At 71.9% G+C, this 56,102-nt stretch carries 54 protein-coding genes, 2 pseudogenes and 1 riboswitch (1 of these 57 cut by a window edge); of the genes and pseudogenes, 35 read left to right on the top strand and 21 right to left on the bottom strand.

The window, feature by feature from the left end; genetic code table 11:
* Both ACFT4A_RS12005 and tyrS read left to right on the top strand, forming a co-directional pair.
* Positions 1-641, top strand: partial view of a metallopeptidase TldD-related protein gene (locus tag ACFT4A_RS12005; protein WP_382828416.1) — the end only. 754 nt of this gene lie to the left of the window's left edge; the window shows 641 of its 1,395 coding nt (coding positions 755-1,395); the start codon falls outside the window, past its left edge; its stop codon occupies positions 639-641.
* A 72-nt stretch (positions 642-713) separates the two neighbouring features.
* On the top strand, positions 714-1,982 hold the full coding sequence (tyrS, locus tag ACFT4A_RS12000) for a tyrosine--tRNA ligase (protein ID WP_382828414.1): 1,269 nt from the start codon (positions 714-716) through the stop codon (positions 1,980-1,982).
* A 63-nt stretch (positions 1,983-2,045) separates the two neighbouring features.
* Here tyrS and ACFT4A_RS11995 read toward each other — a convergent pair whose 3' ends face one another.
* Positions 2,046-2,321 (bottom strand): GlsB/YeaQ/YmgE family stress response membrane protein, encoded by a 276-nt coding sequence (locus ACFT4A_RS11995; protein WP_215122330.1) that lies wholly within the window; start codon positions 2,319-2,321, stop codon positions 2,046-2,048.
* A 244-nt stretch (positions 2,322-2,565) separates the two neighbouring features.
* Here ACFT4A_RS11995 and ACFT4A_RS11990 point away from each other — a divergent pair, with 244 nt between their 5' ends.
* Positions 2,566-2,961 carry a DUF3099 domain-containing protein gene (locus ACFT4A_RS11990; RefSeq protein WP_382828411.1) on the top strand — a complete coding sequence of 132 codons (396 nt, stop codon included), beginning with the start codon at positions 2,566-2,568 and terminating at the stop codon, positions 2,959-2,961.
* A 216-nt stretch (positions 2,962-3,177) separates the two neighbouring features.
* On the top strand, positions 3,178-3,384 hold the full coding sequence (locus ACFT4A_RS11985; protein WP_189730241.1) for a hypothetical protein: 207 nt from the start codon (positions 3,178-3,180) through the stop codon (positions 3,382-3,384).
* A 69-nt stretch (positions 3,385-3,453) separates the two neighbouring features.
* Here ACFT4A_RS11985 and moaA read toward each other — a convergent pair whose 3' ends face one another.
* From moaA to ACFT4A_RS11970, 3 genes are all read right to left on the bottom strand, one after another.
* Entirely contained in the window at positions 3,454-4,443 is a 990-nt protein-coding gene (gene moaA / locus ACFT4A_RS11980) for a GTP 3',8-cyclase MoaA (protein WP_382828408.1), read from the bottom strand.
* 171 nt (positions 4,444-4,614) lie between these two features.
* The gene (locus ACFT4A_RS11975) at positions 4,615-6,240 is read right to left on the bottom strand and encodes a cation acetate symporter (RefSeq protein WP_382828405.1); all 1,626 of its coding nucleotides are present in this window, start codon (positions 6,238-6,240) and stop codon (positions 4,615-4,617) included.
* A complete protein-coding gene (locus tag ACFT4A_RS11970) occupies positions 6,237-6,593 on the bottom strand; it encodes a DUF485 domain-containing protein (RefSeq protein ID WP_382828402.1) in 357 nt (118 codons plus the stop codon). Before ACFT4A_RS11970 ends, ACFT4A_RS11975 begins: the two co-directional genes overlap by 4 nt.
* Before the next feature lie 256 nt (positions 6,594-6,849).
* On the opposite strand from ACFT4A_RS11970, the gene ACFT4A_RS11965 reads away from it, so the two are divergent.
* From ACFT4A_RS11965 to ACFT4A_RS11950, 4 genes are all read left to right on the top strand, one after another.
* Entirely contained in the window at positions 6,850-8,379 is a 1,530-nt protein-coding gene (locus ACFT4A_RS11965) for a S8 family serine peptidase (protein ID WP_382828400.1), read from the top strand.
* Between the two features lie 60 nt (positions 8,380-8,439).
* Complete coding sequence (locus tag ACFT4A_RS11960) at positions 8,440-9,960, top strand: S8 family serine peptidase (protein ID WP_382828399.1); 1,521 nt, start codon at positions 8,440-8,442, stop codon at positions 9,958-9,960.
* Positions 9,961-10,037: 77 nt separating this feature from the next.
* Positions 10,038-10,568 carry a hypothetical protein gene (locus ACFT4A_RS11955; RefSeq protein WP_382828396.1) on the top strand — a complete coding sequence of 177 codons (531 nt, stop codon included), beginning with the start codon at positions 10,038-10,040 and terminating at the stop codon, positions 10,566-10,568.
* 52 nt (positions 10,569-10,620) lie between these two features.
* Positions 10,621-11,655, top strand: a complete 1,035-nt coding sequence (locus ACFT4A_RS11950) for a CopD family protein (protein ID WP_382828395.1) — start codon at positions 10,621-10,623, stop codon at positions 11,653-11,655.
* 3 nt (positions 11,656-11,658) lie between these two features.
* Here the strand turns inward: ACFT4A_RS11950 and ACFT4A_RS11945 are convergent, their stop codons facing one another.
* Positions 11,659-12,339: a lysoplasmalogenase gene (locus ACFT4A_RS11945; protein ID WP_382828393.1), complete on the bottom strand. Its 681-nt coding sequence runs from the start codon at positions 12,337-12,339 to the stop codon at positions 11,659-11,661.
* On the bottom strand, positions 12,336-13,286 hold the full coding sequence (locus ACFT4A_RS11940; protein WP_382828390.1) for a sterol desaturase family protein: 951 nt from the start codon (positions 13,284-13,286) through the stop codon (positions 12,336-12,338). Before ACFT4A_RS11940 ends, ACFT4A_RS11945 begins: the two co-directional genes overlap by 4 nt.
* Before the next feature lie 292 nt (positions 13,287-13,578).
* Here ACFT4A_RS11940 and ACFT4A_RS11935 point away from each other — a divergent pair, with 292 nt between their 5' ends.
* The 3 genes from ACFT4A_RS11935 (at position 13,579) to ACFT4A_RS11925 (ending at position 15,728) form a co-directional block, all read left to right on the top strand.
* Entirely contained in the window at positions 13,579-14,559 is a 981-nt protein-coding gene (locus ACFT4A_RS11935; RefSeq protein WP_382828387.1) for a DEDDh family exonuclease, read from the top strand.
* Between the two features lie 88 nt (positions 14,560-14,647).
* Positions 14,648-14,881, top strand: a complete 234-nt coding sequence (locus tag ACFT4A_RS11930; protein ID WP_215122319.1) for a hypothetical protein — start codon at positions 14,648-14,650, stop codon at positions 14,879-14,881.
* A gap of 49 nt (positions 14,882-14,930) precedes the next feature.
* Positions 14,931-15,728, top strand: coding sequence for an SURF1 family protein (locus ACFT4A_RS11925; protein WP_382828384.1), 798 nt, complete (start codon positions 14,931-14,933; stop codon positions 15,726-15,728).
* A gap of 742 nt (positions 15,729-16,470) precedes the next feature.
* Here ACFT4A_RS11925 and ACFT4A_RS11920 read toward each other — a convergent pair.
* On the bottom strand, positions 16,471-18,633 hold the full coding sequence (locus tag ACFT4A_RS11920; protein WP_382828381.1) for a carbon starvation CstA family protein: 2,163 nt from the start codon (positions 18,631-18,633) through the stop codon (positions 16,471-16,473).
* 237 nt (positions 18,634-18,870) lie between these two features.
* Here ACFT4A_RS11920 and ACFT4A_RS11915 point away from each other — a divergent pair, with 237 nt between their 5' ends.
* Genes ACFT4A_RS11915 through ACFT4A_RS11895 form a run of 5 tightly spaced genes read left to right on the top strand, consistent with a single transcriptional unit; the run spans position 18,871 to position 23,886 of the window.
* Positions 18,871-20,418 carry a sodium:solute symporter gene (locus tag ACFT4A_RS11915; protein WP_382828379.1) on the top strand — a complete coding sequence of 516 codons (1,548 nt, stop codon included), beginning with the start codon at positions 18,871-18,873 and terminating at the stop codon, positions 20,416-20,418.
* Complete coding sequence (locus tag ACFT4A_RS11910; RefSeq protein WP_382828376.1) at positions 20,415-20,990, top strand: sigma-70 family RNA polymerase sigma factor; 576 nt, start codon at positions 20,415-20,417, stop codon at positions 20,988-20,990. Before ACFT4A_RS11915 ends, ACFT4A_RS11910 begins: the two co-directional genes overlap by 4 nt.
* Positions 20,987-21,307: a hypothetical protein gene (locus ACFT4A_RS11905; protein ID WP_382828373.1), complete on the top strand. Its 321-nt coding sequence runs from the start codon at positions 20,987-20,989 to the stop codon at positions 21,305-21,307. The genes ACFT4A_RS11910 and ACFT4A_RS11905 overlap by 4 nt, the downstream gene beginning before the upstream one ends.
* 33 nt (positions 21,308-21,340) lie before the next feature.
* Entirely contained in the window at positions 21,341-23,125 is a 1,785-nt protein-coding gene (locus ACFT4A_RS11900) for a glycoside hydrolase family 15 protein (protein WP_382828371.1), read from the top strand.
* A 5-nt stretch (positions 23,126-23,130) separates the two neighbouring features.
* On the top strand, positions 23,131-23,886 hold the full coding sequence (locus ACFT4A_RS11895) for an SDR family oxidoreductase (RefSeq protein ID WP_382828370.1): 756 nt from the start codon (positions 23,131-23,133) through the stop codon (positions 23,884-23,886).
* Positions 23,887-23,904: 18 nt separating this feature from the next.
* Here ACFT4A_RS11895 and amaP read toward each other — a convergent pair whose 3' ends face one another.
* The 5 genes from amaP to ACFT4A_RS11870 are packed head-to-tail and all read right to left on the bottom strand — an operon-like array spanning position 23,905 to position 26,275.
* Positions 23,905-24,492, bottom strand: a complete 588-nt coding sequence (amaP, locus tag ACFT4A_RS11890) for an alkaline shock response membrane anchor protein AmaP (RefSeq protein WP_382828368.1) — start codon at positions 24,490-24,492, stop codon at positions 23,905-23,907.
* A complete protein-coding gene (locus ACFT4A_RS11885; RefSeq protein WP_382828365.1) occupies positions 24,489-25,193 on the bottom strand; it encodes a DUF6286 domain-containing protein in 705 nt (234 codons plus the stop codon). Before ACFT4A_RS11885 ends, amaP begins: the two co-directional genes overlap by 4 nt.
* Positions 25,190-25,573 (bottom strand): Asp23/Gls24 family envelope stress response protein, encoded by a 384-nt coding sequence (locus ACFT4A_RS11880; protein WP_382828363.1) that lies wholly within the window; start codon positions 25,571-25,573, stop codon positions 25,190-25,192. Before ACFT4A_RS11880 ends, ACFT4A_RS11885 begins: the two co-directional genes overlap by 4 nt.
* Positions 25,570-25,755: a hypothetical protein gene (locus ACFT4A_RS11875; protein WP_382828361.1), complete on the bottom strand. Its 186-nt coding sequence runs from the start codon at positions 25,753-25,755 to the stop codon at positions 25,570-25,572. The genes ACFT4A_RS11880 and ACFT4A_RS11875 overlap by 4 nt, the downstream gene beginning before the upstream one ends.
* Before the next feature lie 46 nt (positions 25,756-25,801).
* Positions 25,802-26,275, bottom strand: coding sequence for an Asp23/Gls24 family envelope stress response protein (locus ACFT4A_RS11870; protein WP_382828358.1), 474 nt, complete (start codon positions 26,273-26,275; stop codon positions 25,802-25,804).
* A gap of 87 nt (positions 26,276-26,362) precedes the next feature.
* On the opposite strand from ACFT4A_RS11870, the gene ACFT4A_RS11865 reads away from it, so the two are divergent.
* Positions 26,363-27,076: a nucleopolyhedrovirus P10 family protein gene (locus ACFT4A_RS11865; protein ID WP_382828356.1), complete on the top strand. Its 714-nt coding sequence runs from the start codon at positions 26,363-26,365 to the stop codon at positions 27,074-27,076.
* 48 nt (positions 27,077-27,124) lie between these two features.
* Here the strand turns inward: ACFT4A_RS11865 and ACFT4A_RS11860 are convergent, their stop codons facing one another.
* From ACFT4A_RS11860 to ACFT4A_RS11850, 3 genes are all read right to left on the bottom strand, one after another.
* On the bottom strand, positions 27,125-27,928 hold the full coding sequence (locus ACFT4A_RS11860) for an enoyl-CoA hydratase/isomerase family protein (RefSeq protein ID WP_382828353.1): 804 nt from the start codon (positions 27,926-27,928) through the stop codon (positions 27,125-27,127).
* Positions 27,929-28,034: 106 nt separating this feature from the next.
* Positions 28,035-28,253: a helix-turn-helix domain-containing protein gene (locus ACFT4A_RS11855; protein ID WP_010037790.1), complete on the bottom strand. Its 219-nt coding sequence runs from the start codon at positions 28,251-28,253 to the stop codon at positions 28,035-28,037.
* Between the two features lie 335 nt (positions 28,254-28,588).
* Positions 28,589-30,187 carry an ABC-F family ATP-binding cassette domain-containing protein gene (locus tag ACFT4A_RS11850; RefSeq protein ID WP_382828350.1) on the bottom strand — a complete coding sequence of 533 codons (1,599 nt, stop codon included), beginning with the start codon at positions 30,185-30,187 and terminating at the stop codon, positions 28,589-28,591.
* A 302-nt stretch (positions 30,188-30,489) separates the two neighbouring features.
* Between ACFT4A_RS11850 and ACFT4A_RS11845 the strand changes: the two genes are divergently transcribed.
* Entirely contained in the window at positions 30,490-30,903 is a 414-nt protein-coding gene (locus tag ACFT4A_RS11845; RefSeq protein ID WP_382828348.1) for a VOC family protein, read from the top strand.
* Between the two features lie 22 nt (positions 30,904-30,925).
* Here ACFT4A_RS11845 and ACFT4A_RS11840 read toward each other — a convergent pair whose 3' ends face one another.
* The 3 genes from ACFT4A_RS11840 to ACFT4A_RS11830 form a co-directional block, all read right to left on the bottom strand.
* Positions 30,926-32,326 carry a hypothetical protein gene (locus tag ACFT4A_RS11840; RefSeq protein WP_382828347.1) on the bottom strand — a complete coding sequence of 467 codons (1,401 nt, stop codon included), beginning with the start codon at positions 32,324-32,326 and terminating at the stop codon, positions 30,926-30,928.
* A gap of 189 nt (positions 32,327-32,515) precedes the next feature.
* The gene (locus ACFT4A_RS11835) at positions 32,516-33,643 is read right to left on the bottom strand and encodes an alpha/beta hydrolase (RefSeq protein WP_382828344.1); all 1,128 of its coding nucleotides are present in this window, start codon (positions 33,641-33,643) and stop codon (positions 32,516-32,518) included.
* A 574-nt stretch (positions 33,644-34,217) separates the two neighbouring features.
* Positions 34,218-34,949 (bottom strand): class II aldolase/adducin family protein, encoded by a 732-nt coding sequence (locus tag ACFT4A_RS11830; protein ID WP_382828342.1) that lies wholly within the window; start codon positions 34,947-34,949, stop codon positions 34,218-34,220.
* A gap of 198 nt (positions 34,950-35,147) precedes the next feature.
* On the opposite strand from ACFT4A_RS11830, the gene ACFT4A_RS11825 reads away from it, so the two are divergent.
* The 11 genes and pseudogenes from ACFT4A_RS11825 to cobC all read left to right on the top strand — a co-directional run bounded on the left by ACFT4A_RS11825 (position 35,148) and on the right by cobC (position 46,844).
* Positions 35,148-35,900 (top strand): lysozyme, encoded by a 753-nt coding sequence (locus ACFT4A_RS11825; protein WP_382828340.1) that lies wholly within the window; start codon positions 35,148-35,150, stop codon positions 35,898-35,900.
* Positions 35,901-36,044: 144 nt separating this feature from the next.
* Positions 36,045-37,286: an anion permease gene (locus ACFT4A_RS11820; protein WP_382828339.1), complete on the top strand. Its 1,242-nt coding sequence runs from the start codon at positions 36,045-36,047 to the stop codon at positions 37,284-37,286.
* A gap of 34 nt (positions 37,287-37,320) precedes the next feature.
* On the top strand, positions 37,321-37,542 hold the full coding sequence (locus ACFT4A_RS11815) for a hypothetical protein (RefSeq protein WP_184599685.1): 222 nt from the start codon (positions 37,321-37,323) through the stop codon (positions 37,540-37,542).
* Between the two features lie 155 nt (positions 37,543-37,697).
* Positions 37,698-37,837: riboswitch (cobalamin riboswitch) on the top strand.
* Between the two features lie 100 nt (positions 37,838-37,937).
* Positions 37,938-38,879, top strand: a complete 942-nt coding sequence (locus ACFT4A_RS11810) for a cobalamin biosynthesis protein (RefSeq protein WP_382828337.1) — start codon at positions 37,938-37,940, stop codon at positions 38,877-38,879.
* Complete coding sequence (locus ACFT4A_RS11805) at positions 38,876-40,387, top strand: cobyric acid synthase (protein ID WP_382828335.1); 1,512 nt, start codon at positions 38,876-38,878, stop codon at positions 40,385-40,387. Before ACFT4A_RS11810 ends, ACFT4A_RS11805 begins: the two co-directional genes overlap by 4 nt.
* A 112-nt stretch (positions 40,388-40,499) precedes the next feature.
* Positions 40,500-42,521, top strand: a complete 2,022-nt coding sequence (locus ACFT4A_RS11800) for a putative cobaltochelatase (RefSeq protein ID WP_382828333.1) — start codon at positions 40,500-40,502, stop codon at positions 42,519-42,521.
* Positions 42,521-43,120 (top strand): cob(I)yrinic acid a,c-diamide adenosyltransferase, encoded by a 600-nt coding sequence (cobO, locus tag ACFT4A_RS11795; RefSeq protein WP_059079414.1) that lies wholly within the window; start codon positions 42,521-42,523, stop codon positions 43,118-43,120. Before ACFT4A_RS11800 ends, cobO begins: the two co-directional genes overlap by 1 nt.
* The gene (locus tag ACFT4A_RS11790; RefSeq protein WP_382828331.1) at positions 43,120-44,502 is read left to right on the top strand and encodes a cobyrinate a,c-diamide synthase; all 1,383 of its coding nucleotides are present in this window, start codon (positions 43,120-43,122) and stop codon (positions 44,500-44,502) included. The genes cobO and ACFT4A_RS11790 overlap by 1 nt, the downstream gene beginning before the upstream one ends.
* A 17-nt stretch (positions 44,503-44,519) precedes the next feature.
* Positions 44,520-44,882, top strand: a pseudogene (locus tag ACFT4A_RS11785) (cobalamin biosynthesis protein); the annotation flags it as partial.
* 98 nt (positions 44,883-44,980) lie between these two features.
* A pseudogene (locus ACFT4A_RS11780) lies at positions 44,981-45,787 on the top strand (sirohydrochlorin chelatase); the annotation flags it as partial.
* Between the two features lies 1 nt (position 45,788).
* Entirely contained in the window at positions 45,789-46,844 is a 1,056-nt protein-coding gene (gene cobC, locus ACFT4A_RS11775) for an Rv2231c family pyridoxal phosphate-dependent protein CobC (RefSeq protein WP_382828329.1), read from the top strand.
* A 363-nt stretch (positions 46,845-47,207) separates the two neighbouring features.
* On the opposite strand, the gene ACFT4A_RS11770 is transcribed toward cobC, so the two are convergent.
* Both ACFT4A_RS11770 and ACFT4A_RS11765 read right to left on the bottom strand, forming a co-directional pair.
* Complete coding sequence (locus ACFT4A_RS11770) at positions 47,208-48,131, bottom strand: SCO1860 family LAETG-anchored protein (RefSeq protein ID WP_382828327.1); 924 nt, start codon at positions 48,129-48,131, stop codon at positions 47,208-47,210.
* A 155-nt stretch (positions 48,132-48,286) separates the two neighbouring features.
* Positions 48,287-49,378 (bottom strand): amidohydrolase family protein, encoded by a 1,092-nt coding sequence (locus ACFT4A_RS11765; RefSeq protein WP_382828324.1) that lies wholly within the window; start codon positions 49,376-49,378, stop codon positions 48,287-48,289.
* Positions 49,379-49,498: 120 nt separating this feature from the next.
* Between ACFT4A_RS11765 and ACFT4A_RS11760 the strand changes: the two genes are divergently transcribed.
* The 6 genes from ACFT4A_RS11760 (at position 49,499) to thpD (ending at position 54,902) form a co-directional block, all read left to right on the top strand.
* Positions 49,499-50,599, top strand: a complete 1,101-nt coding sequence (locus ACFT4A_RS11760; RefSeq protein WP_382828490.1) for a pyridoxal-phosphate-dependent aminotransferase family protein — start codon at positions 49,499-49,501, stop codon at positions 50,597-50,599.
* Positions 50,600-50,824: 225 nt separating this feature from the next.
* The gene (locus tag ACFT4A_RS11755; protein WP_382828321.1) at positions 50,825-51,364 is read left to right on the top strand and encodes a DinB family protein; all 540 of its coding nucleotides are present in this window, start codon (positions 50,825-50,827) and stop codon (positions 51,362-51,364) included.
* A gap of 338 nt (positions 51,365-51,702) precedes the next feature.
* Complete coding sequence (gene ectA / locus ACFT4A_RS11750) at positions 51,703-52,209, top strand: diaminobutyrate acetyltransferase (protein WP_382828320.1); 507 nt, start codon at positions 51,703-51,705, stop codon at positions 52,207-52,209.
* 64 nt (positions 52,210-52,273) lie between these two features.
* Positions 52,274-53,545 (top strand): diaminobutyrate--2-oxoglutarate transaminase, encoded by a 1,272-nt coding sequence (gene ectB / locus ACFT4A_RS11745; RefSeq protein WP_382828317.1) that lies wholly within the window; start codon positions 52,274-52,276, stop codon positions 53,543-53,545.
* Between the two features lie 43 nt (positions 53,546-53,588).
* Positions 53,589-53,987, top strand: coding sequence for an ectoine synthase (locus tag ACFT4A_RS11740; RefSeq protein WP_184599670.1), 399 nt, complete (start codon positions 53,589-53,591; stop codon positions 53,985-53,987).
* A gap of 6 nt (positions 53,988-53,993) precedes the next feature.
* Positions 53,994-54,902, top strand: coding sequence for an ectoine hydroxylase (thpD, locus tag ACFT4A_RS11735; RefSeq protein WP_382828314.1), 909 nt, complete (start codon positions 53,994-53,996; stop codon positions 54,900-54,902).
* A 64-nt stretch (positions 54,903-54,966) separates the two neighbouring features.
* On the opposite strand, the gene ACFT4A_RS11730 is transcribed toward thpD, so the two are convergent.
* The gene (locus tag ACFT4A_RS11730; protein WP_382828312.1) at positions 54,967-56,019 is read right to left on the bottom strand and encodes an aminotransferase class V-fold PLP-dependent enzyme; all 1,053 of its coding nucleotides are present in this window, start codon (positions 56,017-56,019) and stop codon (positions 54,967-54,969) included.
* Positions 56,020-56,102: the final 83 nt, after the last annotated feature.

The raw sequence follows: 56,102 nt of genomic DNA, 5'->3' as shown, positions 1-56,102 counted from the left end.
GGGACGCGGTGGAGGGCCGCACGGTGTTCTCCGAGCCGGGCGGGGGCACGCGGGTCGGCGAGAAGCTGACCGACCTGCCGCTGACCCTGCGCAGCGACCCGAACGAGCCCGGCCTGGAGTCGGCGCCCTTCGTGATCGCGCACTCCTCCGGCGGCGACGAGTCGGTGTTCGACAACGGGCTGCCGCTGGCGGCCACCGAGTGGATGCGCGAGGGAGAGCTGCGGCATCTGACCACCAGCCGCCACAGCGCGGGCCTGACCGGTCTGCCGGTGGCGCCGGGCATCGACAACGTGATCCTGGACGGGGGCGAGGACCGCTCCCTGGACGAGATGGTCGCGGACACCGGGCGCGGGCTGCTGCTGACCTGCCTGTGGTACATCCGCGAGGTCGACCCGGCGTCACTGCTGCTGACGGGCCTGACCCGGGACGGCGTCTACCTGGTCGAGAACGGCGAGGTGACCGGCGAGGTGAACAACTTCCGGTTCAACGAGACGCCGGTCGGTCTGCTGGGCCGGGTGACGGAGGCCGGGCGGACGGAGAAGACGCTGCCGAGGGAATGGAGCGACTGGTTCACCAGGGCCGCGATGCCGGCCCTGCGAGTGCCGGACTTCAATATGAGCTCTGTCAGCCAGGGCGTATAACCTCGTACCTGATTACGAGCCCAATCAATGGGGCCCGCTCCACGCGGGCCCGCTCAAGGAGATACGAGAACCGTGACGGACATCGTCGACGAGCTGAAGTGGCGCGGGCTGTTCGCCCTGTCCACTGACGAGGACGCTTTGCGCAAGGCGCTCGCGGACGGTCCCGTCACGTTCTATTGCGGCTTCGACCCGACGGCGCCGTCGCTGCACGTGGGGCACCTGGTGCAGGTGCTCACCGTGCGGCGGCTCCAGCAGGCCGGTCACCGGCCGCTGGCGCTGGTCGGCGGCGCCACGGGCCTGATCGGCGACCCGCGTCCGACGGCGGAGCGCACGCTGAACGACCCGGAGACGGTGACCGGCTGGGTCGCCAAGCTGCGTTCCCAGATCGAGCCGTTCCTGACCTTCGAGGGCGAGAACGCGGCCCTCATGGTCAACAACCTCGACTGGACGGAGAACCTCTCCGCGATCGAGTTCCTGCGGGACATCGGCAAGCACTTCCGCGTCAACAAGATGCTGACGAAGGACTCCGTGGCCCGGCGCCTGGAGTCCTCCGAGGGCATCAGCTACACGGAGTTCAGCTACCAGCTCCTGCAGGGCATGGACTTCCTCCAGCTCTACCGCAGGTACGGCTGCACGCTCCAGCAGGGCGGCAGCGACCAGTGGGGCAACCTCACGGCGGGCCTGGACCTGATCCACCGCCTGGAGCCGGACGCCACGGCGCACGCCCTGGCGACGCCGCTGATGACCAAGGCGGACGGCACCAAGTTCGGCAAGACCGAGGGCGGCGCCGTCTGGCTCGACCCGGAGATGACGACGCCGTACGCGTTCTACCAGTTCTGGCTGAACGTGGACGACCGGGACATCTCGAAGTACATGCGCATCCTGTCCTTCCGCTCCCGCGCGGAGCTGGAGGAGCTGGAGCGGCAGACCGAGGAGCGCCCGCAGGCCCGTGCCGCGCAGCGCGCCCTGGCCGAGGAGCTGACGACGCTGGTGCACGGCGCCGACCAGACGGCCGCCGTGATCGCCGCGTCCAAGGCCCTCTTCGGGCAGGGCGAGCTGGCGGACCTGGACGGCAGGACGCTGGCCGCGGCCCTGTCGGAGGTGCCGCACATCCAGGTCTCCGAGCTCGGCCCGGTCGTCGACCTGTTCGCCGAGGTCGGCCTGGTGGCCAGCAAGTCGGCCGCGCGCCGCACGGTCAAGGAGGGCGGCGCCTACGTGAACAACGTCAAGGTCGCCGCCGAGGACGAGGTCCCCGCCAAGGAGGACCTGCTGCAGGGCCGCTGGCTGGTGCTGCGCCGGGGCAAGAAGAACCTGGCGGCGGTCGAGGTCACGGGCGGCTGAGCACGCCTGCGAAGGGGGTCGTCTCCGGTGCGGAGGCGGCCCCCTTCGCCGTGCGCCCCGCCGTCATGCCCGCTGTCTGTCTCCCCGTGCGGCCGTCCAGGCCTTGTCGCCGAGGCCGACGAGGATGATCGCCATCGCCAGCTGGAAGACGTGCCGCCACCAGTCGATGCCCGATGTGGCGTCGACGCCGGCCGCCCGGGCGATGGCGTTGCCGGCGATGCCTCCGATGATGCCCAGGATGACGGTCAGCCACAGGGGCAGGTGCTGCTTGCCCGGAATGATCGCCTTGGCGAGCAGGCCGAGTACCAGTCCCACGATGATCGCCCACAACCAGCCCATCGCTGCCTCCTCGTACGGCTCGACGTGAGCTCTACGGCCAGTGTCGGCCCAGGTGCCGTACGCCGCATGCCGGGGATGGCCGTACGCGCCACGGCGCACGCCCTTCGCCTCGGCCGGACGGGCCCCGGTCTCGTAGCGGGCGCAGCCGCGGCGTAACGTGGGAGCTGTCCTGGTCAGGTTCCCCGGCCGGCCGGGGACGGCCACGGGGCGGGGAGAGTCCGATACGGGCGGATGGTGGAATGCGATGCGGAAGCAGCATGGCGACGGCAACGTCCAGGTTTTCCGGATCACCGGCGCCCGGACGGGACTTCAGGAAGACGTACGCGGGCGGCAGCGCCGGTACGTGATCTCGATGACGGTCCGCACGATCTCCGTGATCCTCGCGGCCACGTTGTGGAACGTCGAACGGCACGTCGCCATCGTGGCGTTGGTGCTCGGGCTGGTACTTCCGTACATCGCGGTGGTGATCGCGAACGCCGGGCGCGAGAACGCGCCGTCTCTGCCGTCGACGTTCGTGGCGGCGCCGACGCGTCCGATGATCGCGCCGTCGGACGCTCGGGACGGCTCCGCGGAATCCGCCGCGGAAGATGCCGGGTCCGGGGCCGCGCCGGGTGCGAAGCCCGATTCGCACGAGCGATAGGGACGCCCGAGGGCGGTCACAAACGGACGTCACCTTCCCGCCAAGCTCAAGAAAAGCTCAGATCAATCATGTTGTTCAGGTGCCGGGCTCGGGGTTACCCGTGACATACTTCGTACGCGCTCCGCATCCCCCGTCGGAGCGACGGACCGACGCCGGGCAGCTCCCCCCGTGGCTGCTCGGCGTCGCCTTTTCTGTGTGCAGTGGTGAGACGAAGCAGTGAGTGACGAGACGCCGATCTGTTCCGCGAAGGGCTGCCGCGTCGATGCGGTGTGGGTGCTTGCGTGGAACAACCCGAAGATCCATACGCCGGAGCGGCGCAAGACGTGGCTGGCGTGTGAGGAGCATCGCGAGCATTTGTCGCAGTTTCTCGGGGTGCGGGGGTTTTTGAAAGACGTGGTGCTTTTCGAGGAGTGGGACGGCTGAGTTCCGGCTTCGTCTGCGGGCCGGTGGGGGTTGTTCGCGCAGTTCCCCGCGCCCCTTTGGGGCGCTCCTCTATCCCCCGATAGCCGACATGGGTCGGTCCGGCTGTACGAATGTCGGGTCGTCCAAGCCTGCTCCCGCCTTCTTGCCCCACATCGTCAGGCGCCAGATGCGGGCGATCTCCTCGTCGGGGGCGTCGGAGCGGAGGGCGGCGCGGAGGTCGGTTTCCTCCTGGGCGAAGAGGCAGGTGCGTATCTGCCCGTCTGCGGTGAGGCGGGTGCGGTCGCAGGCCGCGCAGAAGGGGCGGGTGACGGAGGCGATGACGCCGACCACATGCGGCCCGCCGTTCACCAGCCAGCGCTCCGCCGGGGCCGAGCCGCGCTTCTCCTCGCCCTCGGCGGTCAGCTCGAAGCGGGTGCGCAGGGAGGCCAGGATGTCGCCTGCCGTGATCATGCCGTCGCGCTTCCAGCCGTGCTGGGCGTCCAGGGGCATCTGCTCGATGAAGCGCAGCTCGTAGTCGTGTTCCACGGCCCAGGCGAGGAGGTCCGGGGCCTCGTCGTCGTTGAGGCCCGGCATCAGGACCGAGTTGACCTTGACCGGGGTCAGGCCGGCGTCGCGGGCGGCGTACAGGCCCTCGAGGACGTCCTGGTGGCGGTTGCGGCGGGTGAGGGTCTTGAAGACGTCCGGGCGCAGTGTGTCCAGGGAGACGTTGACCCGGTCCAGGCCGGCCGCCTTGAGGGCGGCCGCCGTGCGCTTGAGGCCGATGCCGTTGGTCGTGAGGGACATCTGGGGGCGCGCGTCGAGGGCCGCGACCCGCTCGACGATGCCGACCAGGCCGGGGCGCAGCAGGGGCTCGCCGCCGGTGAAGCGGACCTCCTCTATGCCGAGGGAGGTGACCGCGATGTCGATCAGGCGGACGATCTCGTCGTCCGTGAGCAGATCCGGCTTGGCCAGCCACTGCAGGCCTTCCTCGGGCATGCAGTAGGTGCAGCGCAGATTGCACCGGTCGGTCAGCGAGACCCTCAGGTCGGTGGCCACTCGGCCGTAGGTGTCGATGAGCACGTGGGCCCCCTCCCTCGACGCGGATCGTGCCCGGAGCACTTCCTCTCCGACATCTGCGAGCCTACGTGACCCCACCGACAACTCCACAGGCCCGATCCCACGACGCGGAACGCGGCCGCGCCACAGGGACCTGGAGGTTCCTACGACGCGGCCGCGTGAGGGGGTTGGTGCTCAGTGGGCGCCGGTGCCGGTCAGGGACCGGACCTCCAGCTCGGCGTACTTCTTGGCGTCCGGCTCCTCCTTGGACAGGACGGTGCCGAGCCAGCCCATGAGGAAGCCGAAGGGGATGGAGATGATGCCCGGGTTCTTCAGCGGGAACCAGGCGAAGTCCACCTCGGGGAACATCGCCTTGGGGTCGCCGGAGACGACGGGCGAGAACAGCACCAGGCCGACGGCGACGATCAGACCGCCGTAGATCGACCACAGGGCGCCCTGGGTGGTGAAGCGCTTCCAGAACAGGCTGTAGAGGATCGTCGGCAGGTTGGCGGAGGCCGCGACCGCGAAGGCGAGCGCGACCAGGCCGGCCACGTTCAGGTCGCGGGCGAGGGCGCCGAGGCCGATGGAGACGACGCCGATGAGGACGGTCGCCCAGCGGGCCGCGCGGACCTCCTCGGCGCCGGACGCCTTGCCCTTGCGGATGACGTTGGCGTAGATGTCGTGCGCGAAGGACGACGACGAGGCGAGCGTGAGGCCGGCGACGACGGCGAGGATCGTCGCGAAGGCGACCGCCGAGATCGTGGCGAGCAGGATCGCGCCCCAGGTCGAGTCGACACCGCCGAGGTGCAGGGCGAGCAGGGGTGCCGCCGTGTTGCCGGACGGGTTGGACGCGACGATCTCCTCCTGGGAGATCAGCGCGGCGGCACCGAAGCCGAGGGCGATGGTCATCAGGTAGAAGCCGCCGATGATGCCGATGGCCCAGTTCACCGACTTACGGGCGGCCTTGGCGTCGGGCACCGTGTAGAAGCGGATCAGGATGTGCGGCAGACCCGCCGTGCCGAGCACCAGGGCGATGCCGAGGGAGACGAAGTCCAGCTTGGAGGTGCCGGTCATGCCGTACTGGAGGCCGGGCTCCAGGAAGGCGGCGCCCTTGCCGCTGTTCTCGGCGGCCGTGCCGAGCAGGTCGGAGATGTTGAAGTTGAACTTCAGCAGCACCAGGAAGGTGATCAGGAGGGTGCCGCCGATGAGCAGCACGGCCTTGACCATCTGGACCCAGGTGGTGCCCTTCATGCCGCCGATGGAGACGTACACGACCATCAGCAGGCCGACGAGGGCGACGATGAGGATCTTGCCCGCGTCGGAGGTGATGCCGAGCAGCAGCGAGACGAGGACGCCCGCGCCGGCCATCTGGGCCAGCAGGTAGAAGATCGACACGACGATCGTGGACGTACCGGCGGCGGTGCGGACGGGGCGCTGGCGCATGCGGTACGCGAGCACGTCGCCCATGGTGTAGCGGCCGGAGTTGCGCAGCGGCTCGGCCACCAGGAGGAGGGCGACCAGCCAGGCGACCAGGAAGCCGATGGAGTACAGGAAGCCGTCGTAGCCGAAGAGGGCGATCGCGCCCGCGATGCCGAGGAAGGACGCGGCCGACATGTAGTCGCCGGAGACCGCGAGTCCGTTCTGGAAGGCGCTGAACTGGCGGCCGCCCGCGTAGAAGTCGGCGGCGTCCTTGGTCTGGCGGCCGGCCCAGACGGTGATGCCGAGCGTGGCCAGGACGAACAGCGCGAACAGGGTGATGATCAGCGGCCGGTGCTCGCTGGCCTCGTTCGCGGCGAGCAGGGTGTGCTGTACGGAGCTCATGCGCCGCCCTCCATCCGGGACTTGATGGCCTCGGCCTTGGGGTCGAGCTTCGCGGCGGCGTGCCGCGAGTACCACCAGGCGATGAGGAACGTGGTGATGAACTGGGCGATGCCGAGGACGAAGGCGACGTTGATGTTGCCGAACAGCTTGGTGCCCATGAGGCCGCCCGCGTAGTTCGACAGCAGCACGTACAGCAGGTACCAGGCGATGAAGGCGACGGTCAGCGGGAAGGCAAAGGAGCGGTAGGAGCGGCGCAGTTCACCGAACTCCGCGCTCTCCTGCACCTCGGCGAACTCCTCGGGTGAGGGGAGTTTGTGTTGCTCTTTCGAGGGGGGCGGTGCATCGGTGGACACGGAGAGTCTCCTCGTGACGACGGAAGCGGTGTGAACGGGGGGCGGAGGCGAGTGTCCTCGCGCTCCCTGCTCAACGTCACGGCGGCACGCTGGAACCGGTTCAACTGCCCGGCGTTCTTTCCGAAGTCGTTTCGGCAAACCGTTGCTGGCCAGCGAGAGCGCGGGATAGCTTCGCCCTGAACCACCCCGTCATGTACCTGCCCGAGCACCACCTGTGCCTCGGGCCGGTTTCGTTTCCGGATGATGTGGAGACCCCATGTCTCAGCTGCGTTCCAGACGCCGGCTCGCCCTCGCCGTGCCCGTCGTGCTGTCGCTGACGGCCTCGTTGGGCTTTCTGCCCGCTGCCGCGTCGGCCGCCCCTCGCGCGGAGTCGTCCGCGCCCTCGGCGGACGCGCCCCAGCTGGCGTACGTCGTCAACACCAAGGTGGACCGTCGCACCATCTCGTCGGTGAAGAAGGCGATCGGGAAGGCCGGCGGCTCGGTCGTGACCACGTACGAGCGGATCGGCGTGATCGTCGTCCACTCCTCGAACGCCGACTTCGCCACGTCCATACGCAAGGTGCGCGGCGTCCAGTCGGCGGGTGCGACCAGGACGACGCCGCTGACCGCCGCGGGGACGAAGGAGGAGGGCGCGGCGCAGTATCTGACCGACGCCCAGGCCGCGCGGGTCGAGGCCGCCTCGGCGAAGGCGCCCGACAGCGAGCCCCTCGAGGCCGACCAGTGGGATCTGCGGGCGATCGGCGCCGACAAGGCCGCGAAGATCAACCCGGGCAGCCGCAAGGTGACCGTCGCCGTGATCGACACCGGCGTCGACGACACCCACCCCGACATCGCCCCGAACTTCTCCGCGTCGCAGTCCGCCAACTGCGCCGGCGGCAAGCCCGACACCAGCGAGGGCGCCTGGCGGCCGTACACGCCCGAGGACTACCACGGCACGCATGTCGCGGGTGAGATAGCCGCCGCCCGCAACGGCACAGGCGTGGCGGGCGTCGCCCCCGGTGTGAAGGTCTCCAGCATCAACGTCACCGACCGGGCCAACGGGCTCTTCTACCCGGAGAGCGTCGTGTGTGCCTTCGTGTTCGCCGCCGACCACGGCGTCGAGATCACGAACAACAGCTACTACGTCGACCCGTGGCTGTACAACTGCATGGACGACCCGGACCAGCGGGCCATCGTCGACGCGGTCAACCGGGCGCAGCTGTACGCCCAGAAGAAGGGCACGCTCCACGTCGCCTCGGCGGGCAACTCCAACCACGACCTGGACTCGGACGCGATCGTCGACGACTCCAGCCCGGACGACTCCACCCCGGTGGAGCGCACGATCGACCCGCACGAGTGCTTCGACGTCCCGACCCAGCTGCCGGGTGTCGTCACGGTGAGCGCGACGGGCGTCAACCATCTCAAGTCGTACTACTCGACGTACGGCAAGGGCGTCGTCGACGTCGCGGCGCCGGGCGGTGACGGGCGTTACCAGATACCCGACACGCCCTCGAAGAACGGCCGCATCCTGTCCACCATGCCGGGTGGCACCTGGGGCTTCCTCCAGGGCACCTCGATGGCCGCTCCGCACGCCTCCGGTGTCGCCGCGCTGCTGAAGTCCGAGCACCCCAAGGCGTCTCCGGCCCGGCTCCAGGCCCTGCTGAAGGCGCAGGCCGACCGGACCGCCTGCCCCGAGTCCTACGACCAGGACGGCGACGGCACCCAGGACGCCACGTGCGAGGGCGGCAAGCGCGTCAACGGTTTCTACGGACACGGCATCGTGAATGCGCTGCGCGCGGTCAAGTGACTTGTACATCCTGAGACTTCACGCACCGTCAGCTCGTACCGCGAACCTACTGGAGACACCATGACAGCGCCGCTCGCGCGCTACCGCCGCGCCGTCGCGATCCCGGCCGGGATGGCCATGGCCACGGCCCTCGCGTTCCTGCCGAACACCACGGCCACGGCCGCCGTGGACGCCACTCCGGCGGTCTCGGCCGACGCGACCCCGCTCAGCTACGTGGTCAACGTCAAGCCGGGGCACGGCACTTCGGCCTATGTGAAGAAGGCCGTCGGCAAGGCCGGGGGCACGATCGTGACGTCGTACGACCAGATAGGCGTCATCGTCGTCCACTCCTCGAACCCCGACTTCGCCAAGACCGTCCGCAAGGTGCGCGGCGTGCAGTCGGCCGGGGCCACCCGCACCAAGCCGCTGCCCTCGGCGACGACGGGCGACCTGGGCACACCGAAGGCACTGAGCGCGGCCGAGGTCGCGAAGGCCGAGGCCCCCGCCGGGCAGGACCCGCTCCAGCCCCAGCAGTGGGACCTGCCGGCCATCAAGGCGGACAAGGCGCACGAGAAGTCGCTGGGCAGCAAGAAGGTCACGGTCGCCGTGATCGACACCGGCGTCGACGACACGCACCCCGACATCGCACCCAACTTCGACCGCAAGGCGTCGGTCAACTGCGTGTCGGGCAAGCCGGACACCGCGGACGGGGCCTGGCGGCCCGGCGCGGCGGAGAGCCCGCACGGCACGCACGTGGCGGGTGAGATAGCCGCGGCCAAGAACGGCGTCGGCATGACCGGTGTCGCGCCCGGGGTGAAGGTCTCCGGCATCAAGGTGTCCAACCCGGACGGCTTCTTCTACACGGAGGCCGTGGTGTGCGGCTTCGTGTGGGCGGCCGAGCACGGGGTCGACGTCACCAACAACAGCTATTACACCGACCCCTGGTACTTCAACTGCGGCGACGACCCGGACCAGAAGGCGCTGCTGGACGCGGTCGGCCGGGCCTCCCGGTACGCGGAGAAGAAGGGCGCGGTCAACGTCGCGGCGGCGGGCAACGAGAACTACGACCTCTCGGCCGACGAGATCACCGACCCGTCGTCCCCGAACGACACCACGCCGGGCGACCGGACCGTCGATCCCTCGGAGTGCCTCGACATCCCGACCCAGCTGCCGGGTGTCGTCACGGTCGCCTCGACGGGGGCGAAGGGCATCAAGTCGTCGTTCTCCAACTACGGGCTGGGCGTCGCCGACATCGCCGCACCGGGCGGTGACTCGACCGCGTACCAGAAGCCGGAGGCGCCGGCCACGAGCGGGCTGATCCTGGGCACGCTGCCGGGCGGCAAGTGGGGCTACATGGCCGGTACGTCGATGGCGTCCCCGCATGTCGCGGGCGTCGCCGCCCTCATCAAGTCGACGCACCCGTACGCTCCCCCGGCCCTGGTGAAGGCCCTGCTGTACGCGGAGGCCGACGCCACGCCGTGCACGGACCCGTACGACATCGACGCCGACGGCAAGATCGACGCGGTGTGCGAGGGCTCCAAGAACCGCAACGGCTTCTACGGCTGGGGCATCGCGGACGCGCTGGACGCGGTGACCAAGTAGAGCTCATGTGAAGGTGATCCGGGCCGGGCGGGGACACCCGCCCGGCCCGCTGCGTGCCTGCGGCAGGATCTCCTGTCATGGACGTGTACGAGGATCCCGCGACCTGGACCGCCGAACCGGTCCGGCCGCGGTGGCAGTTGGCCCTGCGGTTCGCGGGGAGCGTGGTGTGGTTCCCGGTGGTGTGTGTGCTGTGGGTGGCGGTGGCGGCGGTGCTCCTCGTCGTCGGGATGTTCGCCGAGGTGATCACGGCTTTCAGCAGCACCCTCGAACGCCGCTTCGTCGAAACCGTGGGCGGGACGGTTCTGCGCGTCGGGCGCCTGGCCTCCTGGTGCGTGTCCTGGCCGGAGCTGCGCCATGAGGGTGACACCGGCTTCTACAAGGCGCGCGTGGACAAGGCGGTCGCGAAGTGGACCGCCCGGGCCTCGGCCCCGGTCGAGCGACAGAAGCCACGACCGCCCGTGGAGTGCGCGATACCCATGCGGAAATACCGCGGTGTCGGCGGGTGGTACGTCGCCGAGGTCGCGCTCGCACAGGGATGGGAGCTGCGCCCCACGGACGTGGGCAAGGAAGTGCGGCTGTGGTGGTCGGCCGCGTCGAAGGGCGACTGAGTTCGGCCCCCTGGACTTGCCCGACCATGTGAAGGTTGGTGAAGATCTTGGGGTGACCTTGACAAGACCCACGACAGGAGTGTCCGACAGCGGTGGGCCCGTACGGCGCTCCGGTGCGGGCCGGGCCGTCGCCGTCCTGGTCCTGGTGGCCCTGGCCGCGCTGATCCCGCTGCTCGGCCCGTCCACCGCGCTGCACGGCACCGGGGAGGCCGGCGCGCCCGGTGCCGGCGGCATCGCCCTGCTGCGTACGGTGCTGTTCGCGGCGCTGTGCGTGCCGGTGGGTGAGCTGTTCGTGAACCGGCTGGCGCGTTCCGTGCCCGGCGCGGAGGAGGCCCCCGGCCGCCCCCTGGCCGTGCCGCGCAGCTGGTCGCCCTGCGCCGCCGTCGTCGGTTTCGTCGCCGCCCTGGGGCTCGCCTCGGTCGTCGCCACGGGGAATCTCGTCCCGGGCGGTCTGTCGGACATGGACGTCGGCGGGCTCTACGCGACCCGGGACGGCAAGCTCGCCCTGCTCGAGGTCAACGCGTTCCTGGTGGCGGGGCTGTGCACCCTGTCGCGCCGGCCGGCCACACAGATATGGCCGCTGGCCGCCGTGATCGTCGCGGAGGCGCTGCGCGCGCACCCCCCGACCGAGCAGAGCCCGCTGACCGGCTCGGGGCTGACGCTCGTCCACCTGACCTGCGCGGCGCTGTGGGTGGGCGGTCTGCTGCACGCGCTGCGGACCCTGCGTCTGTGGCACGGCCGGTACGACACGGGGGCGGGCGCGGCCCTGCTGGGCCTCTACGCGCGCGTGGCGGCCGTGCTGCTCGCCGCCATCACCGCGACGGGTGTGTGGAGTTCGCTGCGCCGGATGCCCCCGGGGACGATCATGGAGCAGCTGACGGCCACGGCGTACGGGCGCGCGCTGCTCGCCAAGGTGCTGCTCGTGGCCGCCGTCGCCGCCCTGGCCCTGTGGGCCCGGAGCCGGCTGCGCCGGGCGGCCGATCCGCTGAGCGCCTGTGCGCCGGCCCGGGCGGAGGTCGTCGCGCTGGGCCTGGTGGTCGCGGCGTCCGGGCTGCTGACGGCCCTTCCGGTCCCCATCCGCTGGTGAGCCTCAGACGGCCCGCATCTCCCCGTACGTCGCGGCCGGTGCCCTGCGCGCGTTGAGCGCCCCCAGTGCGCCGCCGGCCAGCAGGGCCTGCGCGGCGATGTACGTGAGCATGATCCAGAAGTCCGGCCTGGGGAGCTGCGGCCATTCGGCGACGCCGGTCGCGATGAGCGTGTCGGAGAGCAGGAACAGCGCACCGCCGAGTCCGGCGTAGAGGCCGAGCCGGGTGGCGGACCCGTACGCCATGGCCGTGAGCAGGAGGCTGTACCCGGCGACGGGCACGCGCAGGTCCGCGGGCAGGTCCGGCCACAGCAGCGCGACGGTCGTGACGAGGGCGATGCCATACCCGAGGGCGAGGAGGCCCGCACGCGCGCGTGGGACCGCGTTCCGGCTGCCGTACGTCCTGAAGAGGACGAGATAGCAGACATGGCCCGCGGCGAAGGAGCCCATGCCGGCGAGGAAGGCCGGCTCGGCGTCGGAGAGCAGCAGGACGTCCCCGCCCCACCCGAACAGCAGGGCGGCCAGGAGCAGCCGAGGCGCCTGGCCCAGGGCGGCCCACAGGACCAGGAGCGGCATCAGCAGGGGCTTGGCCACGGTGTGCCCGGCGTCGAAACCGACCGCGAGGGAGACGAGGTCGACGGCGGCGGTGAGACCGAAGGCGGCGAGGAGGAGGCGGGAGCGGGTCACGCCGAGGTGCTCTCGCCGGCGTGGGTGGGGGCCGCGGCGGGGTCCGGGGGCGGATCCGTGGGCCTGGGCCCGGCGAGGGTCGCCGTCGGCGCGGGGGCCGTCGACGGCGCGGAGGCGGGCGTGGGACCCCAGCCCGGCCCCATGAACACGCGTCCCGCTCGCTCGCGCCAGCTGTGCGCGGCCTTCAAGTCCCTCGCGATGGACACGTATTCGTGCGTCGCCACCTTCACCAGGTTGTACGTGTCGATGTTCTTGGTCAGTCCGTACACGGGCCGTTCGGTCTCGGGGGCGAACGATCCGAACAGCCGGTCCCAGACGATGAGGATGCCGCCGAAGTTGCGGTCGAGGTAGCCGCCCTGGGAGGCGTGGTGGACGCGGTGGTGCGAGGGGGTGTTGAAGACGAACTCGAACCAGCGGGGCATCTTGTCGATCCGCTCGGTGTGGATCCAGAACTGGTAGACGAGGTTCGCGGAGGAGCAGAACGCGAGGGCGGCGGGGTGCACGCCGACGGCGATGAGGGGGACGTAGAACGGCCATACGGTCAGGGACGTCCAGGGCTGGCGCAGCGCGGTGGTGAAGTTGAACTTCCGGCTGGAGTGGTGGACGACGTGGCAGGCCCACAGGACGCGGATGACGTGGTGGCCGCGGTGGGACCAGTAGTAGAAGAAGTCCTGCCCGAGCAGCATCAGCGGGACGGTCCACCACAGGACGGGCACGCGCAGGGGCGTGAGTTCGTACAGGGCCGTGTAGAGGGCGACGATCGGGATCTTCCAGAGGAAGTCGAAGACGAGACTGCCGAGGCCCATGCCGACGCTCGTGGCGGCGTCCTTCGCCTCGTAGCCCTCCGCGTCCTCGTCGGGGTGGAGACGGTAGCTCACCATCTCGACCACGGTGAGCAGCACAAAGGCGGGGATCGACCACAGCACGACATCGGGCAGGTTCGGCATGCAAGCACCGTAGGACCGCCCGTCCGGCCCCGACTAGACGTTGTTACCCACAAGTATTACCGACGGTATGCGCTTGCTTCTTGGTGATCTCCACCAATCCGGAACGGTCGACAAACGGACGACAGGGGCGACGGTGACCACCCGGACGCTCGGCAGAGTGACTGAGCATCGGTCAGACGTACGCCTCGCGAACGGACAGACCGGACAAGACGCCTGAGGGAGTATCGGAAGGGGGCGAGGGAGTGCACCTGGCGGGCCGCGGTGTCAGTCGTGGCCCGTATCCTCAGGGACCATGCTCGATGACCTGACGACCGCAGTGCCCTCTCCCACGTCATGGCCGGCCGCGTATCCCCAGGGGTACGCGGTTGTTGACGTGGAGACCACAGGTCTGGCCCGGGACGATCGCATCATCTCCGCGGCCGTCTACCGGCTGGACGCGCGCGGCGAGGTCGAGGACCACTGGTACTCGACGGTCAACCCTCAGCGCGACCCCGGCCCCGTGTGGATCCACGGACTGACGAGCGAGGCACTCGAGGGCGCGCCCCTCTTCCAGGACATCGCCGAGGAGTTCACGACCCGGCTCGAGGGGCGGGTGCTCGTCGCGCACAACGCCGTCTTCGACTGGCAGATGATCGCCCGGGAGTACGCGCGCGCGAAGCGGGAGGCTCCGGTACGGCAGCGGCTGTGCACCATCGCGCTCTCCAAGGAACTCGGGCTCCCGCTGCCCAACCACAAGCTGGAGTCCCTCGCCGCGCACTTCGGCGTCGTCCAGCAGCGGGCGCACCACGCGCTGGACGACGCGCGCGTGCTGGCCGAGGCGTTCCGGCCCAGCCTCAGGGCCGCGGCGGCGAACGGCGTACGGCTGCCGCTGCTGGAGTGCCGGCCGCTGACCGAGTGGTCGGACGGTCCCGCGCCCCGCATCGGGCAGCAGGCGGGCTACGGCGGCTACCGGCCGACCAGTTGGCGCCCGGCCCGGAAGCGGCCCGCCTGCCCCTACCCCAACCCGGGGCGCTACGAGGTGGGCGGGCGGCTCAGGCAGGGCATGCGGGTCGCCTTCTCGGGTGACACCTCGGTGGAGCGCGATCTGCTGGAGGACCGCGCGACCGAGGCCGGGCTGCATGTGGCCACCAGCCTGTCCCGGCTGACCAGCCTGCTCGTCACGAACGACCCGGACTCGGGCACGTCCAAGGTGGTCAAGGCGCGGCAGTTCGGCACGCCGGTCGTGGACGAGGCGGCGTTCGGGCAACTCCTCGCGGATGTGGAGCCGGCGTAGCGGGGGTGACCGTACGGACGGGTGATTGGGGAGCGACTCGCCCGGCGCCCGCTCGCCCGGGCCGGGGTGACGGCTCACCCTGTGGCGCATGGCGACCTGTGAGGTATGTGGCAATCAGTACGGAATGACCTTCGAGGTGCACGCGCAGGGCGCGGTGCACGTCTTCGACTGCTTCTCCTGCGCGATCCACCGCATGGCACCGATCTGCGAGCACTGCCGGGTGCAGATCATCGGGCAGGGTGTGGAGGTCGAGGGCCAGTGGTACTGCGGCGCGCACTGCGCACGCGCGGAGGGAAAGGCGGGAATTGTCGACAAGGTGTGAAACCGTACCCGGCTGATCGCACCCCACGACCGAGTTGTACGGTCGTGGGGTGTACCGCTTCCTGATGTCCCGGCAGTGGGTGATCCTCACACTGATCGCCCTGCTACTCATCCCCACGATGATCAGGCTGGGCATCTGGCAGATGCATCGCTACGAGGAGCGCACCGCCCGGAACCAGCTGGTCTCGGACGCGCTGGCGGCCGACCCGGTGCCCGTGGAGAAGCTGACCGGGCCCGGGCACACCGTCACCAGCGCCGAGCGGTACCGCACCGTGACCGCGAAGGGTCGCTTCGACACGGAGGACGAGGTCGTCGTCCGCCGTCGCACCAACTCCGACGACGCGGTCGGCTACCACATCCTGACCCCGTTCGTCCTCGACGACGGCAAGGTCCTGCTGGTCAACCGGGGCTGGATTCCCTCCGACGGCCCGAGCCAGACCGCGTTCCCGAAGGTTCCCGCACCGCCGGCCGGCGAGGTCACCGTCACGGGGCGGCTGATGCCCGACGAGACGACCGCGGCGAGCGGCATCAAGAACCTCGAAGGGCTGCCGGACCGGCAGATCATGCTGATCAACAGCGAGCAGGAGGCCCGGCGCCTGGACGTCCGGGTGCTCGGCGGCTACATCGCCCAGACGGCACCCGAGCCCAAGGGCGACACCCCCGAGCTCCTCGGCAACCCGGGCAAGGAGGACGCCGCGCTGAACTTCGCCTACGCCTACCAGTGGTGGCTGTTCGCCGCGGCCGTCCCGGTCGGCTGGGTGATCCTGGCCCGCCGCGAGGCCCGCGACCGGGCCCAGAAGGCGGCCGAGGCCGCCGACACGACAGAAGCGGAGCCGGCGGCCGTGTGACCGCCGGCGGTCGGCCGCCCCAGGGTCCGGGTCGGCAGCCGCCCACGTTCCAGGGCGACAGCCACCAGGGTCCAGGTCGACGGCCACTCCAGGGTCCCGGTCGACGGCCGCCCCAGGGTTCAGGTCGACAGCCACTCCAGGTTCCAGGGCGACAGCCACCAGGGTTCAGGTCAACGGCCGCCCGCGGCCACGTCGACAGCAACGCCCCGGTGGCCGCCCCGGGCCGCTGGCGGCCGCGCAGCTCGGGCCGAGCCCTGGGCCGTCACCAGCAGCACTCCGGCGGAGCCGCCCCCGAGCCGGCGAGCGCAGCACCGCCCTTGCAGGCCGACCCCGGCCCGTCACCAGCCCCCCAGCGGACCCGACCGCCGACCCAGCGAGCACACACCGCCCGCAGCGCCCTCGCAGGCCCGCCCCGGCCTCATCAGCAGCACCGCCCCCACAGGCCGACGACCCGCAGCGCCCCCACAGACCCGTCCCCCGGCCCTATCAGCAGCACCGCCCCACAGACCGCCCCCGGCCCGTCACCGGCAACACCCCAGCGGAGCCGACCGCCGGCCCAGCGAGCACAACACCGCCCGCAGGCCGACGACCCGCAGCACCCTCGTAGGCACGTCCCCGGCCCCATCAGCAGGACCGCCCCCGGTCCGCTAGCAGCACCTCCCCCGCGGCCCAGACCCCCGGTCCAGCGTGCGCAGCAGTTCGCGGACGTACCAGGCCACGGCCCTCCCCCAGCGCACGGCCCTCATGTGCGGGCCCCTGCCAGGGGCTCGGTCGGCTCGGTCGGCTCGCCCGGCAGCTCGATGCGGGATTCGACGTACGGCGCCTCGGTGGTCGGCAGTGGAGCCGGGGCGCGGATCGCCCGTACGCACACCACCGCCGCGTTCACGAGCACGACGGCGACCAGCAGCAGGAACAGGGCGATCAGGACCCCGTCGACCGTGGAGTTGGTGACGACGGTCCGCATGTCGGCCGGGCTCTTGGCGGGCGGCAGGACCTGGCCGGCGTCAAGGGCGTCGGCGTAGCGGGCGCGCTGGGCGAAGAAGCCAACCTTCGGGTCGTCGGAGAAGATCTTCTGCCAGCCGGCGGTGAAGGTGATGGCGACGACCCAGGCGAGCGGGACGCCGGTGACCCAGGCCCAGCGCAGTTTCCCGGACTTGACCAGGACCGTGGTGCAGACGGCCAGGGCGATCGCGGCGAGGAGCTGGTTCGCGATGCCGAAGAGCGGGAAGAGCTGGTTGATTCCGCCGAGCGGGTCGGTGGCGCCGGTGTAGAGGAAGTAGCCCCAGGCCGCGACGACCAGGGCGCTGCACAGCCAGATGCCCGGCTTCCAGTTGACCCGGCCGGCCGGCTTCCAGACGTTGCCGAGCATGTCCTGGAGCATGAAGCGGCCGACCCGGGTGCCCGCGTCCACGGTCGTCAGGATGAACAGCGCCTCGAACATGATCGCGAAGTGGTACCAGAAGGCCTTCATCGCGGTGCCGCCGATGACCCCGGAGAAGATCTCCGACATGCCGACCGCGAGGGTCGGGGCACCTCCGGAGCGGGCGATCAGCGTCTGTTCCTCCACGGCCTTGGCGGCCTGGGTCAGCTGGTCGGGGGTGATCGTGAAGCCGAGGCCGGCGACCGCGTGGGACGCCGACTCGGCCGTCGTGCCGAGGAGGGCGGCCGGGGCGTTCATGGCGTAGTACAGGCCCGGCTCCAGGGTGGCCGCCGCGATCAGCGCCATGATCGCGACGAACGACTCCATCAGCATGGCGCCGTAGCCGATCATCCGAACCTGGGACTCCTTCTGGATCAGCTTCGGCGTGGTGCCGGAGGCGACCAGGGCGTGGAAGCCGGAGAGCGCGCCGCAGGCGATGGTGATGAAGAGGAAGGGGAAGAGCGAGCCCGCGAAGACGGGCCCCGCGCCCGTCGAGGCGAAGTCGGTCACCGCGTCCGCGCGCATGACCGGGGCGGCGACCACCACGCCCACCGCGAGCAGCGCGATCGTGCCGATCTTCATGAAGGTGGAGAGGTAGTCGCGCGGCGCGAGCAGCATCCACACCGGCAGCACGGAGGCGACGAAGCCGTAGCCGACCAGGCAGAACACGAGGGTCGTGGGGCTGAGAGTGAAGGCGGAGGCCAGGGAGGACTGCTGGATCCAGCTGCCCCCGACGATGGCGAGCAGCAGCAGCGCGACGCCGATCAGGCTGGTCTCGACGACCCGGCCCGGGCGGAGGACGTGCAGCCAGAAGCCCATGAACAGGGCGATGGGGATGGTCATCGCGACGGAGAAGGTGCCCCACGGGGAGTGGGCGAGGGCGTTGACGACGACCAGGGCCAGCACACCCAGCAGGATGATCATGATGGCGAACACGGCGATCAGGGCGGCGGCCCCGCCCCACCGTCCGATCTCGTCCCGGGCCATCTGCCCGAGCGACTTCCCGTCCCGTCGCATGGACAGGAACAGCACGACCATGTCCTGCACCGCGCCCGCGAAGATCACGCCGGCGACGATCCACAGCGTCCCGGGCAGATAGCCCATCTGCGCCGCGAGCACCGGCCCCACCAGCGGTCCCGCGCCGGCGATCGCGGCGAAGTGGTGGCCGAGCAGCACCCGGCGGTCGGTGGGGTGGAAGTCGACGCCGTCCTCGAGACGCTCGGCGGGGGTGGCCCGGCGGTCGTCGGGCCGCAGCACCCGCCGGGCGACGAAGCGGGAGTAGAAGCGGTAGGCGATGGCGTACGAGCCGAGCGCCGCGACGACCAGCCAGACCGCCGAGATCTCCTCGCCCCGGGCGAGGGCGAGGACGCCCCAGGCGATCGCGCCGAGCAGGGAGACGGCGGTCCAGAGCAGCAGGGACTTAGGGGGTATTCGACGCTTTTCGGGCGCTGGCCGGCCGGATTCGGGCAGGACTGATACGGGCATGGCGGCTCCTCACCGTGGCGGTGGTGTGCGACAGGACCTGCGCGGGGGCCGGTGCGGGGGCGCTTCCCCGACCTGCGCACCTCTCCCGCTCGCTGTCGGTCTGTGCAAGAGTTGCGCTCCCGCCGGAAGTGGATGACACGGCGTTCCCGAAAGATTTCCCGCCGGTTCCCTGTCCTCCGGACGGGCCGTCCGCGCAACTCTCGCGCAAGGGCACAGGCACACCAAGGACGGTGACCCATGGCTGACGGCGCCATGACCGCGACGTTTCTCGCCGTGATCGGCGGGGCGTCGCTGCTCGCGGTCACCGCACGGCGGCTGCGCCCGGTGGACCGGCTGCCCTCCCTTGAGGGCTGGGCGCTGGCCGACCGCGGCCTCGGCCCCGGCTGGACCTGGCTGCTGCTCGGCGGCACGATCTTCACCGCGTACACCTTCACCGCCGTGCCCGGTCTCGCGTACGGCAACGGCGCGCCCGCCTTCTTCGCGGTGCCCTACACGGTGATCGTCTGCCCGCTCGCCTTCGTGCTGCTGAGCCGCCTGTGGAGCGTGGCCCGCCGGAACGGCTACGTCACCGCCGCCGATTTCGTTCGGGGCCGCTACGGGTCGCCGCCGCTGGCCCTGGTGGTGGCGCTGACCGGGATCCTCGCGACGATGCCGTACCTGGCGCTGCAGCTGATCGGCATCCGGGCGGTGCTGACGGCCGGGGGCGTCCATCCGCGGGGCGTGGCCGGGGATCTGGTGCTGGTGGCGCTGTTCGCGGGGCTCGCGGTGGCCACGTACCGGCACGGACTGCGCGCGCCCACGGTCATCTCGGCGCTGAAGGCGGTGGCCGTGTTCGTCTCGCTGACCGCCGTGACCTGGCTGGTCCTCGAACGGTTCGGCGGCCCCGGCCCGGTCTTCGACGGCGCCGCGGCGCGGCTGGGCGACCGGGCACTGCTTCTGTCCCCCGCCCAGCAGCCCGCCTACGCCACCCTTGCCCTGGGCTCCGCCCTCGCCCTGCTGATGTATCCGCATGTGCTCACCGCCGGTTTCGCCGCCGACGGGCCGCGCACCCTGCGCAAGGTCTCGGTGGCGCTGCCGGCCTGGACCGGGCTGCTCGCACTGTTCGGGTTCCTCGGCTTCGCCGCGCTCGCGGCGGGGGTGCGGGCGCCGCGCGGTGGCGCCGAGGCAGCCGTGCCGATGCTGGTCGAGCGGCTGATGCCGGCGCCGCTGGCCGGGCTGGTGTTCGCCGCGATCGCCGTGGGGGCGCTCGTGCCGGCGGCGGTGATGTCGATCGCCGCGGCGACGAGCTTCGTCCGCAACGTCTACGTCGAGTACGTCCAGCCGACGGCCACGCCCAAGCGCCAGGTGCGCATCGCCAAGGCGGTGTCGATCACCGCGAAGGCGGGAGCCGTGGCGTTCGTGTTCGGGCTGCGCGACCAGGACGCCATCAACCTCCAGCTGCTCGGCGGCGTGTGGATCCTGCAGATCTTCCCGGCCGTGGCCGTCGGGCTGTTCACCGGGCGGCTGCATCCGCGGGCGCTGCTCGCCGGGTGGGCCGTGGGCATGGCGTCGGGGACGTATCTGGTGGTGCGCGAGGGGTTCTCCTCGATCGTGCCGCTCGGCACCGGCGCCGGGCCCCTGGAGATCTACGCCGGGCTCGCCGCCCTGCTGCTCAATCTGGCCGTCGCGGTGGCCGGCACCGCGGCGCTGACCCGGCTCGGCGTCCCGCGCGGCGCCGACTCGACCGACCTGCCGTCCCGCCTGACCGTCCGACGACGCCCGGAGACCGGAGCGAACAACCCGTGAGACGCAGCCAGAACTCCCCAGCCGCGGCACCCGCCGCCGTGCCCCTGCCTCCTGTGGCCGCCGACCCGGCCGACCTGGAGCGGGAGACGGGCGTGGCCCGCCTCTTCGAGGTGCACTACTCCTCGATGCTGCGGCTCGCCGTCCTGCTGGGCGCCGACGATCCGGAGAACGTGGTGGCCGAGGCGTACTACCAGATCTACCGCAAGTGGCGGCGTCTGCGGGACGCGGCCGCGGCGGAGGCGTATCTGCGGTCCACGGTCTGCAATCTGACGCGGATGCGGATACGCCACCTCCAGGTCGCCCGCCGGCACGAGGAGAACCCGCCGAGCCCGCCGGACGAGACGGTCGCCTCCGCCGAGCACGCCGCGCTGCTGCGCGACGACCAGCGCGTGCTCATCGACGCGCTCCAGCAGTTGCCGCCCCGCCAGCGCGAGGCCTTGGTGCTGCGGCACTGGCTCGGTCTGAAGGAGAGCGAGATAGCCGCCGCGATGGGCATCTCCGGAGGTTCCGTCAAGACCCACACGGCACGCGGCATCGCCGCCCTGACCCAGGCGATGGAGGCCCGGCGATGAAGGACACCAGCCCGGACCGGACCGGCCACGGCGACGGCCGCACCGAACGCGAACTGCGCGAGGCGCTCGAGGCCCTGGCCGGCGGGGTGCTCCCCGACCCCGACGCCTACCGCACGGCACGCGGTGAGTGGCTGCGGCGCGAACGCCGGCGGCGGCTCGTGCTCGCCGTGCTGATCGCGGTCGTCTTCGCCCTGGCCGTGCTGATCGGCCTGTGGGTGCTCAACCAGGCACCGTCGGACCCCGGTGTCATCTTCTCCGGCACCGGCACCGCCTCCTCCGCCGCCGAGAACCCGTCACTCCCCCGGCTCCACCCCTGATTGCAGGCCCTACTTGCCGGGAACCCGCACTCCGTGCATACCGGTATCGAGGACTACGCGCTCATCGGTGACGAACAGACCGCGGCCCTGGTGGGCACGGACGGCTCCGTCGACTGGCTGTGTCTGCCCCGCTTCGACTCGGCGGCCTGCTTCGCCAGACTGCTCGGCGACGAGAACAACGGCTACTGGCGCATCGCCCCCGTGGGAGCGGACCGGTGCACCCGGCGCGCCTACCGCCGCGACACCCTCGTCCTGGACACCGAGTGGGAGACCGAGCAGGGGACGGTCCGGGTCACCGACCTGATGCCCCAGCGCGACCAGGCCCCCGACGTCGTACGCGTCGTCGAGGGCCTGGACGGCGAGGTGACGCTGCACAGCGTCATCAAGCTGCGCTTCGACTACGGCTCGATCGTCCCGTGGATGCGCCGGTCCGACGGCCACCGCGTCGCCGTGGCCGGCCCGGACTCGACGTGGCTGCGCAGCGAGCCGGAGGTGCGCAGCTGGGGCGAGGACTTCGGCACGCACGCGGAGTTCACGGTCAAGAAGGGCGAGAAGGTCGCGTTCGTCCTGACCTGGCACCCCTCCCACGAGGAGCGCCCGCCGCTCGTCGACCCGTACGAGGCGCTGCGCCACAGCGTCGAGGACTGGCGGGCCTGGGTGTCCCGGTGCCGCTACGACGGACCGTACCGGGACGCCGTCGTCCGCTCCCTGATCACCCTCAAGGCGCTCACCTACGCCCCGACCGGCGGCATCGTCGCCGCCCTCACCACGTCACTGCCCGAGGAGCCGGGCGGGGTGCGCAACTGGGACTACCGCTACTGCTGGCTGCGCGACTCCACCCTCACCCTGGGCGCGCTGCTGGCGGTCGGCTACCAGGACGAGGCCGAGGCCTGGCGGAACTGGCTGCTGCGCGCGGTCGCGGGCGACCCGGCCGACCTGCAGATCATGTACGGCGTGGCGGGTGAGCGGCGGCTGCCCGAGTACGAACTGCCGTGGCTGTCCGGCTTCGCCGGGTCCGCCCCCGTCCGGATCGGGAACGACGCCGTGAACCAGCTCCAGCTGGACGTCTACGGCGAGGTCATGGACTCCCTGTCGCTGGCCCGCGAGTCGGGCCTGACCGCCCAGCCGGACGTGTGGGCGCTGCAGACGGCCCTGATGGACTTCCTGCGGACCCACTGGCGCCGGCCCGACGAGGGGCTGTGGGAGGTGCGCGGCGGCCGGCGCCAGTTCGTGCACTCCAAGGTGATGGTGTGGGTGGCCGCCGACCGTGCCGTGCGCACCCTGGAGCACCATCCGGAGCTGGACGGCGACCTGGAGGGCTGGCGCGCGCTGCGCGAGGAGGTGCACCGCGAGGTGTGCGAGAAGGGCTACGACGCCGAACGCAACACCTTCACGCAGTCCTACGGCTCACGCGAACTGGACGCCGCGCTGCTGCTCATCCCGCGCCTCGGCTTCCTGCCGCCCGACGATCCGCGGGTGATCGGCACCATCGACGCGATCCGCGAGGAGCTGGACCACCACGGGCTGCTGCTCCGCTACACGACCGACGACGCTGACGTCGACGGACTGCCCGGCGCCGAGGGCACCTTCCTGGTCTGCTCGTTCTGGCTCGCGGACGCCCTGTACATGACCGGCCGGACGAAGGAGGCCCGCGCGCTGTTCGAGCGGCTGGTGGGGCTCGCCAACGACGTCGGCCTGCTCTCCGAGGAGTTCGACCCGGTGAGCGGCCGGCAGCTCGGCAACTTCCCGCAGGCGTTCAGCCACATCGGCCTCGTGAACACCGCCCTCGCCCTGTTCGGTGAGGAAGAGGCAGGATAGAGACCATGGATCTTGGACTGAAGGACCGGGTGTACGTCGTCACCGGGGCCACGCGAGGCCTCGGCAACGCTTCCGCGCGCGAGCTGGTCGCGGACGGGGCGAAGGTGGTCGTCTCGGGCAGGGACGAGAAGAGCGTGGCCGAGACGGCGGAAGCGCTGGGCCCGAACGCGGTCGGGGTGGCCGTCGACAACGCCGACCCCGAGGCGGCGGCCCGGCTGATCGGTGCCGCTCGGGAGAACTTCGGGCGCTTCAACGGTGTCCTCATCAGCGTGGGCGGTCCGCCGGCCGGGTTCGTCGCCGACAACACGGACGAGCAGTGGCAGACGGCGTTCGAGTCGGTGTTCCTCGGTGCGGTACGGCTGGCGCGCGCCGCGGCCGCCGAGCTGGAGGCCGGGGGTGTCATCGGGTTCGTGCTCTCCGGCTCGGTGTACGAGCCGATTCCGGGGCTGACGATCTCGAACGGGCTGCGGCCCGGGCTCGCGGGATTCGCCAAGTCGTTGTCGGAGGAGCTCGGGCCGCGGGGGATCCGGGTGGTCGGGGTGCTGCCCGGCCGGATCGACACGGACCGGGTGCGCCAGCTGGACGGACTGTCGGCGGATCCCGAGGCGACCAGGGCGGCTTCGGAGTCTCGTATCCCGTTGCGGCGGTACGGGGCGCCGGAGGAGTTCGGGCGGGTGGCCGCGTTCCTGCTGTCGCCGGCGGCCTCGTATCTGACCGGGGTCATGGTGCCGGTGGACGGCGGAGCGCGGCACGGGTTCTGAGACCTGAGCCGGTCGTACTCAACTCACCCTCTCCGCACGGTGCTTGACGCCCCGCAGTCTCACCTCCGCCGGGAGTGAGGCGAGGCCCGCGGAGGTTCTGGCGTGGGCCAGGGCGCCGGTCGTCAGGTCGTGCAGGGCCGTTCCCGGGTCCACGTGCGGTTCCAGCGCGAGCCGTACGCGGGCCTCGGGGGTGGTACGACGGCCCGTCAGCCGGGCGTCGGCGCGGTCCACGCCGTCGGCCTGTTCCGCCTCCTGGGCGAGGGCGTTCTCCAGGGCCCGGCCGCGCAGCAGCGCGCCCTCGCCGTCGCCCGTGTCGACGAGGATCTCGGCGAGGCGGCGCCGGCGGAGCACCGCGACGAGCCACCACAGGGCGAGCAGCAGGAGGACGGCGAGTACGGCGATGACGGTCGGCCACCACCAGCCGTCCGCCCGCCAGCGCGTGCGTTCGGCGTAGCTGAGCAGAACGTCGTGCCGGCTGTCGTGGATCCACCACGTGGGTGCCGGGGCGCCGAGGCCGACGGCCAGTACCGAGCCGCCCAGCACGACCAGGACGAGACCCACCAGCCCGAGGAACACGCGGTTGACGATCCGGAGCACCGCCGTCACCCCTTCCTGCCGGGCCGCCGTACGCGCACCGACACCGCGGGCGGCCGGGACAGCCCCAGTCCGCGGACCGCGTCGGTGAGCACGGCGTCCAGTTCGGTTCGTACGTCGTCCAGTTCACGGAAGTGCGAGGCGGCGCGGACCTTCGCCTTGGTCCGGCGCATCCGGACGTCCGCGGACTGCACGCCGGACACCTCCATGGCCCGGTCCCGCAGCGCGGACGCGGCGGCGTCGCGGTGCAGCCCGGCGTGTACGTCGGCGTGCGCACGCCGCATCGGGAGCACATCGCGCAGGCCGGGTGTGGCGGCGAGGACGAGCAGCCAGAGCCCGAGGGCCGCGGCCACCCCGGCCCCGACGAGCACCCAGACGTCGTCCAGGGGCCGTTCGGCGAGCTGCCGGGCGAGTTCCCGGCGCCAGCTCATGGCGGGCCGGTCGGCGCGCACGGACGCGATGTCGTACAGGAACAGTCCGACGAGGCCCAGGAGCAGCAGCGCGACGATGCCGGCGGGGACGCGGCGGGCCGACCAGAAGCGGCCTTCGCGGCCGGCCTCGTCGTCGGGTGCGGGCGGCTGTCCGTCGGCGTCCGCCGGAGCGGCCTGGTCGGGTCCGGCGCCGTTCTCCGACGATTCCAGGACCGGCAGGCGCTGCGTGCTGCCCTCGGACTCGGGCGGTTCGGTGGGGTCGGTGCCCCGGGGTTCGCTCATCGCGTCCTCCCCTGTGCCGCTCCGGGCCCGGCGACCGGATGGAGCCGTTCCACCTGGACGACGACCTCCGGCACCTCCATGCCCGCCAGGGTGCCCACCCGCTCGACGACTTGGCGACGCACCTGTCGGCAGCGGTCGCCGACGTCGCAGGGGTAGTCGAGTTCGACGTTCACCCGGACGTGGGCGGCACCGTGGTGGACGGCCACGCCGGCGGACGGCCGGCCGGCGTCGGGCGGCAGTGTCCCCACGGCCTCACGGGCCGCCTGCGAGGCGATCTTCGCGACCACCCGGTCGGCGATCCGGGTCGCGCCCCGCTCACCCGGCGGGACGGCCGTCATGGGTCTGCCGAGCTCACCGGCCCCCGCGCTCACGGGCGTCACCGCCGCCGTTCGTGACGGGTGTGGAAGAAGTCGCCGAATTCCCAGTCCCCCTCCAGGAACCGGCCGACGACGAAGCCGACGGCGCCCAGTGCCGCCACCAGCAGGAAGGCGCCGAAACCGCCGAAGTATCCGGCGAATGCCAGCGCCATGCCGGCGATCATGCCGACCACGGCCATGCTCATGCGCTCCTCAGCTCCTCAGCCGCTGTGTTGTCCGATGGGCCGTGTCTCACTGGATCCGCCGCTCGGGTTCCTCTTCCTCCTCGTCCGGCAGCTTCACATCGCTCACCGCGATGTTGACCTCGACGACCTCGAGTCCGGTCATCCGCTCGACGGCGGTGATGACGTTCTCCCGTACGTCCCGGGCCACATCGGCGATCGACACGCCGTAATCGACGACGATCTCCAGGTCGAGGGCCGCCTGCACCTCGCCGACCTCGGCCTTCACACCGCGCGACACCGACTTCGTGCCGCCGGGCACCCGGTCGCGCACGGCTCCGAAGGTGCGGGCGACTCCGCTGCCCATGGCGTGCACGCCGTCCACGTCGCGTGCGGCGAGCCCGGCGATCTTCTCCACCACGCCGTCCGCGATGGTCGTCCGCCCGCGCGAGCCCGGGTCTCCGCCACTGCGCTTGGCCAACGGACTCCTGCGTGCCGCCGGAGTCTCGCTCTCCCCGCCCCGGTTCTCGGTCATGTCAGTCATCGGCGTCCGTCCTTTTCGGTTGTCGTCCTTCGACCACCGTAAGCACGGCTACGTGGTTGCGCGCCTCCTATGCGGCAGGCTGGAGGAATGACGGGTGACCGGTGGACGCAGGCAGTGAGACATCAGCTGGGCCTCGGCAGGCTCCTGCCGCTGGGTGATGCGCGGGACGGTGCGTGGATCACCGAGCAGGCGGCCGAGGCGGTGCTGCGGCGCGCGGCTCAGGACGCGCCGGGCGTACGCGTCGACGCGCTCCGTGTCGCGCTCGCCGACCCGGCGGACACCGGGGAGCCGGCCGTACCGGCCCCGCCGAGCGCGCAGCCGCCCGGACCGCTGCGGGTGACGGCGCAGTTCGCGGCCACGGCCTCGCAGCCGCTGCCGACGACGGTGTCCCTGCTGCGGGCGACGCTGGCGACCGCCGCGACGCAAGGGCTGGGTCTGGCGGTGACGGAGGTGGACCTGCGCGTGACGGGGCTGCTGGACGAGGAGGCGGAACCCGGGCCCGCCGTACTTCTCCCCGAACCGCCCCGGGCCGCACGGTCATTGGACGGCGACGAAGCCCGTGTGGCGGCCGCCGCCCTCCAAGTCCCGGGCGTGCTCCACCTGACCGGCGCGCTGGGCCACCCGGTGCACATCGACCACCTCCCGGGCGAGGCCGCGCTGCCGCACCGTCATGTCCGGCTGGAACTCGCGGTGGCGGCGGACCACCGGGCCCGGGACGTGGCCCGCGAGGTCCGCACGGCGGTGAGGAGGACACTGTCGGACCACCCGACGGTGGCGGTACTGGTGAGCGGGATCGGCTGAGGGATCCCTGATACGCCAGGAGGTCCGGCTGCGCCGGGAGGCTCTGCCTCAGTCCCCGATGCCCGCGAGGTCCCGCAGTCGGCGGGCCTGGGCCTGGCGTTCCGCTCCGCGCTGGGCCTCGTACGTGCGGTCCTGGGCGCCGCGCAGCAGCGCCTTGGTCTCGACGACGGCGTCACGGGGCGCGGCGAGGACGGCCGAGGCGAGGTCGCGGACCGTGTCGTCGAGCTGGTCGGCGGGCACGGCCACGTTGGCCAGTCCGGTGTTCACGGCCTCCTCGGCCGTGACGAAGCGCCCGGTCACGCAGATCTCCAGCGCGCGGGCGTATCCGACGAGTCCCACCAGCGGATGCGTGCCCGTCAGGTCGGGCACGAGTCCGAGGCTGGTCTCGCGCATCGCGAACTGCACGTCGTCGGCGACGACGCGCAGGTCGCAGGCGAGGGCGAGCTGGAAGCCCGCCCCGATGGCATGCCCCTGGACGGCGGCGACGGAGACGATGTCGCTGCGCCGCCACCAGGCGAACGCCTCCTGGTACTCGGCGATGGTCGCGTCCAGCTCGGCGTCGTCACCACGCGCGAGGTCGATGAACGACGGTTCCCCGTCGAAGCCCTCGGGCGTGAACGCCTGCCGGTCGAGACCGGCCGAGAAGGACTTGCCCTCGGCCCGCAGCACCACGACGCGGACGGAGCCCGGCAGCTGCCGACCGGCCTCGGTCAGCGCGCGCCACAGAGCGGGGCTCTGCGCGTTGCGCTTGTCGGGGTTGGTCAGCGTCACCGTGGCGACCGCGTCGTCGACGGTGAGCCGTACGCCGTCCTTGTCGAGTACGGGAACGAGGTCCTTGTCGGGCGAAGCCATGGACGCCTCCGATGTGTGCGGTCAGCTAAGTGACTGCACAGTAACCACCCGGCCGATCAGACGACCGACCGGGTGGCCACCATCGAAGCCGAGGGGCCACCCGGGGTCAGGCCGTGGCCTTTTTGCCCCGGGTCGCCCCGCCACGCCCTCGCAGCGTGACGCCCGACTCACTGAGCATGCGGTGCACAAAGCCATACGAGCGGCCGGTCTCCTCGGCCAACGCCCGGATGCTCGCACCGGCGTCGTACTTCTTCTTCAGGTCTGCCGCGAGCTTGTCGCGCGCGGCGCCGGTCACCCGGCTGCCCTTCTTCAGAGTCTCGGCCACCCGTGCCTCCTCATGGGAAGTGCGCTCTGGTCTCCTCATGATCACCCCTCCGGGCCTTGATGGCCACCCATTCGGCAAGGTCCGTGAGACAAGGTTGTGACGACGGGAGCACATCCCCACATCCGGAATGCGGAATTCCGAAGAGTGGCGTCCGTACGGCCGAACGGATTGCCCCGGAAAATGCCAGGTCAGAAAGGCGTCGCGGCCGAGCCCGGAAGAATCGGGGGCTCGGCCGCGAAATCGATGTAGGACACACCTCGGTACGAGGAGATCTCACACAGATGATGGATCACCGCTAGGCCGAATGATCCATACGCCGTTGATCACGTATTCGATCAAGCGAGCGCGACGAGGTCCGCGTAGTCGGCACCCCACAGGTCCTCGACGCCGTCCGGCAGCAGGATGATCCGCTCCGGCTGGAGCGCCTCGACCGCGCCCTCGTCGTGCGTGACGAGAACCACCGCGCCCTTGTACGTGCGCAGCGCGCCGAGGATCTCCTCGCGGCTGGCCGGATCGAGGTTGTTGGTGGGCTCGTCGAGGAGCAGGACGTTCGCTGAGGACACCACGAGGGTGGCGAGCGCCAGACGGGTCTTCTCGCCGCCGGAGAGGACCCCGGCCGGCTTGTCGACGTCGTCGCCGGAGAACAGGAACGAGCCGAGGGTCTTGCGGACCTCCACCAGGTCCAGGTCGGGGGCGGCCGAGCGCATGTTCTCCAGGACCGTGCGCTCCGGGTCGAGGGTCTCGTGCTCCTGCGCGTAGTAGCCGAGCTTGAGGCCGTGGCCCTCGATGACCTCGCCGGTGTCGGGCTTCTCGGCCCCGCCGAGCAGCCGGAGCAGGGTCGTCTTGCCCGCGCCGTTGAGGCCGAGGATGACGACGCGCGAGCCCTTGTCGATGGCCAGGTCGACGTCGGTGAAGATCTCCAGCGATCCGTAGGACTTCGACAGGCCCTCGGCCATGAGCGGGGTCTTGCCGCACGGGGAGGGCTCGGGGAAGCGCAGCTTGGCGACCTTGTCGGACTTCCGCTCGGCCTCCAGGCCGGCCAGCAACTTGTCCGCCCGGCGGGCCATGTTCTGCGCGGCGACGGTCTTGGTGGCCTTGGCCCGCATCTTGTCGGCCTGCGAGTGCAGCGCGGAGGCCTTCTTCTCGGCGTTCTGCCGCTCGCGCTTGCGGCGCTTCTCGTCGGCCTCGCGCTGCTGCTGGTAGAGCTTCCAGCCCATGTTGTAGACGTCGATCTGGGAGCGGTTGGCGTCCAGGTAGAACACCTTGTTCACGACCGTCTCGACCAGGTCGACGTCGTGGGAGATCACGATGAAGCCGCCGCGGTAGGTCTTCAGGTAGTCCCGCAGCCAGATGATCGAGTCGGCGTCGAGGTGGTTGGTCGGCTCGTCGAGCAGCAGCGTGTCCGCGTCGGAGAACAGGATGCGGGCCAGCTCGATACGGCGGCGCTGGCCTCCGGAGAGCGTGTGCAGGGGCTGGCCGAGCACGCGGTCGGGCAGGTTGAGCGCGGCGGCGATGGTGGCGGCCTCGGCCTCGGCGGCGTACCCGCCCTTGGTGAGGAACTCCGTCTCCTGGCGCTCGTACTGCTTGAGCGCCTTCTCGCGGGTGCCGCCCTTGCCGTTGGCGATGCGCTCCTCGTTCTCGCGCATCTTGCGGATCAGTATGTCCAGGCCGCGCGCGGAGAGGATGCGGTCGCGGGCGAGGACGTCGAGGTCGCCGGTGCGGGGGTCCTGCGGGAGGTAGCCGACCTCGCCGGAGCGGGTGATGGTGCCGCCGGCGGGGATGCCGTCGCCGGCGAGGCACTTGGTGAGGGTGGTCTTCCCTGCGCCGTTGCGGCCGACCAGGCCGATGCGGTCGCCCTTGGCGACTCGGAAGGTGGCGTTTTCGATGAGGACGCGGGCACCGGCGCGCAGCTCGATACCGGAGGCGGAGATCACGGACAGACTCCAGGGCGGATACGGGGGCGGGATGGGCGAATCAGGGGGTGCCGCGCGTAGCGCGCCGTTGGAAGGGCGGTGGCGGGCGACGGGCGGGCGTTCCCGCCGTCTAATGCGCGAGGAGAATGGCCATGCGGACAGTCTAACGGGGCGGTGCAACCAACTTTTTCTGCGTGTACGTGTTCGAGGGTCGCATCCCGGGGCGAGGGCCGTTGTCAGTGGTCGGTGGAAGACTGTGGAGCAGGCCGGACTCCGGCTTTCCGGCGGCGAGACAGGCAGCGAGACACAAGGAAGTGATCGCGATGGCAGGCACGTCCGGCGCACGTCCGAGCATCTACCCGACGCTGCTCTACTCGGACGCGAAGACGGCGATCCGGCAGCTCACGGAGGCCTTCGGCTTCACGGAGCTCTCGGTGTACGAGGGCGAGGACGGCTCGGTGATGCACGCCGAGCTGACGCAGGGCAACGGCGCGGTGATGGTCGGCACCAAGGGCCGCGGCGGCGTGTTCGACGCGGCCATGCAGGACGCGGGCACCACGGGGGTGTACGTGGTGGTGGACGACGTGGACGCACACCACCGCCGCGCCGTGGACCACAACGTGGAGATCCTGATGCCCCCGACGGACCAGGACTACGGCTCGCGGGACTACATGGCCCGGGACATCGAGGGCAATGTGTGGAGCTTCGGGACGTACGCCCCCGAGATAGCGGGCTGAGAGCCCCACCGGCCCCTGGCTGCTAGCTGCCGCCGGTGTGCACCTGGAAGGCGGCCCTGCGTACGGCCTTGGCCAGGGCCGGGTCGGGGTGTGCCGCGGCGAGGGCGACCAGGACCTGCACGGTGCGCGGGTGTCCCACGGCACGTACCTCGTCGAGGAGCATCGGGATGGTCGGCTGCACGGCGGACTCCAGATGGCGGACGAGCAGCGGGGCCTCACCGTGGTCGGCGACGGCGGCCGCGGTGTCCACCCACAGCCAAGTCGCCTCCTGACGGGTGAGGACCTCGTGGGCGTCCTCCGGGTCGGCCCCGTCGTGCACGGCCAGCCACAGCAGGGCGTACGGCCTGAGCGTCGGCTCGGCGACCACGCCGCGGACCTCGGGCTCGGCGGGGGCGCCGACGACGCGCAGCGCCTCGAAGGCGAGGCCGCGCAGCAGGGCGTCCTCGCCACGGGCGGCACCGAGGAGTTCGGTGACGGCGCTGCCGACGGGGCGGGCGGCGAGCCAGGCGCGGTACTCGGCGCGGGCCGCGTTCGGGCGCAGCTGGGCACAGCCGCGGAGCATGTCCTCGGCCGCCTGCTCGATGTTCCCGGCGGGGCTCTGCGCGGCGACGCAGATCTGCTCCAGCTTGACCCAGACCGCCCAGCTGCCGAGCGGGGTGAGGGTGGCCTGGCCGTCGCCGTAGGTGAGGGCGCCGACGGAGGCGAGGGCGCGCAGGGCCCAGTCGAGGAGGGGGGCGAGCGGGGCGTCGGTGGGCTCCGGCTCGGTCACCGGCTCGGGCTGGGGACCGTAGGGGATCTCACAGCGTGCGGTGCGCAGCTCGGTGACGCGCTGTTCCAGGAGGTCGAGGAGCTGCTCCACGGGGACGGGGCCGGCGGACAGCTGGAGGAAAGAGAGCGCCTGCGGCATGGCCGAGACGACCTCGGCGACGGCGGCGGCCTCGCGGTCCTCGGGCTCCGGATGGGCCAGCGACCAGGCGTCGAAGAGGGCGACCCAGCCGCGCAGGACGGCGCTGTCGTCACGGTCCCAGGCGCGCAGCCGCCAGCCGGGGCGGGCGCTGTCGCCGTGCACCTCGACGAGGCCGGCGAGGCGGGCGGTGTCCCAGTCGCCTCTGACCTGAGCCGAGGTCAGCCCCAGGTCACGGGCGGCCCGTTCGGCGGTCGCGTCGGAGAGGGTGGCCTTGCCGTCGGCGGTGGCGCTGTCCCCTCCGGGCCCGAGCGCGGCGTCGGCCCAGCGGGCGACGCGGGCCGCGGCGGCCAGACCTGAGCGCGCCATTCTGGCCAGCTCCGCCGGTGCCGGGGTGCCCTCCGGGGGGCGCGGTGCGGGTCGGCGCGAGCGCCGCTGGTTCATCGCTCTGGGGGCGGCGGCCAGGGGTCGCGGGCGGACGAGTCGAAGCCTGGAGTCGCGCGGGATACGGGACGTCACGGGTGCAGTCTTCCGGTTGACGGTCCGAAAACCCAAACGGAATGTCACGGCGGGCGACGGAGAAGGCCAACGCACGGGTTCCCGGGAGCGGCCGAAGGCCGGGAACAAGCCAGTGGTACGACGCTAAACGGAATCATCACGACCGGTCGGTAGGGGCGGGACGGAAGGGGGTCGTGACGAGGGCCGGAGTCACATCAGAGGCGTCAGGAAGCGTCGCAGTGCCTCCTCGTAGGCCTGGGGGTCGGCGTTCCACATCGCTCCGTGGGGCGCGCCGGCGACGGTGTACAGGGCGACCATGTCGGGGCGCGCGTCGGCGAGGTGACGGGAGAACCGCCAGGGAGCCACCGTGTCGTCAGGTCCGTGGAAGACGAGCGCCGGGATACGGAGCCCGTCGAACGGGGCCGGGCCCGCGACGCCGTCGTCGTACAGGCCGGTGCGGCCCTGGGCCGCGCGGACCGCGAGGGGCAGCAGCGCGCCCGGGGTGCGGCGGGCCGAGGCGAGGGCGCGCAGGGTGGTCTGCCAGCTGAGCACCGGGGAGTCCAGGATGAGTCCCGAGACGCGGTCGCGCAGTCCCGAGTGGGCGGCGGCGCGCAGGGCCATGGTCGCGCCGGTGGACCAGCCGTGCAGGACGACCTCCCGGGCGCCGTGGCGCACGGCGTAGCGGATCGCCGCGTCGAGGTCGCGCCACTCGGTCTCGCCGAGGTGGTTCAGACCGTCGGGCCGGCGGGGTGCGCCCAGGTCGCCGCGGTAGGCGAGGGCGAGCACCGGAAAGCGGTTGCGGTGCAGGAACTCCATGACGTTCATGGCCAGTTCCCGTGTGGTGCCCAGGCCGTGCACGGCGATCACCCAGGTGTCCCGGGCGCCGGGCACGAACCAGGCGGGCAGGGCGCCGAGTTCGCCGGGGATGTCGACGTCGGCGTGGTCGAGGCCGAGGGCGTCGCTCGGGTTGCCGACGTACACGTTCGGGGTGAGCCAGGCCTTGTCGCCGGCCTTCAGGGTGCCGTGCGTGACGCTCTCCAGGCGGCGTACGACGGTGTCGGCGGTGTGCGGGGCGGTGGTCAGGACGGGGCCGACCACCGCGTGGGAGCCGTCGCCGGAGAGGCCGTAGCGACCGGGCCGCAGGGCGGCCAGGTCCCGGGTCAGGATGATCTGACCGGCGGCGGTGCCGTGCACGGTGAGCCGGGGTTCGGTGGGCAGCGGCCTGCCGGGAGGCGCCTTGAGCGCGACGCCGCTGGCGAACCGCCCGGCGGCCACGGCGGCTGCCCCGGCTCCGATCACGACGGTGGCGGCAGCGGCCGCCGCTTTGACAGTGCGCACACCTCCAGTGTCCCGGCGGACGGGGCGAGGGACCAGTGGGCGGGGGCGGTGGGGTGACGGGCGCGGGTGGTCGGCGGGGCGGTTGTGCGCGGTGGGCTGGCCCGGGCGGTCGGCGGGGCGGGGCCCGCGCTCCGCAGGGCGGGGTGCCGGTGGTCTGCGGAGCGAGATGCCGTACGAGCATGGCGGAACGCCGGTGGCCGGCGGAGCTGTGATCGCACCCGGAGGGCGAGATGTCGGCGACCGGCAGAGCGAGTGGCCCCACGAGCGAGCGATATCGGCGGTCGGCGCAGCCGTGGCCACGCGAGCAGGGCGGAACGCCGGGGACCGGCGAAGCCGTAACCGCGCGGGCTGCGACAGCGTCCGCACCCGGGGCGGAGCGGTGGCCGCACCCGCAGGGCGAGGTGCCCCGGTGGCCGACGCAGCCGTGGCCACGCGAGCGGGGCGGAACGCCGTGACCGGCAGCGCGGCAACCGCGCGGACAGCGGCGCCCAGGTGAGGGCGGGGAGGAGGCCGTCGAAGGAGCCGTAGGGCGGGTGGCGCCCTCGGTGTCGGTGCGGTGAGGTCCCGGAGGGGCTCAGCCGCGCTGGCCGTACCCCCGTAGCCGGTCCTCCACCTCGGCCAGTTGTTCCCTGGACAGCAGGCTCGGGGACAGGCCCGGTACCGACGTGGCGGTCAGCCACAGCCGGCACATCCATTCCAGCTGGGCGGTGCGGTCGTAGGCCTGGTCCAGGGTCGCGCCGTAGGTGATCGTGCCGTGGTTCCGGAGGAGGCAGCCGGAGCGGTCGGCGAGGGCGCGGAGCATGTTCTCGGCCAACTCGTCACTGCCGTACGTCGCATACGGGGCAACCCGGACGGGTCCGCCGAGCGCGGCGGCCATGTAGTGGATCAGCGGGAGCTCGCTGACGAGCGTCGAGACGGCCGTCGCGTGCACGGCGTGGGTGTGGACGACGGCGCGGGCGTCGGTCGTGCGGTGGACGGCGAGGTGCATGGGCAGCTCGCTGGTCGGGACGAGCGTGCCGAGGACCTGCCGGCCGTCGAGGTCGACCCCGGTCACGTCGTCCGGCGCGAGCCGGTCGTAGGGCACGCCCGACGGCGTGACCAGCACGGTGTCCCCGACGCGCACCGAGACATTGCCGGACGTTCCGACGACGAGCCCCTCGGTGACCGTCCGGCGGGCCGTCGCGACGAGGTCCTCCCAGGCGCGCGCCTCCTCGGGGCGCACACCGCTCCGCCGCGACTCCCCCGCATCCTGTCCACTGCCTCCGACGTCCCCCGTGTCCCGCTCGTCGCCTCGCTGCTCAGCCATGCGGCGATCCTGCCAGGCAGCCCTTCAACGCGCCGCCGGGCGGGGGCACTTTAGGCCGGAAACCGAGCATCCGTAAGGGCGCATACCGGCACAAACACATCATGGATCTCTCTTGGCCGGAGATCATCGGATATTCAACGCCCCTCCAGTACGCTCTGGGGGATTTGCCGTGCACGTAGCCATTCCGGGGGGAATCACATGGCCCGTGACCACATACCGCCCCGCCGCCGCGGCCGCTTACTGGCGGCCTCCGCGGCGGCGCTCGCGCTGGGAGGGACCACGCTCGCGGAGTTTCCGGCCGCGGCGGCGAGCCGCCCGAAGGGGCATGACGTCTCGTCCCACCAGAAGAACGTCGACTGGACGAGCGCGAAGGCGCAGGGCGCCAGATTCGTCTACGTCAAGGCGACCGAGTCCACCACGTACCGCAACCCCTACTTCAGCCGGCAGTACAACGGCTCGCGCGCGGCGGGCCTCGTCCGCGGCGCCTACCACTTCGCGCTGCCGAACAGGTCGTCGGGCCAGGCACAGGCGGCCCACTTCGTACGCAACGGCGGCAGCTGGAGCGCGGACGGCTGGACCCTGCCGCCGGCGCTCGACATCGAGTACAACCCGTACGACAAGAAGCACAAGTGCTACGGCCTGAGCAAGGCCGGGATGGTCGGCTGGATCAAGTCGTTCAGCGGCGAGGTCAAGCGGCTCACCGGCCGCCGCCCGGTGATCTACACGACCACCCACTGGTGGAACACGTGCACGGGCAACAGCCGTGCCTTCGCCGCGAACCACCACCTGTGGGTGGCCCGCTACGACGCGGCGAGCCCGGGCGCACTGCCGGCCGGCTGGTCCTCCTGGACCTTCTGGCAGTACGACAACGGCGACGGCACCCTGCCGGGTGACCAGAATCTCTTCGACGGGTCACTCGATCGACTGAAACAGTTCGCAAGGGGCACTTGATCGTTGGGGTGCAAGGGCCGCTGCACCAGGGCGGAATGACACTCCTCTGTTGCGGACACCCCTGCGCCCCTCCCAGTTCATCTTCCGTTCACTCGGGTTACCTACGTTCGTCCCGCCAACGACGCCGAACGATTGCCTGGGTAAATGGAAAGCTTCTCGCTGATCCTCGCGATTGTGGTGGTCACCGCACTCGCGTTCGATTTCACGAACGGTTTCCACGACACCGCGAACGCGATGGCCACGACCATTTCCACGGGCGCCATGAGACCGAAGATCGCGGTGGCCATGTCCGCGGTGCTCAACCTGGTCGGCGCCTTCCTGTCCGTCGAAGTCGCGAACACGATCTCCAAGGGCCTCGTCGACGAGGCCGGAATCCGTCCCGAGGTCATCTTCGCCGCCCTGGTCGGAGCGATCCTCTGGAACCTGCTGACCTGGCTCGTGGGTCTGCCGTCCAGTTCGTCGCACGCCCTGATGGGTGGCCTGATCGGCGCCACGATCGCCTCGGCGGGCGTCGGCGCGGTGCACGGTGACGTCCTGGTCACCAAGGTGCTGATCCCGGCGATCGCCGCCCCGCTGGTCGCGGGCATCGCCGCACTGCTCGCCACCCGGCTGACGTACTCCCTCGGCAAGAAGGCCGACGGCGACGCCTCCAAGAAGGGCTACCGGGCCGGCCAGATCGCCTCCGCCGGCCTGGTCTCGCTGGCCCACGGCACCAACGACGCCCAGAAGACGATGGGTGTCATCACCCTCGCCCTGGTCGCCGGCGGCGCCGTCGCCCCCGACTCCGACCCGCCCATGTGGGTCATCCTCTCGGCGGGCATCGCCATCGCGCTCGGCACCTACCTCGGCGGCTGGCGCATCATCCGCACCATGGGCAAGGGCCTGACCGACCTCCAGCCGCAGCAGGGCTTCGCCGCCCAGACCAGTGCGGCGACGGTCATCCTGGCCTCCTCGCACCTCGGCTTCTCCCTCTCCACCACCCACTCCGTGTCCGGCGCGGTGATGGGTGCGGGGCTCGGCCGCAAGGGCGGCGTGGTCCGCTGGTCGACGGCGACGCGGATGTTCGTCGCCTGGGGTCTGACGCTGCCGGCGGCGGCCCTGGTGGGCGCGCTCGCCGAGTACGTGACCGGCTTCGGGAACTGGGGCACGGCGGTCGTGGCGGTGTTCCTGGTCGCCTCCAGCGCGGTGATCTGGAAGCTGTCGCGCCGTGAGGTCGTCGACCACACGAACGTCAACGAGGTCGAGGAGGAGCCGGCGGGTGTCGTGACCACCGCGATCGCCGCGGTGACACCGCCTCCGGCGGGCCCGTCCGAGGAACTGGCCGCCACGATCCCGGCCCAGGCCCCGGCCGACCGGAAGCCCTCCACCACGACCACCACGGTCTGATCCCGCCCACCGGTGACAAGGAAGAATCTCTGAGATGAAGATCGACTGGGCGACCCTCGGCTCCGTCTTCGGCGTCAGCCTCGTGGCCACCGTGACCCTCGTCGGCCTGTTCACCCTCGGCATCACCGGCCTGTCGCGCCGCGAGCGGGCGGTGGCGGCGGGCGGGTCGGCGGGGCTCGCGGTGACGGGTGCGTACGCGTGCTTCGCGGCGTGTGCGGCGGCTGTGGGATACGGGATCTATCTGATCGTGGCCTGACCACGACCACCACGATCGTCTGTTGCCGGGCGGCACGGGGCTTCGGTCCCGGGCCGCCCGGTTGCCGTTCACGGGACAGCCGTCGGCACCCCCTGCGAGGCAGGCGGTGTGGGCTTGTCCACACTCTCCCCTCGCAGGTCAACGGCAAGTTGACGGTTGTTCGCGGCCGTGGTGGACTGCCGGGGCCAATGCGGCGGCAGGAGAGGAAGCCGGTGGAAGTCCGGCGCGGTCCCGCCACTGTCACCGGGGTAGCACTCACCGGGAGCCAGGAACTCTCACCGCCGGTCTCGTCGAACCAGGGCGTGGACACCCTGAGTGAGGACATATCGCCATGTTCGGCTGCCGATCGAGGGCCAGTTCCCCACCGTTGTCCGCCCCCGTGGCCGGCTGAGCCCATGGGTGCCGGTCGCGTCCACGCGTACGGTGCCGCCGTCGGTCTGATCGGTGATCTGCTGCTCGGCGATCCTCGCCGGGGGCATCCGGTCGCCGCGTTCGGGCGGGCCGCGGGTGCCGTGGAGCGGGTGTTGTGGCGGGACCACCGGGGGTGGGGCGCGCTGCACACCGTGGTGTGCGCGGGCGGGGCCGTCGCGCTCGGGGCCGTCGCCGCGCGTGCCGTGCGTCCGTCCACTGTCGCGTCGGTCGGGCTGACCGGTGCCGCCACCTGGGCCGTCGTCGGGGGGACTTCGCTCGCCCGGGAGGCGCAGGCCATCGGGCGTGCGCTGGAGGCCGGGGACGTAGAAGCGGCCCGTGCGCGGCTGCCGCATCTGTGCGGACGGGATCCACAGGCCCTGGACGCCGACGGGATCGCCCGGGCCGTCGTCGAATCCGTTGCCGAGAACACCTCCGACGCCGTCGTGGGAGCGCTCGTGTGGGGGGCCGTCGGCGGTGTCCCGGGGCTTCTCGGGTTCCGGGCCGTCAACACCCTCGATGCCATGGTCGGGCACAAGTCGGCCCGGTACCGGCGCTACGGGTGGGCCTCCGCGCGGCTGGACGATGTCGTGGGCTGGCCGGGGGCCCGGCTGACCGCCGTGCTCGCGACCGCGGCCGGGGGCGACCCCCGCGGAGCCGTGACGGCCTGGCGTGCCGACGCCGCCAAGCATCCGAGTCCCAACGCCGGGCCCGTGGAGGCCTCGTTCGCGGGGGCGCTCGGGGTGCGGCTCGGCGGAACCCTGTCCTACGGCGGACGCGTCGAGCACCGTCCCGTCCTCAACGGCGCGGGGCGCGCCGTCGCCACCGGGGACATCGAACGGGCCGTACGGCTGTCCAGACGTGTCGGCTGGCTCGCGCTCGGCGTCTGTGTCGCCGCGCGCCACATCGTGAAGGGGCGTACGTCATGACGGGCGGGGGGCTTCTCGTCGCCGGCACCACCTCCGACGCCGGCAAGAGCGTCGTGACCGCCGGGATCTGCCGGTGGCTGGTGCGGCAGGGCGTCAAGGTCGCGCCGTTCAAGGCGCAGAACATGTCGCTGAATTCGTTCGTGACGCGGGAGGGCGCCGAGATCGGGCGGGCGCAGGCCATGCAGGCGCAGGCGTGCCGGGTGGAGCCGACCGCGCTGATGAATCCCGTGCTGCTCAAGCCCGGCGGCGAGCAGAGCAGTCAGGTCGTACTGCTGGGCAAGCCGGTCGGCGAGCTCAGTGCGCGCGGGTATCACGGAGGACGGCAGCAGAAGCTGCTCGGGACGGTGCTGGACTGCCTGGAGCGGTTGCGGGGCACGTATGACGCGGTGATCTGCGAGGGGGCCGGTTCGCCTGCCGAGATCAATCTGCGGCGGACGGACATCGTCAACATGGGGATCGCCCGAGGCGCCGGGCTCCCCGTGCTCGTCGTCGGCGACATCGACCGGGGCGGGGTCTTCGCCTCGTTCTTCGGGACCGTCGCCCTGCTGTCCCGCGAGGACCAGGACTGTGTCGCCGGGTTCCTCGTGAACAAGTTCCGCGGGGACGTCTCCCTGCTGGAGCCGGGGCTCGACATGCTCCACGGCCTCACCGGGCGGCACACGTACGGCGTTCTGCCCTTCCGGCACGGGCTCGGGATCGACGAGGAGGACGGGCTGCGCGTCTCGCTGCGGGGGACGGTCCGGGAGTCCGTCGTCGCCCCGCCCGTCGGCGAGGACGTGCTGCGCGTCGCCGTCTGCGCGGTCCCGCTCATGTCCAACTTCACGGATGTCGACGCGCTGGCCGCCGAGCCCGGTGTCGTCGTGCGGTTCGTGGACCGGCCCGAGGAACTGGCCGACGCCGACCTGGTCATCGTGCCGGGGACCCGGGGGACCGTCCGTGCCCTGGAGTGGCTCAGGGAGCGCGGACTGGCCGACGCGCTGGTGCGCAGGGCCGCCGAGCAGCGGCCCGTCCTCGGCATCTGCGGCGGCTTCCAGATCCTCGGCGAGCACATCGAGGACGACGTCGAGAGCCGCCGCGGTCATGTCGACGGGCTCGGGGTCCTGCCCGTACGGGTGCGGTTCGCGCGCGAGAAGACCCTCACCCGGCCGGTGGGTGAGGCCCTCGGGGAGCCGGTCGAGGGCTACGAGATCCACCACGGGGTCGCCGATGTCACCGGCGGGGCGCCCTTCTTGGACGGCTGCCGGGTCGGCCAGACCTGGGGCACGCACTGGCACGGCTCGCTGGAGTCGGACGGATTCCGGCGTGCCTTCCTGCGCGAGGTGGCGGCCGCCGCCGGCCGCCGTTTCGTACCGGCACCGGACACCTCGTTCGCCGCGCTGCGCGAGGAGCAGCTCGACCGGCTCGGCGACCTGATCGAACAGCACGCGGACACGGACGCGCTGTGGCGGCTCATCGAGTCCGGCGCGCCGCCGGGGCTGCCCTTCGTCCCGCCGGGAGCGCCCGTATGAGGGCCGTGGCGGTGATGTGGACCGCCCGCACGGCGACCGCGGGCCACCTGAGACGCTGGGACGGCTGCCCGGTCCATCCGCAACTCGAAGGCGACTTGGAGGACGACGAAAAGTGACCACCCCCTTTCCGTTCACGGCCGTGGTCGGCCAGGACGATCTGCGGCTCGCGCTGCTGCTGAACGCCGTGTCACCGGCGGTCGGCGGTGTGCTGGTGCGCGGCGAGAAGGGCACGGCCAAGTCGACGGCCGTGCGGGCGCTGTCGGCGCTCATGCCGGAGGTGGACGTCGTCTCCGAGTGCCGCTTCTCCTGCGACCCCGGCTCGCCCGACCCCGGCTGCCCGGACGGGCCGCACGAGCCGGGGGGCTTCGCCTCCCGGCCGGCCCGCATGGTCGAGCTGCCCGTCGGCGCCTCCGAGGACCGGCTGGTGGGCGCGCTGGACATCGAACGGGCCCTGTCCGAGGGCGTGAAGGCCTTCGAGCCCGGCCTGCTCGCCGACGCGCACCGCGGCATCCTCTACGTCGACGAGGTCAACCTCCTCCACGACCACCTGGTCGACCTGCTGCTGGACGCGGCCGCGATGGGCGCCTCGTACGTGGAGCGTGAGGGCGTCTCCGTGCGGCACGCCGCCCGCTTCCTGCTCGTCGGCACCATGAACCCCGAAGAGGGCGAGCTGCGGCCGCAGTTGCTCGACCGGTTCGGGCTGACCGTCGAGGTCGCGGCCTCGCGGGAGCCCGATCAGCGCGTCGAGGTCGTACGGCGTCGGCTGGCCTACGACGACGACCCGGCCGGGTTCGCCGCCCGCTGGGCCGAGGAGGAGGCCGACGTACGGGCCCGGATCGTGGCCGCGAAGAAGCTGCTGCCGTCGGTGCGGCTGGGCGACGACGCGCTGCGGCAGATCGCGGCGACCTGCGCTGCCTTCGAGGTGGACGGCATGCGCGCCGACATCGTGATGGCCAGGACGGCTACGGCGCTCGCGGCCTGGGCGGGGCGTACGGACGTGCTCGCCGAGGACGTACGGCAGGCCGCGCTGCTCGCGCTGCCGCACCGCCGGCGCCGCAATCCGTTCGACGCGCCGGGACTTGACGAGGACAAGCTGGACGAGACCCTGGAGGAGTTCTCCGGGGACGACGACCCGGACCCCGACCCGGATCCGGACCCCGGCTCGGGGCCGGACGGGCCCGGCGGGGGCGGCGGACAGCCGACGCCCGACGACGGACCCCAGGGCGGGGACCAGGAGGCCCGGCCGGAAGGCGAGCAGGAAGGGCAGCCGCAGCCGCAGCCCTCGGGTGCCGGCGAGCAGTCGGCCGCACGCGCTTCCGAACCGTTCCGGACCAAGGTGCTGAGCGTGCCCGGACTCGGCGAGGGTGCCGCCGGGCGGCGTTCGCGGGCCCGGACCGAACACGGCCGGACCACGGGCGCCCGGCGGCCGAAGGGCTCCCTCACCAAGCTGCACCTGGCGGCGACCGTGCAGGCCGCGGCCCCGCACCAGAAGGCACGCGGACGGTCCGGGCCCGGACTGGTCGTGCGCCGGGACGACCTGCGGCAGGCCACCCGCGAGGGCCGCGAAGGCAATCTCGTGCTGTTCGTCGTGGACGCCTCCGGGTCGATGGCGGCGCGGCAGCGGATGAGCGCCGTGAAGGGTGCCGTGCTGTCGCTGCTGCTGGACGCGTACCAGCGGCGGGACAAGGTGGGTCTGGTGACCTTCCGGGGATCGGGCGCGGAGGTCGCGCTGCCGCCGACCTCGTCCGTGGACGCGGCGGCGGCCCGGCTGGAGTCGCTGCCGACCGGCGGCCGTACGCCGCTGTCGGCCGGGCTGCTGCGCGCGCACGACGTCCTGCGGGTGGAGCGGCTGCGCGATCCCGCGCGGCGGCCGCTGGTCGTGGTGGTGACGGACGGGCGGGCCACCGGGGGCCCGGAGCCGGTCGCCCTGGCCGGGCGTGCGGCGCGGCTGTTCGCGGCCGAGGGCGTCGCGTCCGTCGTCGTGGACTGCGAGTCGGGTCCGGTGCGGCTGGGGCTCGCCGGGCAGCTCGCGGGTGAGCTGGGCGGCACCGCCGTGACGCTGGACGAGCTGCGGGCCGACTCGATCGCCGGGCTGGTCAAGGATGTGCAGGGTACTTCGAGGAGGGCCGCGTAATGCCGCAGGGACAGCCGAGTGTCGTTCCGGACGACGGTCTGACGACCCGACAGCGCCGGAACCGGCCGCTCGTCTTCGTGCACACGGGCATCGGCAAGGGCAAGTCCACCGCCGCCTTCGGGCTCGCGCTGCGGGCCTGGAACCAGGGCTGGCCGATCGGGGTGTTCCAGTTCGTCAAGTCGGCGAAGTGGAAGGTCGGCGAGGAGAACGCGCTGCGGGTGCTCGGGGCGTCCGGTGAGGGCGGGTCCGTCGACTGGCACAAGATGGGCGAGGGCTGGTCCTGGGTGCAGCGCGACGGGCAGATGGACAACGAGGAGAAGGCCCGGGAGGGCTGGGAGCAGGTCAAGCGGGACCTGGCGGCCGAGACGTACAAGCTCTATGTGCTGGACGAGTTCGCCTACCCGCTGCACTGGGGCTGGATCGACACCGACGAGGTCGTGGAGGTGCTGCGGAACCGGCCCGGGACCCAGCATGTCGTGATCACCGGGCGGAACGCGCCCGAGAAGCTCGTCGACTTCGCGGACCTCGTGACCGACATGTCCAAGGTGAAGCACCCCATGGACGCCGGGCAGAAGGGGCAGAGGGGCATCGAGTGGTGATGTCCTCGTCCGTCCCACGGCTGGTCATCGCCGCGCCGGCTTCCGGCAGCGGCAAGACCACCGTTGCCACGGGGCTGATGGCCGCGTTCGCCGCGCGGGGACTCGCCGTGTCCCCGCACAAGGTCGGGCCGGACTACATCGACCCCGGGTATCACGCGCTCGCGAGCGGGCGGGTGGGACGGAACCTCGACGCCTATCTGTGCGGGCCGGAGCAGGTCGGGCCGTTGTTCCTGCACGGGGCGCGGGCGTGTGACATCGCCGTCGTCGAGGGCGTGATGGGGCTGTTCGACGGGGCGGCCGGTGAGGGCGAGCTGGCGTCCACGGCTCATGTGGCCAAGCTGCTGCGGGCGCCGGTGGTGCTGGTCGTCGACGCGTCGTCGCAGTCCCGGTCGGTGGCGGCGCTGGTGCACGGGTTCACCACCTGGGATCCGGAGGTGCGGGTCGGGGGCGTGATCCTGAACAAGGTCGCCTCGGACCGGCACGAGTGGCTGCTGCGGGAGGCCATGGAGCAGGTCGGGGTGCCGGTGCTCGGGGTGCTGCGGCGGGCGCCGCAGGTGGACACGCCGTCGCGGCATCTGGGGCTGGTGCCGGTCGCCGAGCGGCGCGAGGAGGCCCTGGGGGCTGTCGCGGCCATGGCCGCGCAGGTTTCCGAGGGTTGTGATCTGGACGCGCTGATGCGGCTGGCCCAGGGGGCGGGCGGGTTGTCCTGCGCGGCCTGGGACGCGGCCGAGGCGGTCTCCTCGCCCGGTCACCACCCGGCACGGTCGCAGGAGAGACCCCGGCCGCGGGTCGCCGTGGCCGGCGGTGAGGCGTTCACCTTCTCCTACGCCGAGCACACCGAGCTGCTCACCGCCGCCGGTGCGGAAGTCGTGCCCTTCGATCCCCTGCGGGACGAGGAACTGCCCGAAGGAACAAGCGGGTTGGTGATCGGGGGCGGGTTCCCGGAGATGTATGTCTCCGAGCTCTCGGCCAACGAACCCCTGCGCAAGGCCGTCGCCGGCCTGGCCGAGAGCGGCGCCCCGGTCGCCGCCGAGTGTGCGGGGCTGCTGTATCTGTGCCGGGAGCTGGACGGGCAGCCGATGTGCGGGGTGCTGGACGCCGGGGCGCGGATGACGCGGCGGCTCACCCTGGGGTACCGGGACGCCGTGGCGGTCGGCGACAGTGCGCTCGCGGCGGCGGGGACCCGGATGCGGGGCCACGAATTCCACCGGACCGCCGTGGAGCCCGGCTCGGGGCCTGATCCCGCCTGGGGGTTCCGGACCCCGGAGCGGCGGGTCGAGGGGTTCGTACGGCGCGGTGTGCACGCGAGCTATCTGCACACGCACTGGGCGTCCGAGCCCGGTGTCGCCCTCCGGTTCGTGGAGAGGTGCCGGACGTCATGAGCGGCACGCCGGTCGGCGTCGGGATCGGGGCGTCGCGGGGTGTCTCCGTCGAGGAGGTGCTCGGGCTCGTCGAGGACACTCTGCGGGAGGCCGGGCTGTCCGTGGCGTGCGTCGCCGAGCTCGCCACCCTCGACGCCAGGGCCGAGGAACCGGGCGTCGTCGAGGCCGCGCGGCGGCTCGGGGTGCCCCTGGTGACCTACTCCGCCGGGGAGTTGGCGGAGGTCGAGGTACCGAACCCGTCCGACGCGCCGCTCACCGCCGTCGGCACCCCGTCGGTGGCCGAGGCCGCCGCGCTCGCCGGCGGTGGTGAACTCCTCGTCCCCAAGCGGAAGTCGGCCGCGAGCCCCGCGAGGGCGACCTGTGCCGTCGTACGGCGCCCGCAGGGCGCCGATCCGGGTTCCGGCCCGCCCCGTCCGGCCGGGTCCGAGGCCGCGCTCAACGTCCCGCCGTACCACCCCACTTCCGCCGAGGAGCACCTGTGACCACCCCTCCCGCCCTGCTCATCGCCGGCCAAGGCACTCGCGACGACACCGGATCCGAGGCGTTCCGCGCGTTCGTACGCGAACTGGGGTCCCGGCGCCCGGAACTGCCCGTCGCGGGCGGCTTCGTCGAGCTGTCGCGGCCGCCGCTGGGCGACGCCGTGACCGAACTGGTGGAGCGGGGCGTACGGCACTTCACGGCCGTTCCGCTGATGCTGGTGCCCGCCGGGCACGCCAAGGGCGGCATCCGGGCGGCCCTGGCCCGGGAGAAGGAGCGGCACCCCGGGATCTCGTACACGTACGGGCCCCCGCTCGGCCCGCACCCGGCGCTGCTGGACGTGCTGGAACGGCGGCTGGACGAGGCGCTGGGCGGCACCGCGGGGCGCAGGCCGGGCGACCGGGCCGATGTGACGGTGCTGCTGGTGGGGCCCGGGTCCACGGACCCGGACGGCAACGCCGAGGTGCACAGGGCGGCGCGGCTGCTGTGGGAGGGCCGCGGGTACGCGGGGGTCGAGACGGCGTTCGCGTCGCTGGCGGCGCCGGACGTGCCGAACGGGCTCGACCGGTGCGTGCGGCTGGGGGCCCGGCGGATCGTGGTCCTGCCGTACTTCCTGTTCACCGGCGTCCAGCCGGACCGGGTGCGGCAGCAGACGGAGGGCTGGGCGGAGGCGCACCCGGGGATCGAGGTGCGCTCGGCCGGCGTCATCGGTCCGGAGCCGGAGCTGCTGGACCTGGTGTGGGAGCGCTACGAGGAGGCCGTCACGGGCCGCCACACGTCCGGGGACCTCCACCGGGGGGCGGACTCGGATGCGCACTGAGAGCGGGCACGATCTGCGGCACCACGGGGACGCGGAGGTCCGGGACGACGGCGGCTCGCTCGTCGATCTGGCCGTGAACGTCCGGGCCGACACGCCTCCGGTGTGGCTGCGGGAGCACATCGCCGCGTCGCTGGGCGGGCTCGCGGCCTACCCCGACGGACGGGCCGCACGCGCGGCGGTGGCGGAGCGCCACGGGCTGCCGGCGGAGCGGGTGCTGCTGACGGCGGGCGCGGCTGAGGCGTTCGTGCTGCTGGCGCGGGCGCTGAAGGTGCGGCGGCCGGTCGTCGTCCACCCGCAGTTCACGGAGCCGGAGGCGGCGCTGCGGGACGCGGGGCACACGGTCGACCGGGTGCTGCTGCGCGCGGAGGACGGCTTCCGGCTGGACCCGGCGGCCGTTCCCGAGGACGCGGACCTGGTGGTGATCGGCAATCCGACGAATCCGACGTCGGTGCTGCATCCGGCGGAGACGATCGCCGAACTCGCCCGTCCCGGGCGGGTGCTGGTGGTGGACGAGGCGTTCATGGACGCGGTGCCGGGCGAACGCGAGGCCCTGGCGGGCCGCGTCGACGTCCCCGGTCTGGTGGTGCTGCGCAGCCTGACCAAGACGTGGGGGCTGGCCGGGCTGCGGATCGGGTACGTGCTGGCGGCGCCCGAGACCATCGAGGACCTGGAGCGGGCGCAGCCGCTGTGGCCGGTGTCGACACCGGCGCTGGCCGCGGCGCGGGCGTGCGTGGGACCCCGGGGCGTGGCCGAGGCGGCCCACGCCGCCCATCGCGTCGCGGCGGACCGCGCCCACCTGGTGGCGGGCCTCGCGCGGTTCGCCCCGGCGGGGTTGCGGGTGGTCGAGCCGGCGGAGGGCCCGTTCCTCCTCATCCGCCTGCCCCACGCGGCAGCCGTCCGCCACCGCCTGCGCGACCTCGGCTACGCCGTGCGCCGCGGCGACACGTTCCCCGGCCTGGACGAGGAGTGGCTACGGCTGGCGGTACGGGACCGGACGACGTCGGACGGGTTCCTGCGGGCGCTGGAGCGTGCGATGACCGGCTGACGCTTCACGGGGCCCGTGCGGGGGTTCCCGCCGGGGCGCTCGTCGGCGCCGCCGGGCTCGTCGAACCGCAGGGCCGGCCTCGCCGGGCGACTGCCCCGCCTGGGCGGTACCGCCGGTTCCGCCTCGGCCGTGTGCCGGGAGACGGCGGGGCCCTCGTCGGCGCCGCCGGGCTCGTCGAGCCGCAGGGCCGGCCTCGCCGGGCGACTGCCCCGCCTGCGCGGCACCGCCGGCACCGCCTCGGCCGGTGTGGCGGGGGCGGTTTCCACGTCGGTCGGTGGGCGGCGTGCGATCGGGCTCTGGCGCCTCCGCCTTCCCGTGGAACGGCCCGGCCCGGCCCCGCCCGACACCCCGCGCCCCGGGATCTCAGCCCCGGCGGCGTGCCAGGGCCACCGCTCCCCCGCCCGCGGCGAGCAGGGCGATCGCGCCGCCCATGATGTACGGGGTCGTCGAACTGCCGCCCGTCTCGGCCAGGCCCTCCTCGGCGGGGGCGCCCTGCGGCTCGATCGCGGCGGGGGCATCGGACGGCTCGGTGGAGGGGGCGGCCGGTGGCTGTGCGGCGGGTGTGGCCTTCGGGGTCTCGCAGGTCGCCTCGGCCAGGGTGAGCGTGCCGTTCACCTCGGCCACGTTCAGCTTCAACGGGTTGACGGACACCTTGAGTTCGAGGGCGGTGGCGGTTGCCGTGCGGGACGTCGTCTCCGTCTTGCGGAGGTCCAGGCGTACGTCGCCGACGCCCGGCACCTTGACGTCCGTCGGGCCGCCGGCGGTCAGGGTGACGCGCTTGCCGAGCACCGTGACCGAGCCGGGCAGGTCGGTCGTGGCGGCGGGCTTCTTCCCGGCCTCGCAGACGGCCTTCGCGGTGACCTGCTCGATCTCGATGACCGACAGCAGCGGCAGGCCGGGGACATGGACGCGGGCCCGGGCCAGGGTGGTGCTCCCCTCGGCCTTCGTGGCGGTCGCGGTCGCTCTCGCCTCGGCCACGTCCGCGCGCAGCACGCTGAAGGGCTGCCCGCCGTTCACCCCGTCCAGGCGGGCGGTCAGCGCGGTCTTCTCGGCGCTCTGCGGGGCCTGGACCTCGTTGAGCGTGACGGCGAGCGGTGCCTCGACCGACTTGTTCAGCAGGGACACATCGAGGCCGGTGCGCAGGACGACGGCGCTCGCGCGGCCGTGATCGCCGGTGGCGTGCGCCGGGCTCACTCCGCTCAGTGCCACAGGCCCGGCGGCGAGGGCCGTGGCCGTCGCCACGGTCGCCAGACGGCGTGCGGGCATGCGGAAGGAAGTGCTGTTCACGGTGGGACTCCAGGAGAGACAGGCTCGGGACCCGGAAAGACTCGCGCACCCGGCGTACGGCGTCAGCGATCTGACGTCTCTTCACTCCAACGTGGCGATACCGGGGAAGTTTTCGAATCCCCCGGCACTGACGTTCCCTCGCGTCACCCGATCGGCTACCCGACCACGCGCCCGTTCAGCACCACCCGACGCGGCGCCGCCAGGACGCGTACGTCGGCCCGGGGGTCCTGGTCGTAGACGACCAAGTCGGCCGGGGCGCCCTCGTCCAGGCCGGGGCGGGCCAGCCAGGTGCGGGCCGTCCACGTTCCGGCCGCCAGGGCATCGAGGGGCGGGATGCCGGCGGTGACCAGTTCGGCGACCTCGGCCGCCGCCAGGCCGTGGGCGATGCTGCCGCCGGCGTCGGTGCCGACGAAGACGGGGATGCCGGCGTCGTAGGCGTTCCGTACGGTGTCGTAGCGGCGTTCGTGGAGCCGGCGCATATGGGCCGACCAGCGCGGGAACCGGGACTCGCCGCCGTCGGCGAGCTGCGGGAAGGTCGCGATGTTGACCAGTGTCGGGACGATGGCGACGCCCCGTTCGGCGAACAGCGGGATGAGGTCCTCGGTCAGTCCCGTCGCGTGCTCGACGCAGTCGATGCCCGCCTCGACGAGGTCCCGCAGGGAGTCCTCCGCGAAGCAGTGGGCGGTGACGCGGGCGCCAAGGCGGTGGGCCTCGGCGATCGCCGCCTCCACCGCGCCCCGGGGCCAGCAGGCCGACAGATCGCCGAGGTCGCGGTCGATCCAGTCGCCGACCAGCTTGACCCAGCCGTCGCCCCGCCGGGCCTCCTGGGCGACGTAGGCGACCAGGTCCTCCGGCTCGACCTCCCAGGCGTAGTTGCGGATGTAGCGCCGGGTGCGGGCGATGTGCCGCCCGGCGCGGATGATCTTCGGCAGGTCCTCGCGGTCGTCGATCCAGCGGGTGTCGGAGGGCGAGCCCGCGTCGCGGATCAGCAGCGTGCCCGCGTCCCGGTCGGTCAGGGCCTGCTTCTCGGCGACGTCCTGAGGGACCGCGCCGTGCCGGTCGAGTCCCACGTGGCAGTGCGCGTCGACGAGGCCGGGCAGGGCCCAGCCCTTGACGGTGCGGATGTCGCGGGCGCCGGCGGGGCGGTCGTAGGAGACGCGGCCGTCCACCACCCACAGTTCGTCGCGGACGTCCTCGGGCCCGACGAGCACCCGTCCCTTCACGTGCAGCACCGTGCGATCGCTCATGCACCGCACCCTAGTGAGCGGCGGACCTCACCTGCGAGGGGGGACGTACCCGCCGGATACCCTCGATGCCGTCGGCCCCGGGCAGATGGCGCCCGCCCCGTGAACGAAGAGAGCCTCACCGTGACGCACCCGTTTCTGGACCTGACCCCGCTCGGCGCGGACCGCTTCGCCGCGATCGAGGACCGTGTGGCGCGGCTGCTGAGCACCGAGCAGGACGTCGTGATCATGCAGGGCGAGGCGCTGCTGCCGCTGGAGGGCGCGATCCGTGCGACGGCCGGTCCGGGGACCACGGCGCTGAACGTCATCACGGGCCCGTACGGGCAGACCTTCGGCGACTGGCTGCGGGACTGCGGTGCCACGGTGGTCGACCTGGCGGTGCCCTTCCACACGGCGGTCACGGCCGAGCAGATCCGGCAGGCCTTCGCCGAGCACCCGGAGATCGACTTCGTGTCCCTGGTGCACGCGGAAGCGGCGACCGGGAACACCAATCCGGTCGCGGAGATCGGCGACGTGGTGCGGGCGCACGGGGCGCTGTTCTACCTGGACGCGGTGGCGTCGATCGGCGCCGAGCCGGTGCTGGCGGACGCGTGGGGCGTGGACCTGTGCGTGATCGGGGCGCAGAAGGCGATGGGCGGTCCGGCCGGTGTCTCGGCGGTGTCGGTGAGCGAGCGGGCCTGGGCCCGGATGGCGGCGAACCCGCTGGCGCCGCGCCGCTCGTATCTGTCGCTCCTCGACTGGAAGGAGCGGTGGATCGACGGCGGCCGCAAGGCGCTGCCGCACGCTCCGGCGCAGCTGGAGATGCTGGCGCTCGAGGCGTGCGTGGAGCGGATCGAGGCGGCCGGGCTCGATGCCGTGATGGCCCGGCACGCCACCGCCGCGGCGGCCACGCGGGCCGGGGCGGTCGCGCTCGGTGGCGGTCTGGAACCGTATGTGTACGAGGCCCGGGACGCGGCGCCCGTCGCCACGACGCTCCGGGCGCCGTCCGGGGTGGTGGCGGCGGAGCTGGTGGCCAGGGCGCTGACGTCGGATCCGGCGGTGCCGGTCGCCGCCGGCGGGGGTGCGCTGGCCAAGGAGATGATCCGGGTCAACCACTACGGGGCCGACGCGACGCCGGGCGCCGTGCGGGCGAGTCTGGCGGCGCTGGGGGGTGCGCTCGCCGCGCACGGGCTGAAGGTGGACGTGGAGGGGGCGCTGCGGGCCGTGGAGGGGGCGTGGCGGTAGTCGGGGGCTGAGGTCTTCGTCGGGGGCTGAGGTCGGGGCTGAGGTGTTCGGTTTCCGCCCCCGCCGCCCCTTCCCGTCCCTGCCTCCAGGGGCTCCGCCCCTTCGACCCCGCTGGGGGCCGCGCCCCCAGACCCCCGCTTCGGCCTGAACGGCCTCGTCCTCAAGCGCCGGACGGGCTGGAAGCAGGCACCGGCCGGTGTCAGTGGCCCGTGCCATGCTCCGCGTATGACGACCGACACATCCGCCGAACACACCCCGACGCTCCCCGACGGCCGCCCCGTGCCGCATCTGAGCGGTGACGAGCGGGCCATGCTGGAGAGCTGGCTGGACTTTCACCGGGCCACGCTGGCGCTGAAGTGCGCGGGGCTCGACGACGCGCAGGTGCGGGTCCCGTCGGCCGAGCCGTCCGCGCTGACGCTGCTCGGGCTGGTGCAGCACCTCGCCGAGGTCGAGCGGAACTGGTTCCAGCGGGTGACCGCCGGCCTCGGCGTGCCGCCGCTGTTCGAGGACCCGACCGGCTACGCGCTGGATCCGGGGCGGGGCCTCGACGAGGCGCTGGGGATCTGGCGGCGGGAGATCGCGCGGGGGCGGGAGCTGTGCGCGGGGCTGCCTCTGGACCACGTCGGGCGGGTCGCCGAGGGGCCGGTCCCGGGGATGGAGGTCAGTCTGCGATGGGTGCTGATTCACATGATCGAGGAATACGCACGGCACAACGGTCATGCCGATCTCTTGCGGGAACGCATCGACGGAGTGACCGGGGCCTGAATTACACGTGCTTTCCGCTACATCCCGCATGTAAGCTGGCGCACATATTAAGAATTCATCAATGAACAGCTTCCCGTATTCTTCTGCCCGCTTTCCTCGGTCCTAAACACGAGATTTTGGGGACACTCCGCGAGGGAATTCAGGCAGATCTCGTGGTGATTACATGGCTGTGACGCGTTACACACCGTGACCACTTTGCCCGATATTTCCGGGACAAAACCAGGCATCTCGCCACCCTCGCTCCCCAAGACTCGCGCCCGCGCGATAGCACAGACGCGCTCCATACGTAACCCCGCCTGGCGATGCAATTCTAAATTTCTCTGGTAAATTCAGATTGCATGACTGCCGTACAAGCAGATCCGCAAATCGACCGTCCCACCGTGGCCGACGGAGCCGCGCTGTGGCGGATGGCGAAGGACTCGAAGGTTCTGGACCTGAACTCGTCCTACAGCTATCTGCTGTGGTGCCGTGACTTCTCGGCCACGTCGGCCGTGGCGCGTGACGAGCACGGCGAACCGATGGGCTTCATCACCGGCTACGTGCGACCGGACAGCCCGGGCACCCTGCTGGTCTGGCAGGTGGCCGTGGACGAGGCGCACCGCGGGCGCGGGCTGGCCGCCACGCTGCTCGACGGTCTGGCCGCCCGGACCGTGGCCGACCTCGGGGTGACGACGGTGGAGACCACCATCACTCCGGGCAACACCGCCTCGGAGCGCCTGTTCACATCGTTCGCCGAGCGTCACGGCGCCCGGCTGGAGCGCGAGGTGCTCTTCGACACGGCCGTGTTCCCCGACGGGCCGCACGACCCCGAGGTCCTCTACCGCATCGGCCCGTTGCCCCACTGACTTCCCGTCCCACCCTCACCCCCCACCCCGCAGACTTTCCCCACGTACCGAGGAGCGATTCGTCGTGACCATCACCCAGCCCGACCTGAGTGTCTTCGAGACCGTTGAGTCCGAGGTGCGCAGCTACTGCCGCGGCTGGCCCACTGTCTTCGACCGCGCCGTGGGCAGCCGTATGTACGACGAGGACGGCCATGAGTACCTCGACTTCTTCGCCGGAGCGGGGTCACTGAACTACGGGCACAACAACCCGGTCCTGAAACGCGCGCTGATCGACTACCTGGAGCGTGACGGCGTCACGCACGGGCTCGACATGTCGACCACCGCCAAGCGGGCCTTCCTGGAGTCCTTCCAGAACCTGCTGCTGCGGCCGCGCGACCTGCCCTACAAGGTCATGTTCCCCGGCCCGACGGGCACCAACGCCGTGGAGGCCGCGCTGAAGCTGGCGCGGAAGGTGAAGGGGCGCGAGTCGATCGTCTCGTTCACCAACGCCTTCCACGGCATGTCGCTGGGCTCGCTGGCCGTGACCGGCAACGCCTTCAAGCGCGCCGGCGCCGGTATACCGCTGGTGCACGGCACGCCCATGCCGTTCGACAACTACTTCGACGGCACCGTCGAGGACTTCCTGTGGTTCGAGCGACTGCTGGAGGACCAGGGCTCCGGCCTGAACAAGCCGGCCGCCGTGATCGTCGAGACCGTGCAGGGCGAGGGCGGCATCAACGTGGCCCGGCCCGAGTGGCTGCGCGCCCTGTCCGAGCTGTGCGAGCGGCAGGACATGCTGCTGATCGTCGACGACATCCAGATGGGCTGCGGCCGTACCGGCGCCTTCTTCTCCTTCGAGGAGGCGGGCATCGTGCCGGACATCGTCACCGTCTCGAAGTCGATCAGCGGCTACGGCCTGCCGATGTCGCTGTGCCTGTTCAAGCCCGAGCTCGACGTCTGGGAGCCCGGCGAGCACAACGGCACGTTCCGCGGCAACAACCCCGCGTTCGTCACGGCCACCGCGACCCTGGAGACGTACTGGGCCGACGGTTCCGCGATGGAGAAGCAGACCCGCAAGCGCGGCGAGCAGGTCGAGCAGGCGCTGATCTCCATCACCGAGGAGAACCTGGCCGACGTGAAGGAGTACCGGGGCCGCGGCCTGGTGTGGGGCCTGGAGTTCCACGACAAGGAGCGCGCGGGCAAGGTCGCCAAGCGCGCCTTCGAGCTGGGGCTGCTGATCGAGACGTCCGGCCCGGAGAGCGAGGTCGTCAAGATGCTCCCCGCCCTGACCATCACCCCCGAAGAGCTGGACGAGGGCCTGCGGACGCTGGCCCGCGCCGTCCGAGAGACCGCCTGACACACCAACCGAGCATCACTCACCGAGGAGGCATCGCAGCACCGTGATTGTCCGTTCGTTCAAGGAGATCGAAGGTACCGACCGGCACGTGAAGTCGGCGTCCGGTACGTGGGAGAGCAAGCGCATCGTCCTCGCCAAGGAGAAGGTCGGCTTCTCCCTGCATGAGACGGTCCTGTACGCGGGTACGGAGACGTCGATGTGGTACGCGAACCACATCGAGGCCGTCGTCTGTGTGGAGGGTGAGGCCGAACTGACCGACCACGAGACCGGGAAGTCGTACACGATCACGCCCGGAACCATGTACCTCCTGGACGGCCACGAGAAGCACACGCTGCGGATCAAGCAGGACTTCCGCTGCCTCTGCGTCTTCAACCCGCCTGTCACCGGACGGGAGGACCACGACGAGAACGGCGTATACCCGCTGCTCACCGAGGAGGTGTGACGTTTCATGACCGCCACCTACGACACCACCACCGGTATGCCGGACCTCTATCCGAGTCGTGGCGCCGCCGAGGTGCTGACGCCGCGCCAGGACCCGGTCGTCTGGGGCGCGCCCGACGCCCCGGGCCCGGTGGCGCCGGCCGACCTGCTGTCGTTCGAGCGTGACGGCTTCCTCGCCATCGAGGAGCTGATCACCGAGGACGAGGTCGCGGTCTACCGGAACGAGCTGAACCGGCTGGTGCACGACCCGGACATGCGGGCCGACGAGCGGTCGATCGTCGAGCCGCAGTCCAAGGAGATCCGCACGGTCTTCGAGGTGCACAAGATCAGTGAGGTGTTCGCCAGGCTGGTGCGCGACGAGCGGGTCGTCGGTCGGGCGCGGCAGATCCTCGGCTCGGACGTGTACGTCCACCAGTCGCGGATCAACGTCAAGCCGGGCTTCGGGGCCAGTGGCTTCTACTGGCACTCGGACTTCGAGACGTGGCACGCCGAGGACGGTCTGCCGCGGATGCGCACGGTGTCGGTCTCGATCGCGCTGACCGAGAACTACGACACCAACGGCGGGCTCATGATCATGCCGGGGTCGCACAAGACGTTCCTCGGGTGCTCGGGAGAAACGCCGAAGGACAACTACAAGAAGTCGCTGCAGATGCAGGACGCGGGCACGCCCTCCGACGAGGCGCTGAGCCAGCTGGCCTCGCATCACGGCATCAAGTTGTTCACGGGCAAGGCCGGTTCGGCGACCTGGTTCGACTGCAACGCCATGCACGGTTCCGGCGACAACATCACGCCGTTCCCGCGCAGCAACGTGTTCATCGTGTTCAACAGCGTGGAGAACACGGCGGTCGAGCCGTTCGCGGCGCCGGTCCGGCGCCCCGAGTTCATCGGGGCCAGGGAGTTCACGCCGGTGCGGTGACGCCCCTCTGAGCACCGGGCCGGGCCTCCTCGTGTGGGACGGGAGGTCCGGCCCGGTCATGTCCTCAGCCGGACAGGACGTCCAGGAGACGGTCGACGTCCGACGGCGTGTTGTAGAGGTGGAACGCGGCCCGCAGATTGCCGGCCCGGTCGGACACCTCGATGCCCGCCCTGCTCAGCTCGCCCTGCCGGTGGCCCAGCCCCGGCACGGACACGATCGCCGAGCCCGGCGCGGACACCGGCGTGTGGCCCAGCCCGTCGAGCCCGGCCCGGAAGCGGTCCGCGAGCGCGACATCGTGAGCGTGCACGGCGTCGACGCCGAGTTCCTCGATCAGCGCCAGTGAGGCGCGCAGCCCGGCATACGTGAAGAGGGCCGGGCTGATGTCGAACCGCCGTGCGGAGTCGGCGAGTTGCTCGACGGGGCCGTAGCAGCTGTCCCAGGGGACCTCGCCGGCGACCCAGCCGGCGAGCAGCGGGGTGAGCCCGCCGAAGTCCCGCGGGGCGACGAAGAACGCGGCCCCGTGCGGCCCCATGAGCCATTTGAAGCCGACGGCGGCGAGGAAGTCGTCCGCGTCACCGTCCATGGGCAGCCAGCCGGCCGACTGCGAGGCGTCGACGTAGGTGCGGGCCCCGTGCGCCCGGGCCGCCTCGCGCACGGCCGGCAGATCGGCGAGCCGTCCGTCGGCGGACTGGGCGGTGCTGACCGCGACGAGCGCGGTGCCGGGCCGGACGGACTCGGCGAGCCGCTCCAGGGGCACGGCGCGCACCTTGAGATCGCCGCGCACATGGAACGGGTTCACCAGGGACGCGAAGTCGCCCTCCGCCGTGAGGACTTCGGCACCGGCGGGCAGCGAGGCGGCGATCAGCCCGCCGTACTCGGCGACCGAGGCCCCGGTCGCGACACGCTCCGCCGGCACTCCGGCGAGCCGGGCGAAGGACGCGCGGGCGGCCTCCACCTCCTCGTACAGGGGACCCAGGGGCGTGCCCTCGGCACGCATCCGCACCGCCTGGTGCAGGGCGGTGACGGTACGGGCGGGCAGGAGCCCGTTGCTCGCGGTGTTGAGGTAGGTCTGCTTCGGGGTGAACTCGGCACGGACGAGGTTCTCGAAGGTCTCCATGGGACCACTCTGCGTCCCCGGGGAACCCCCCGTCCATTGCCGATGTCTGCGTGATGTCGCCAAGCAGCGCTTATGGATACGCC

Origin of the sequence: Streptomyces sp. NPDC057099 (genome assembly GCF_042671245.1) — a bacterium.
GTDB classification, from domain to species: Bacteria; Actinomycetota; Actinomycetes; order Streptomycetales; family Streptomycetaceae; genus Streptomyces; species Streptomyces purpurascens.
Note: the sequence above shows the minus strand (reverse complement) of the source record. Positions and strands in the feature narration are given on the sequence as shown.

Coding starts and splice junctions, on each gene's coding strand:
- ACFT4A_RS11895 (WP_382828370.1), top strand. CDS start 23,131: ATGGATCTTGGACTGAAGGACCGGGTGTACGTCGTCACCGGGGCCACG.
- ACFT4A_RS11860 (WP_382828353.1), bottom strand. CDS start 27,928: ATGGCTTCGCCCGACAAGGACCTCGTTCCCGTACTCGACAAGGACGGC.
- ACFT4A_RS11960 (WP_382828399.1), top strand. CDS start 8,440: ATGACAGCGCCGCTCGCGCGCTACCGCCGCGCCGTCGCGATCCCGGCC.
- cobO (WP_059079414.1), top strand. CDS start 42,521: ATGCCGCAGGGACAGCCGAGTGTCGTTCCGGACGACGGTCTGACGACC.
- ACFT4A_RS11825 (WP_382828340.1), top strand. CDS start 35,148: ATGGCCCGTGACCACATACCGCCCCGCCGCCGCGGCCGCTTACTGGCG.
- ACFT4A_RS11805 (WP_382828335.1), top strand. CDS start 38,876: ATGACGGGCGGGGGGCTTCTCGTCGCCGGCACCACCTCCGACGCCGGC.
- ACFT4A_RS11975 (WP_382828405.1), bottom strand. CDS start 6,240: ATGAGCTCCGTACAGCACACCCTGCTCGCCGCGAACGAGGCCAGCGAG.
- ACFT4A_RS11810 (WP_382828337.1), top strand. CDS start 37,938: ATGGGTGCCGGTCGCGTCCACGCGTACGGTGCCGCCGTCGGTCTGATC.
- ACFT4A_RS11870 (WP_382828358.1), bottom strand. CDS start 26,275: ATGACTGACATGACCGAGAACCGGGGCGGGGAGAGCGAGACTCCGGCG.
- ACFT4A_RS11730 (WP_382828312.1), bottom strand. CDS start 56,019: ATGGAGACCTTCGAGAACCTCGTCCGTGCCGAGTTCACCCCGAAGCAG.
- ACFT4A_RS11930 (WP_215122319.1), top strand. CDS start 14,648: ATGGCGACCTGTGAGGTATGTGGCAATCAGTACGGAATGACCTTCGAG.
- ACFT4A_RS11875 (WP_382828361.1), bottom strand. CDS start 25,755: ATGAGCATGGCCGTGGTCGGCATGATCGCCGGCATGGCGCTGGCATTC.
- ACFT4A_RS11820 (WP_382828339.1), top strand. CDS start 36,045: ATGGAAAGCTTCTCGCTGATCCTCGCGATTGTGGTGGTCACCGCACTC.
- ACFT4A_RS11905 (WP_382828373.1), top strand. CDS start 20,987: ATGAAGGACACCAGCCCGGACCGGACCGGCCACGGCGACGGCCGCACC.
- ACFT4A_RS11965 (WP_382828400.1), top strand. CDS start 6,850: ATGTCTCAGCTGCGTTCCAGACGCCGGCTCGCCCTCGCCGTGCCCGTC.
- ACFT4A_RS11865 (WP_382828356.1), top strand. CDS start 26,363: ATGACGGGTGACCGGTGGACGCAGGCAGTGAGACATCAGCTGGGCCTC.
- ACFT4A_RS11885 (WP_382828365.1), bottom strand. CDS start 25,193: ATGAGCGAACCCCGGGGCACCGACCCCACCGAACCGCCCGAGTCCGAG.
- thpD (WP_382828314.1), top strand. CDS start 53,994: ATGACCGCCACCTACGACACCACCACCGGTATGCCGGACCTCTATCCG.
- ACFT4A_RS11845 (WP_382828348.1), top strand. CDS start 30,490: ATGGCAGGCACGTCCGGCGCACGTCCGAGCATCTACCCGACGCTGCTC.
- ACFT4A_RS11765 (WP_382828324.1), bottom strand. CDS start 49,378: ATGAGCGATCGCACGGTGCTGCACGTGAAGGGACGGGTGCTCGTCGGG.
- ACFT4A_RS11920 (WP_382828381.1), bottom strand. CDS start 18,633: ATGCCCGTATCAGTCCTGCCCGAATCCGGCCGGCCAGCGCCCGAAAAG.
- ACFT4A_RS11955 (WP_382828396.1), top strand. CDS start 10,038: ATGGACGTGTACGAGGATCCCGCGACCTGGACCGCCGAACCGGTCCGG.
- ACFT4A_RS11990 (WP_382828411.1), top strand. CDS start 2,566: ATGCGGAAGCAGCATGGCGACGGCAACGTCCAGGTTTTCCGGATCACC.
- cobC (WP_382828329.1), top strand. CDS start 45,789: ATGCGCACTGAGAGCGGGCACGATCTGCGGCACCACGGGGACGCGGAG.
- ACFT4A_RS11815 (WP_184599685.1), top strand. CDS start 37,321: ATGAAGATCGACTGGGCGACCCTCGGCTCCGTCTTCGGCGTCAGCCTC.
- ACFT4A_RS11830 (WP_382828342.1), bottom strand. CDS start 34,949: ATGGCTGAGCAGCGAGGCGACGAGCGGGACACGGGGGACGTCGGAGGC.
- ACFT4A_RS11995 (WP_215122330.1), bottom strand. CDS start 2,321: ATGGGCTGGTTGTGGGCGATCATCGTGGGACTGGTACTCGGCCTGCTC.
- ACFT4A_RS11915 (WP_382828379.1), top strand. CDS start 18,871: ATGGCTGACGGCGCCATGACCGCGACGTTTCTCGCCGTGATCGGCGGG.
- ACFT4A_RS11935 (WP_382828387.1), top strand. CDS start 13,579: ATGCTCGATGACCTGACGACCGCAGTGCCCTCTCCCACGTCATGGCCG.
- ACFT4A_RS11790 (WP_382828331.1), top strand. CDS start 43,120: ATGTCCTCGTCCGTCCCACGGCTGGTCATCGCCGCGCCGGCTTCCGGC.
- ACFT4A_RS11755 (WP_382828321.1), top strand. CDS start 50,825: ATGACGACCGACACATCCGCCGAACACACCCCGACGCTCCCCGACGGC.
- ACFT4A_RS11940 (WP_382828390.1), bottom strand. CDS start 13,286: ATGCCGAACCTGCCCGATGTCGTGCTGTGGTCGATCCCCGCCTTTGTG.
- ectA (WP_382828320.1), top strand. CDS start 51,703: ATGACTGCCGTACAAGCAGATCCGCAAATCGACCGTCCCACCGTGGCC.